This window comes from Brachybacterium netajii (SeqCode) (genome assembly GCF_054114245.1).
Genome location: NZ_JBSYXB010000001.1, coordinates 226,644 through 284,314, shown reverse-complemented (window position 1 = coordinate 284,314; position 57,671 = coordinate 226,644). Strand labels below are relative to the sequence as shown.

At 72.1% G+C, this 57,671-nt stretch carries 50 protein-coding genes (2 of these 50 cut by a window edge); 36 read left to right on the top strand and 14 right to left on the bottom strand.

The genetic code is table 11. The features are described from left to right. The 16 genes from mraY to ACXET9_RS01165 form a co-directional block, all read left to right on the top strand. Positions 1–629: the 3' portion of a phospho-N-acetylmuramoyl-pentapeptide-transferase gene (gene mraY / locus ACXET9_RS01240; protein WP_457884102.1), read on the top strand. The gene continues 469 nt to the left of window position 1, outside the view; 629 of the gene's 1,098 nt are visible here — the last part of the coding sequence; its start codon lies off the left edge, out of view; it ends in the stop codon at positions 627–629. Beyond that, on the top strand, positions 629–2,140 hold the full coding sequence (gene murD, locus ACXET9_RS01235) for a UDP-N-acetylmuramoyl-L-alanine--D-glutamate ligase (RefSeq protein WP_457884100.1): 1,512 nt from the start codon (positions 629–631) through the stop codon (positions 2,138–2,140). The genes mraY and murD overlap by 1 nt, the downstream gene beginning before the upstream one ends. Continuing rightward, positions 2,137–3,819 (top strand): peptidoglycan glycosyltransferase FtsW, encoded by a 1,683-nt coding sequence (locus tag ACXET9_RS01230; protein WP_457884098.1) that lies wholly within the window; start codon positions 2,137–2,139, stop codon positions 3,817–3,819. Before murD ends, ACXET9_RS01230 begins: the two co-directional genes overlap by 4 nt. Next, complete coding sequence (gene murG / locus ACXET9_RS01225) at positions 3,816–4,898, top strand: undecaprenyldiphospho-muramoylpentapeptide beta-N-acetylglucosaminyltransferase (protein ID WP_457884096.1); 1,083 nt, start codon at positions 3,816–3,818, stop codon at positions 4,896–4,898. The genes ACXET9_RS01230 and murG overlap by 4 nt, the downstream gene beginning before the upstream one ends. A gap of 35 nt (positions 4,899–4,933) precedes the next feature. Next, positions 4,934–6,505 (top strand): UDP-N-acetylmuramate--L-alanine ligase, encoded by a 1,572-nt coding sequence (locus ACXET9_RS01220; protein WP_457884094.1) that lies wholly within the window; start codon positions 4,934–4,936, stop codon positions 6,503–6,505. Positions 6,506–7,047: 542 nt separating this feature from the next. Then, complete coding sequence (locus tag ACXET9_RS01215) at positions 7,048–7,767, top strand: cell division protein FtsQ/DivIB (protein ID WP_457884092.1); 720 nt, start codon at positions 7,048–7,050, stop codon at positions 7,765–7,767. Between the two features lie 271 nt (positions 7,768–8,038). Beyond that, entirely contained in the window at positions 8,039–9,334 is a 1,296-nt protein-coding gene (gene ftsZ, locus ACXET9_RS01210; RefSeq protein ID WP_457884090.1) for a cell division protein FtsZ, read from the top strand. Beyond that, on the top strand, positions 9,331–10,065 hold the full coding sequence (gene pgeF / locus ACXET9_RS01205; protein ID WP_457884088.1) for a peptidoglycan editing factor PgeF: 735 nt from the start codon (positions 9,331–9,333) through the stop codon (positions 10,063–10,065). Before ftsZ ends, pgeF begins: the two co-directional genes overlap by 4 nt. A 266-nt stretch (positions 10,066–10,331) precedes the next feature. Continuing rightward, the gene (locus tag ACXET9_RS01200; protein ID WP_457884086.1) at positions 10,332–10,820 is read left to right on the top strand and encodes a cell division protein SepF; all 489 of its coding nucleotides are present in this window, start codon (positions 10,332–10,334) and stop codon (positions 10,818–10,820) included. A 7-nt stretch (positions 10,821–10,827) separates the two neighbouring features. Further along, on the top strand, positions 10,828–11,118 hold the full coding sequence (locus tag ACXET9_RS01195; RefSeq protein ID WP_457884084.1) for a YggT family protein: 291 nt from the start codon (positions 10,828–10,830) through the stop codon (positions 11,116–11,118). Between the two features lie 107 nt (positions 11,119–11,225). Then, a complete protein-coding gene (locus ACXET9_RS01190) occupies positions 11,226–11,900 on the top strand; it encodes a DivIVA domain-containing protein (RefSeq protein WP_457884082.1) in 675 nt (224 codons plus the stop codon). Beyond that, positions 11,897–12,511: a signal peptidase II gene (lspA, locus tag ACXET9_RS01185; RefSeq protein ID WP_457884080.1), complete on the top strand. Its 615-nt coding sequence runs from the start codon at positions 11,897–11,899 to the stop codon at positions 12,509–12,511. The genes ACXET9_RS01190 and lspA overlap by 4 nt, the downstream gene beginning before the upstream one ends. After that, a complete protein-coding gene (locus ACXET9_RS01180) occupies positions 12,508–13,437 on the top strand; it encodes an RluA family pseudouridine synthase (protein ID WP_457884078.1) in 930 nt (309 codons plus the stop codon). Before lspA ends, ACXET9_RS01180 begins: the two co-directional genes overlap by 4 nt. Positions 13,438–13,463: 26 nt before the next feature. Then, positions 13,464–14,216 (top strand): hypothetical protein, encoded by a 753-nt coding sequence (locus ACXET9_RS01175; RefSeq protein WP_457884076.1) that lies wholly within the window; start codon positions 13,464–13,466, stop codon positions 14,214–14,216. A gap of 58 nt (positions 14,217–14,274) precedes the next feature. Further along, the gene (gene dnaE / locus ACXET9_RS01170; protein WP_457884074.1) at positions 14,275–17,838 is read left to right on the top strand and encodes a DNA polymerase III subunit alpha; all 3,564 of its coding nucleotides are present in this window, start codon (positions 14,275–14,277) and stop codon (positions 17,836–17,838) included. Positions 17,839–17,876: 38 nt separating this feature from the next. Further along, on the top strand, positions 17,877–19,112 hold the full coding sequence (locus tag ACXET9_RS01165; RefSeq protein WP_457884073.1) for an acyl-CoA dehydrogenase family protein: 1,236 nt from the start codon (positions 17,877–17,879) through the stop codon (positions 19,110–19,112). A gap of 68 nt (positions 19,113–19,180) precedes the next feature. Here ACXET9_RS01165 and ACXET9_RS01160 read toward each other — a convergent pair whose 3' ends face one another. From ACXET9_RS01160 to pgi, 4 genes are all read right to left on the bottom strand, one after another. After that, on the bottom strand, positions 19,181–20,218 hold the full coding sequence (locus tag ACXET9_RS01160) for an ATP-dependent 6-phosphofructokinase (RefSeq protein ID WP_457884071.1): 1,038 nt from the start codon (positions 20,216–20,218) through the stop codon (positions 19,181–19,183). Between the two features lie 359 nt (positions 20,219–20,577). Beyond that, the gene (locus tag ACXET9_RS01155; protein WP_457884069.1) at positions 20,578–22,164 is read right to left on the bottom strand and encodes a flotillin family protein; all 1,587 of its coding nucleotides are present in this window, start codon (positions 22,162–22,164) and stop codon (positions 20,578–20,580) included. Between the two features lie 168 nt (positions 22,165–22,332). Continuing rightward, complete coding sequence (locus ACXET9_RS01150) at positions 22,333–23,676, bottom strand: nucleobase:cation symporter-2 family protein (protein ID WP_457884067.1); 1,344 nt, start codon at positions 23,674–23,676, stop codon at positions 22,333–22,335. Between the two features lie 221 nt (positions 23,677–23,897). After that, positions 23,898–25,601, bottom strand: a complete 1,704-nt coding sequence (pgi, locus tag ACXET9_RS01145; protein WP_457884065.1) for a glucose-6-phosphate isomerase — start codon at positions 25,599–25,601, stop codon at positions 23,898–23,900. 175 nt (positions 25,602–25,776) lie between these two features. On the opposite strand from pgi, the gene ACXET9_RS01140 reads away from it, so the two are divergent. From ACXET9_RS01140 to ACXET9_RS01110, 7 genes are all read left to right on the top strand, one after another. Further along, positions 25,777–27,399: a peptide ABC transporter substrate-binding protein gene (locus ACXET9_RS01140; protein ID WP_457884063.1), complete on the top strand. Its 1,623-nt coding sequence runs from the start codon at positions 25,777–25,779 to the stop codon at positions 27,397–27,399. 82 nt (positions 27,400–27,481) lie between these two features. Further along, entirely contained in the window at positions 27,482–28,411 is a 930-nt protein-coding gene (locus ACXET9_RS01135) for an ABC transporter permease (protein WP_457884965.1), read from the top strand. After that, complete coding sequence (locus tag ACXET9_RS01130; RefSeq protein WP_457884061.1) at positions 28,401–29,363, top strand: ABC transporter permease; 963 nt, start codon at positions 28,401–28,403, stop codon at positions 29,361–29,363. The genes ACXET9_RS01135 and ACXET9_RS01130 overlap by 11 nt, the downstream gene beginning before the upstream one ends. Next, a complete protein-coding gene (locus ACXET9_RS01125) occupies positions 29,360–31,222 on the top strand; it encodes an ABC transporter ATP-binding protein (RefSeq protein ID WP_457884059.1) in 1,863 nt (620 codons plus the stop codon). The genes ACXET9_RS01130 and ACXET9_RS01125 overlap by 4 nt, the downstream gene beginning before the upstream one ends. A 144-nt stretch (positions 31,223–31,366) precedes the next feature. After that, complete coding sequence (typA, locus tag ACXET9_RS01120) at positions 31,367–33,286, top strand: translational GTPase TypA (RefSeq protein WP_457884057.1); 1,920 nt, start codon at positions 31,367–31,369, stop codon at positions 33,284–33,286. Positions 33,287–33,546: 260 nt separating this feature from the next. Continuing rightward, the gene (locus tag ACXET9_RS01115; RefSeq protein WP_457884055.1) at positions 33,547–34,020 is read left to right on the top strand and encodes a hypothetical protein; all 474 of its coding nucleotides are present in this window, start codon (positions 33,547–33,549) and stop codon (positions 34,018–34,020) included. 16 nt (positions 34,021–34,036) lie between these two features. After that, positions 34,037–34,690: a CDP-alcohol phosphatidyltransferase family protein gene (locus ACXET9_RS01110; protein WP_457884054.1), complete on the top strand. Its 654-nt coding sequence runs from the start codon at positions 34,037–34,039 to the stop codon at positions 34,688–34,690. On the opposite strand, the gene ACXET9_RS01105 is transcribed toward ACXET9_RS01110, so the two are convergent. Beyond that, the gene (locus tag ACXET9_RS01105) at positions 34,602–34,910 is read right to left on the bottom strand and encodes a putative acetyltransferase (RefSeq protein ID WP_457884052.1); all 309 of its coding nucleotides are present in this window, start codon (positions 34,908–34,910) and stop codon (positions 34,602–34,604) included. The two genes, ACXET9_RS01110 and ACXET9_RS01105, sit on opposite strands and share 89 nt — an antisense overlap. Positions 34,911–35,060: 150 nt before the next feature. On the opposite strand from ACXET9_RS01105, the gene fdxA reads away from it, so the two are divergent. The 6 genes from fdxA (at position 35,061) to pflA (ending at position 41,692) form a co-directional block, all read left to right on the top strand. Then, a complete protein-coding gene (fdxA, locus tag ACXET9_RS01100; protein WP_457884050.1) occupies positions 35,061–35,381 on the top strand; it encodes a ferredoxin in 321 nt (106 codons plus the stop codon). Positions 35,382–35,386: 5 nt separating this feature from the next. Next, positions 35,387–36,538 carry a succinyldiaminopimelate transaminase gene (gene dapC, locus ACXET9_RS01095; RefSeq protein ID WP_457884048.1) on the top strand — a complete coding sequence of 384 codons (1,152 nt, stop codon included), beginning with the start codon at positions 35,387–35,389 and terminating at the stop codon, positions 36,536–36,538. Positions 36,539–36,566: 28 nt separating this feature from the next. Beyond that, entirely contained in the window at positions 36,567–37,964 is a 1,398-nt protein-coding gene (locus tag ACXET9_RS01090; RefSeq protein WP_457884046.1) for a citrate synthase, read from the top strand. Between the two features lie 219 nt (positions 37,965–38,183). Continuing rightward, positions 38,184–40,421: a pyruvate formate lyase family protein gene (locus ACXET9_RS01085; RefSeq protein ID WP_457884044.1), complete on the top strand. Its 2,238-nt coding sequence runs from the start codon at positions 38,184–38,186 to the stop codon at positions 40,419–40,421. A gap of 115 nt (positions 40,422–40,536) precedes the next feature. Further along, positions 40,537–40,788, top strand: coding sequence for an autonomous glycyl radical cofactor GrcA2 (gene grcA2 / locus ACXET9_RS01080; RefSeq protein ID WP_457884042.1), 252 nt, complete (start codon positions 40,537–40,539; stop codon positions 40,786–40,788). Between the two features lie 118 nt (positions 40,789–40,906). Then, on the top strand, positions 40,907–41,692 hold the full coding sequence (pflA, locus tag ACXET9_RS01075; RefSeq protein ID WP_457884963.1) for a pyruvate formate-lyase-activating protein: 786 nt from the start codon (positions 40,907–40,909) through the stop codon (positions 41,690–41,692). 7 nt (positions 41,693–41,699) lie between these two features. Here the strand turns inward: pflA and ACXET9_RS01070 are convergent, their stop codons facing one another. The 3 genes from ACXET9_RS01070 to ACXET9_RS01060 form a co-directional block, all read right to left on the bottom strand. Then, positions 41,700–42,644, bottom strand: coding sequence for a hypothetical protein (locus ACXET9_RS01070; protein ID WP_457884040.1), 945 nt, complete (start codon positions 42,642–42,644; stop codon positions 41,700–41,702). Positions 42,645–42,778: 134 nt separating this feature from the next. Beyond that, entirely contained in the window at positions 42,779–43,744 is a 966-nt protein-coding gene (gene dapD, locus ACXET9_RS01065; RefSeq protein WP_457884039.1) for a 2,3,4,5-tetrahydropyridine-2,6-dicarboxylate N-succinyltransferase, read from the bottom strand. Between the two features lie 101 nt (positions 43,745–43,845). Beyond that, positions 43,846–44,868, bottom strand: a complete 1,023-nt coding sequence (locus ACXET9_RS01060; protein WP_457884038.1) for a hypothetical protein — start codon at positions 44,866–44,868, stop codon at positions 43,846–43,848. A gap of 49 nt (positions 44,869–44,917) precedes the next feature. Between ACXET9_RS01060 and ACXET9_RS01055 the strand changes: the two genes are divergently transcribed. From ACXET9_RS01055 to ACXET9_RS01040, 4 genes are all read left to right on the top strand, one after another. Further along, positions 44,918–46,723: an FAD/NAD(P)-binding protein gene (locus ACXET9_RS01055; RefSeq protein ID WP_457884037.1), complete on the top strand. Its 1,806-nt coding sequence runs from the start codon at positions 44,918–44,920 to the stop codon at positions 46,721–46,723. Beyond that, positions 46,711–47,856 carry a succinyl-diaminopimelate desuccinylase gene (gene dapE, locus ACXET9_RS01050; RefSeq protein ID WP_457884035.1) on the top strand — a complete coding sequence of 382 codons (1,146 nt, stop codon included), beginning with the start codon at positions 46,711–46,713 and terminating at the stop codon, positions 47,854–47,856. Before ACXET9_RS01055 ends, dapE begins: the two co-directional genes overlap by 13 nt. Beyond that, a complete protein-coding gene (locus tag ACXET9_RS01045; protein WP_457884033.1) occupies positions 47,853–48,590 on the top strand; it encodes an LOG family protein in 738 nt (245 codons plus the stop codon). Before dapE ends, ACXET9_RS01045 begins: the two co-directional genes overlap by 4 nt. Positions 48,591–48,823: 233 nt before the next feature. After that, a complete protein-coding gene (locus ACXET9_RS01040; protein WP_457884032.1) occupies positions 48,824–48,994 on the top strand; it encodes a DUF3117 domain-containing protein in 171 nt (56 codons plus the stop codon). Between the two features lie 147 nt (positions 48,995–49,141). On the opposite strand, the gene ACXET9_RS01035 is transcribed toward ACXET9_RS01040, so the two are convergent. Further along, complete coding sequence (locus ACXET9_RS01035; protein WP_457884030.1) at positions 49,142–49,795, bottom strand: O-methyltransferase; 654 nt, start codon at positions 49,793–49,795, stop codon at positions 49,142–49,144. A 170-nt stretch (positions 49,796–49,965) separates the two neighbouring features. On the opposite strand from ACXET9_RS01035, the gene ACXET9_RS01030 reads away from it, so the two are divergent. Further along, the gene (locus tag ACXET9_RS01030; protein ID WP_457884028.1) at positions 49,966–50,391 is read left to right on the top strand and encodes a translocase; all 426 of its coding nucleotides are present in this window, start codon (positions 49,966–49,968) and stop codon (positions 50,389–50,391) included. A gap of 194 nt (positions 50,392–50,585) precedes the next feature. Here the strand turns inward: ACXET9_RS01030 and ACXET9_RS01025 are convergent, their stop codons facing one another. The 4 genes from ACXET9_RS01025 to ACXET9_RS01010 all read right to left on the bottom strand — a co-directional run bounded on the left by ACXET9_RS01025 (position 50,586) and on the right by ACXET9_RS01010 (position 55,358). After that, positions 50,586–51,665, bottom strand: a complete 1,080-nt coding sequence (locus ACXET9_RS01025) for an Mrp/NBP35 family ATP-binding protein (protein WP_457884961.1) — start codon at positions 51,663–51,665, stop codon at positions 50,586–50,588. A 65-nt stretch (positions 51,666–51,730) separates the two neighbouring features. After that, on the bottom strand, positions 51,731–52,399 hold the full coding sequence (locus tag ACXET9_RS01020) for a DUF1003 domain-containing protein (RefSeq protein WP_457884026.1): 669 nt from the start codon (positions 52,397–52,399) through the stop codon (positions 51,731–51,733). Between the two features lie 2 nt (positions 52,400–52,401). Continuing rightward, positions 52,402–53,730, bottom strand: coding sequence for a magnesium transporter MgtE N-terminal domain-containing protein (locus ACXET9_RS01015; RefSeq protein WP_457884024.1), 1,329 nt, complete (start codon positions 53,728–53,730; stop codon positions 52,402–52,404). Continuing rightward, a complete protein-coding gene (locus tag ACXET9_RS01010; protein WP_457884022.1) occupies positions 53,727–55,358 on the bottom strand; it encodes an aminopeptidase P family protein in 1,632 nt (543 codons plus the stop codon). The genes ACXET9_RS01015 and ACXET9_RS01010 overlap by 4 nt, the downstream gene beginning before the upstream one ends. A 37-nt stretch (positions 55,359–55,395) precedes the next feature. Between ACXET9_RS01010 and ACXET9_RS01005 the strand changes: the two genes are divergently transcribed. Both ACXET9_RS01005 and ACXET9_RS01000 read left to right on the top strand, forming a co-directional pair. Continuing rightward, positions 55,396–56,256, top strand: a complete 861-nt coding sequence (locus tag ACXET9_RS01005; RefSeq protein ID WP_457884021.1) for a PHP domain-containing protein — start codon at positions 55,396–55,398, stop codon at positions 56,254–56,256. Next, on the top strand, positions 56,253–56,879 hold the full coding sequence (locus tag ACXET9_RS01000) for a MarC family protein (protein ID WP_457884019.1): 627 nt from the start codon (positions 56,253–56,255) through the stop codon (positions 56,877–56,879). The genes ACXET9_RS01005 and ACXET9_RS01000 overlap by 4 nt, the downstream gene beginning before the upstream one ends. 327 nt (positions 56,880–57,206) lie before the next feature. On the opposite strand, the gene ACXET9_RS00995 is transcribed toward ACXET9_RS01000, so the two are convergent. Next, positions 57,207–57,671, bottom strand: partial view of a DEAD/DEAH box helicase gene (locus ACXET9_RS00995; protein ID WP_457884017.1) — the final stretch only. Its footprint extends 1,470 nt past the window's final position; only the last 465 of its 1,935 coding nucleotides appear in the window; the start codon falls outside the window, past its right edge; the stop codon is at positions 57,207–57,209.

Below are 57,671 nucleotides of genomic sequence, written 5' to 3'. Positions count from 1 at the left end.
TCGCCTTCGCAGGCACGGTCGTCGGCTTCATCCTCTTCGCGATCTGGGCGAACTTCCTGGTCGCGGCCTGGTCCAACGGCGTGAACCTGACCGACGGCCTCGACGGCCTCGCGAGCGGCGCGACGATCCTGTTCACCGGCGCCTACCTGCTCATCAGCTTCTGGCAGTGGCGCCAGGTGTGCAACGTCGACCTCGAGTCCGGCGGCCTCGTGCACTGCTACAGCGCTCGCGATCCGTTGGACACGGCGGTGCTCTGCGCGGCGATCATCGGCGCCTGCGTCGGGTTCCTGTGGTGGAACACCTCCCCGGCGAAGATCTTCATGGGCGACACCGGCTCGCTCGCCCTCGGCGGCGCCATCGCCGGTCTGACCATCGTCACCCGCACGGAGATCCTCGGCGCGATCATCGGCGGCCTGTTCGTGACGATCGCGCTGTCGGTCATCATCCAGGTCACGAGCTTCAAGACCACCGGCAAGCGCGTCTTCCGGATGGCTCCGCTCCAGCACCACTTCGAGCTGAAGGGCTGGAACGAGGTCACCATCGTGGTCCGGTTCTGGATCGTCGCGGGCCTGCTCGCCGGCGTCGGCCTCGGCATCTTCTACCTCGACGCGCTGCCGGGGATCTCCTGATGAGCGCCGACGAGATGGCGGCGCCCGGCGCCGAGGAGCGTCCCTGGCCCGGCCTGGACGTCGACGGGCTGCGGATCCTCGTCGCCGGCTTCGGCGTCTCCGGCTACGCGGTCGCCGATCAGACGATGCAGCGCGGCGCCCGCGTGCTCGTCGTCGACGGCAAGGACGCCCCCGAGCTGCGTGAGCGCGCGCAGATCCTCGAGGTGCTCGGCGTCGAGGTCCGTCTGGGTGCCGAGCACGTCGGCGCGCTGCCCGCTGATCGGGAGCTCGACCTGGTCGTGACCTCGCCCGGCTGGCGGCCGGATCAGCCCCTGCTCGCGGCCGCCGCCGCCGCGGGGATCCCCGTGTGGAGCGAGATCGAGCTCGCGCGGCGCATGCAGCCGGCCGACGGCCCGGCCTGGCTCGCGATCACCGGGACCAACGGCAAGACCACGACGGTCACGATGCTCGAGGCGATCCTGCAGGCCGCCGGCCTGCGGGCGGTCGCCTGCGGCAACGTCGGCCTGCCGGTCATCGAGGCCGCGCTCGACCCCGAGGGCTTCGACGTCCTCGCGCTCGAGCTCTCCAGCTTCCAGCTGCACTGGACCGAGCATCTGGACTGCGAGTCCGCCGCGGTGCTGAACATCAGCGACGACCACCTCGACTGGCACGGCGGGCCCGCGGAGTACGCGGCCGCCAAGGGCCGCATCTTCGAGGGCGTCGAGCGCGCCTGCGTCTACACGGTGGCCGACGAGGCCACCCGGCATCTCGTCGAGGAGGCCGACGTCCGCGAGGGCGCGCGCGCCATCGGCATCACCCTCGGCGCCCCCGGTCCGTCCGAGCTCGGCGTCGTCGACGGCCTGCTGGTGGACCGCGCCTTCCTCGCCGAGCGCCGCACCCATGCCGCCGAGCTCGCCTCCCTCGAGGACCTCGCGCACCTCGGCGCCCGGGGAGCGCCCCCGCACATCGTCGCCGACGCGCTCGCGGCCGCGGCGCTCGCCCGCGCCCACGGCGTCGACCCCGTCGCCGTGCGCGACGGACTGCGGGCCTACCGCCTCGGCGGGCACCGGGCGGAGCTGATCGCCCGCATCGACGACGTCGCCTATGTCGACGACACCAAGGCGACCAACCCGGCGGCCGCCCGCGCCTCCCTCGCCGCCGCCGAGAGCGTCGTCTGGATCGCCGGCGGGGACGTGAAGGGCGCCGACGTCGACGCGCTCGTCGCCGCGACCGCCGCTCGCCTGCGCGGCGCCGTGCTGCTGGGGGAGGACGCCGCCCCCTTCCTCGACGCGCTCGCGCGACACGCTCCCGAGGTCCCCGTCGTACGCATCGATCCGGGCGACACTGACGACGTCGCCGGTCGCACCCGGCTGATGGAGGACGCGGTCGCGCATGCGCACCGCCTGGCCTCCCCGGGCGATGTGGTGCTGCTGGCGCCCGCTGCGGCGTCCATCGACCAGTTCCGCGACTACGCGGAGCGGGGTGACCTGTTCGCGGCGGCCGTGTCCCGCCTGCCAGGGGAGCGTCCATGACGTCGAAGGACTCCCGCCGCCGCACCGGCGACGGGTCCTCGCGCCCTGCGAAGAGCGCCGGGAGCGCGAAGAGGTCTGCGAGCGAGAAGAGCGCCACGAGCTCCACCGGCAGCACCGCGCGCAGCGGCACCACCACCCGCACCCCCTCGTCGGCGCGAGCGGAGAAGCCGCTCGGCAACATCGGATCGCGCGTGCGATCCGGCGTCGGCAGCTGGCTGCAGTCCCCGGCGCTCGACTTCTACGGACTGATCGTGGTCGGCGCGCTCCTCATCGGCGTCGGACTCGTGATGGTGCTGTCCGCGACCTCCGTCAAGAACATCTCCCAGGGCGGCTCGGGCTTCGACGGCCTGGCGCGCCAGGGCACCTTCGCCGCCATCGGCCTGGGCCTGCTCCTGGTCGCCGCGCTCCTGCCGCCCGGCTTCTACCGGCGCGCGGCCTGGCCGCTGCTCTTCCTGGGTCTGGCGCTCGCGAGCCTCGTGCACACCCCGCTCGGCTACGAGACCGACGGCAACCGCAACTGGATCCGCATCGGCGAGCAGACCTTCCAGCCCTCGGAGTTCCTCAAGCTCGCCCTCGCGGTCTGGCTCGGCGCCGTGCTCGCCGTGAAGCGGCCGCTCCTGCACCGCCCCTTCCATCTGATCGTGCCGATCGTGCCCGGCGTGATCGCAGCGATCGGGCTCGTGGCCGTCGGCCACGATCTCGGCACCGCCTTGGTCATGTGCATGCTCGTCGCCGGTGCGCTGTGGGTGGGCGGCGTCCCGCGGCGCTGGTTCATGGCGGCCGGGGGAGTCGGCGTCGTGGCCGTGACGGTGATGACCGTGACCAGCTCCAACCGCATGGCCCGCATCGACAACTGGATCCACGGGACCTGCGCGGGCGACAGCTGCTACCAGTCGAACCAGGGGCTCATGGGGCTCGCCGAGGGCGGCTGGTGGGGCATCGGGCTGGGGGAGTCCCGGCAGAAGTGGGGACGCCTGCCCGCCGCCGAGGACGACTACATCTTCGCGATCATCGGCGAGGAGCTCGGCCTCTTCGGCACCCTCGGCGTGCTCCTGCTGTTCACGGCGCTCGCGCTGATCATGTTCCGGATGATCGCCCGGATCGACGACGGCTTCATGCAGATCGCCACGGCGGGGATCAGCTGCTGGCTGCTCGGCCAGGCGTTCATGAACATGATGGTCGTGACCGGCCTGATGCCCGTGATCGGTCTCCCGCTGCCGTTCATCTCCTCGGGCGGGTCCGCGCTGCTCGCGTCGATGACTGCGCTCGGCGTGCTGCTGTCCTTCGCCCGCCGCGAGCCCGGTGCTCCCGAGGCGATCTCCGCCGGCATGCGCTCGGTCCGCCGCTCGATCAGCGTGCTCCCGGCCCCGAAGGAGCGGGCCCCGCGCCCGGCCGCGGAGTCCGGGCGCCGCACCGCCTCGGGGAAGAGCACGCGGAAGACGTCGGGCCGGTCCGCGAGCACGACGGCGACCGCCGCCGTCTCGCGCGCCGCAGGGGCGCCCGCTCGCAGCGCCGGCTCGAGGTCCCGCTCCTCCTCCGGATCCCGCTCCTCGTCCGGGTCCCGGTCCTCCACCGGCACCCGCTCCACCGGCAGCACCCGCTCGACGTCGGCGTCCTCGCGAGGACGCGGCACCTCCTCGTCCACCACCCGTCGCACCTCCGGAAAGAAGCGTCGATGAGCTCTCCTCGCGTCCTCCTGGCAGGAGGTGGCAGCGCGGGGCACGTCTCGCCCCTGCTCGCCACCGCCGCCCGCATCACCGCCCAGACCCCCGAGGCGGAGGTGCTCGTCCTCGGCACCGCCGACGGTCTCGAGGCGGACCTCGTCCCCGCCGCGGGCTATGAGCTGATCACGATCGAGAAGGTGCCCTTCCCGCGGCGCCCGAACGGCGCGGCCGTGCGCTTCCCGGCACGGTTCACCGGGAGCCTCCGCGAGGTCCGCGGGATCCTCCGCGAGCGCCGCATCGACGTCGTCGCGGGCTTCGGCGGCTACGTCTGCCCTCCCGCGTACCTGATGGCCGCGCGCGAGGGGATCCCGCTCGTCGTGCACGAGGCCAACCGTCGGCCCGGCCTCGCCAACCGCCTGGGCGCCCGCCGCGCCGCGGCGGTCCTGACCGCCTTCGACGGCTCGAGCCTCCCGGGCGCCCGCCGCATCGGCATGCCCATGCGCGAGGGCATCGCGCAGCTGGACCGCGGGGCGCGGTGCGCGAAGGCGAGGGAGGCCCTCGGCCTGGCCCCCGACCTTCCGACGCTCCTGGTCACCGGCGGGTCGCTGGGGGCGCAGCGCCTGAACGAGGCCCTCGCCGCGGCCGCGGACGAGATCATCGCCGCGGGAGCGCAGATCCTCCACGTCACCGGGCGGGGCAAGGCCGAGGGCCTGGTCGACCGGCCCGGATACCGCGTCGTCGAGTACGTCCGCGCGATGGAGGACGCGTACGCGGCCGCGGATCTCGCGGTGACGCGGTCCGGCGCCGGGACCGTCTGCGAGCTCACGGCGGTGGGCCTGCCCGCCGTGCTCGTCCCGCTGCCGATCGGGAACGGCGAGCAGGCGCTGAACGGCCAGGACGTCGTCGCCGCGGGCGGCGCGCTCATGATCGAGGACGCCGCGCTCGACGCCGCGCAGCTCACCGGCACTGTGCTCCCGCTGCTGCTGGACGCCGAGCGCCTGCAGGCCATGTCCGCGGCCGCCACGGCCTTCGGCATCACCGATGCCGCCGAGGTCCTCGCCGGGATCGTGACGGGCGCCGCACGCCGCGCCTGAGGGGCGTCGGGGGTGCGGGCGGCTACCGTGGGGCCATGAGCTCCACGGTCTCCCCGCGCCCCCGGCACCGCACGATCCTCGCCCCCGGGCCCGTGGTGACCAGGGCGGACTGGCCGACGGACCGCGAGGTCCGCTCCGTGCACGTGATCCGCATCGGCGGCGCCGGCATGTCCGCCGTCGGTCGGCTCGCCCTCGAGGCGGGGCTCGCCGTGAGCGGCTCCGACTCGCAGGACGGCCAGTTCATCGCCCCGCTGCGGGAGGCGGGCGCCCGCATCGGCATCGGCTTCTCCGCCGACCTGATCGCCGCCGACTGCGACCTCGTGATCGTCTCGACGGCCGTGCGCGCCGACAACCCCGAGGTCATCGCCGCCCACGAGCGCGGCATCCCGGTCATCCACCGGGCGGCGGGCCTCGCGGGGCTCCTGGGGGACAGGCCCCTGCTGGCGGTCGCCGGCACGCACGGGAAGACCTCCACCACCGGCATGGCGGTCATGACGCTGCGCGGCGCAGGCGAGGACCCGGCCTGGGCGCTGGGCGCGGCCGTCCCCGACCTCGGGCGGAACGCCGGCTTCGGGGCGCTGGCCCCTGTCCATGAGCCGGCCGACGGAGACGCTGCGGGTCCGGCCGTCGGCACGTCGGCCGAGGGCCGCGCGACCGGTGTCGCGGTCGTCGAGGCCGATGAGTCCGACGGGTCCTTCCTCGCCTTCCGTCCGACGGCGCTCGTGGTCACCAACCTCGAGGCCGACCACCTGGACTTCCACGGCGACGCGGAGACGCTCACCGCGGCCTTCGACGCCGCCGCGGGGCGCATCGTCCCCGGCGGCGCGCTCGTGGTCTGCGCCGACGATGCGGGCGCCCGCGCCCTGGGCCGCCGCGTGGCCGCCTCCGGCACCGCCGTGGTCTCCTACGGCACGGCCGACGACGCCGACTGGCGCGTGCTCGAGGAGATCGCGGGTCCGGCCTCGACGGCGGTGCGCGTCGCCGCGCCCGACGGGGAGATCGCGCTGTCGCTGTCCGTCGCTGGCCATCACAACGTCCTCAACGCCGTCGGCGCCCTCGCCGCGGCGAGCATCCTCGTCCCCGACGCCGATCGCACGCGGCTGGCTGCGGGCCTCGGCCGCTTCACCGGGGCATCGCGCCGCTTCGAGGTGGCCGGAGAGGTGCGCGGCGTGACCGTCGTCGACGACTACGCCCACCATCCGCGCGAGGTCGAGGCCACGCTGGCCGCGGCGCGCGGCATCGTCGACGGCCGGGGGAGCGGGCGCGTGCTCGCGGTCTTCCAGCCCCATCTCTTCTCCCGCACCCGCACGTTCGCCGCCGAGTTCGCGCGCGCCCTCTCCGCGGCCGACCGCGCCTGGGTGCTGCCCGTCTACGCGGCCCGTGAGGATCCGGACCCGCAGGTCGACGCCACGACGATCGCCGACCACGATCGTGCCGGGACTCTCGTGCCGCTCGTCGCCGCCCAGGGCGGGGCCGGGGAGCTCGCGAGGATCCTCGCCGCCGAGGCCGCCGAGGGCGACCTCGTGCTGATGCTCGGCGCCGGGGACATCGTCGAGATGACGCCCGCCGTGCTGGACGCGCTCGGAGCGGAGCCCGAGGACGCCTGATGGCCCGACGCCCCGTCGCTCCGCGCAGCACCCCTCCCCGCCGGCCGGCTGCCCCGGCGCGCCCCGCCGCGCCCGCTGCCTCGGACGGCCCGGCCGCGTCGGCCCGATCTGCTGCGTCGGACGGAACCGGCGCGTCGGCCGGAACCGGCGCGTCGGCCGGGTCTCCCGCGTCGGCGCGATCTGCCGCGCCGGCCCGGCCCAGGGCGTCGACCCGGTCGGCAGGGTCGGCAGGGTCGGCTCCGTCGGCACGGTCCGCGCCGTCCGCGCCCTCCGCCCGCTCGGCGGCTTCTCCCTCCGCCCGCTCGGCTCCCTCCGCCCGCTCGGCGCCTTCCGCTCGCTCGGCCGCGTCGCCGACGTCTGCCACTCCGGCGCCGACCTCGGCCGCTCCGGCGCCGGTGCGGCGCGGGACCGCTGCGGTGCGTCCGGCCGCCGCGCCGTCGGCGGCGACCCCGGGCCGACGCTCGGTCGGCGCTCCGGCGCGGGGTGCGACGCACCGCGGGGCAGGGACGTCCTCCGCGAGCGCGGCGGAGCCGCGGCTGGGAGTGGTCCGGTCGATCTCCGCCAAGCGGCCCTGGCGGCGTCGGCGCCGGACGATCATCGCCTCGATCCTCGTCTCGGTGCTGGTGCTCGCGGGGGCTGCGAGCACCCTGCTGTGGCTGCCCGCCCTCAAGGTCCACGACGTGAGCGTCGCCGGGACCGGGTACGTGGACGCCGCGAGCGTCTCCGCCGCGGCGGATCCGGCGCTCGGGACGAGCCTCGCCCTCGTCGACACCGGGAGCATCGTCGCCGCCGTCGAGGAGATCCCCGGGGTGGAGTCCGCGGTCGTCGAGCGGAGCTGGCCGGACGGCCTGGCGATCACGGTCACCGAGCGCACGGCCCGGGCCGTGATCACCCGCCAGGACGGCAGCACCGCCGTCGTCGACGGCACGGGCACGGAGCTCCCGTCCGCGGCGGCGGACGGGCAGACCCTCGTGCCCCTCGCCGTCGGGGCCGACTCGCAGGATCCCGACGGCGCCTCCGCGGCGATGATCGCGGTCGTCGACGGGATGCCGGAGTCCCTGCGCGGGGGGATCACCGCGATGACGGCGTCGAGCCGGAGCGACGTCTCCTTCACCCTCGCCCTCGAGGGGGAGGAGCAGAAGACGGTCGTCTGGGGCGACGCCGAGGACGCGGAGCTCAAGGCGAAGGTCGTCCAGGCGCTCCTGGACCAGCCGGGCACCGTCATCGACGTCTCCTCGCCGGTCGCCCCCGTCACGCGCTGAGGTCGCGTCCGCGTCCGAGGACGAGGATGAGCTCGAGGTCTGCGGCAGCGCGTCCGGAGGTTCCCGGGGACCGCGGCAGTGCGTTCGGCGGCATCGGGGCACGACACGCGGGGCAGGTGTTTGCACGTCGTTGCGCTGGTCCCTAGCGTCAAGGGGGAGGAGAGGCGCCCCGGAATCACACCCTCGAGCTGAGGTTGAGACATCCGGAGTCCCGCCGCACGCGGCGGTCCGGCCCCTCTCGGCAGGCGAACGACAAGAGCAAGGACCTAACGTGGCCGGAACCCAGATCTCCCTCGCAGTCATCAAGGTCGTCGGTGTCGGCGGAGGCGGTGTCAACGCCGTCAACCGCATGATCGAGTCCGGCCTCAAGGGGGTCGAGTTCATCGCGGTGAACACCGATGCGCAGGCCCTGCTCATGTCCGATGCGGATGTCAAGCTCGACGTGGGCAAGGAGATCACCCGTGGCCTCGGCGCCGGCGCCGATCCCGAGGTCGGCAAGAAGGCCGCCGAGGACCACGCCGAGGAGATCGAGGAGGTCCTGCGCGGGGCCGACATGGTCTTCGTGACGGCGGGCGAGGGCGGCGGCACCGGCACCGGCGGCGCCCCCGTGGTCGCCAAGATCGCCCGGAGCCTCGGCGCGCTGACGATCGGCGTGGTGACGCGCCCCTTCACCTTCGAGGGCCGTCGCCGCTCGACCCAGGCCGAGTCGGGCATCGCCGCCCTGCAGGCCGAGGTCGACACCCTGATCGTGATCCCCAACGACCGTCTGCTCTCCATCGCGGACAAGCAGGTCTCGATGCTCGACGCCTTCAAGAGCGCGGACCAGGTCCTGCTCTCCGGCGTCCAGGGCATCACCGACCTCATCACCACCCCGGGCCTCATCAACCTGGACTTCGCCGACGTCAAGTCCGTCATGCAGGGCGCGGGCAGCGCGCTCATGGGCATCGGCTCCGCGCGCGGCGACGACCGTGCGCTCCAGGCCGCCGAGCTCGCCGTCTCCAGTCCTCTGCTCGAGGCCTCGATCGACGGCGCCTACGGCGTGCTGCTCTCCATCCAGGGCGGCAGCGACCTGGGCCTGTACGAGGTCTCCGAGGCGGCCCGCCTGGTGCAGGAGGCCGCGCATCCCGACGCGAACATCATCTTCGGCTCCGTCATCGACGACGCCCTGGGCGACGAGGTCCGCGTGACCGTCATCGCCGCGGGCTTCGAGGCCGGCGGCCCGACGCCGCGCCCGGACATCGCCCAGGCGCCGCTGCGCCAGTCTCCCCGTCAGGACTCGGCCCCCGCGCCGCGCCCGGCGGTCACGGACTCCCGTCCGACGGCCGGCGCGTTCCCCTCGCACGGCGCCGCGGCGACCCCGGGGACGTGGGGCGCCCCGCAGCAGACCTTCGCCCCGTCCCGCGCCTCGGCCGAGCCCGTCGTCGAGCCGGAGCCCGTCGACCCGGCCGAGTCCGAGGACGCGGTGCAGGTCTCGCCGGCCCCCGCCCCGGAGCCCGTGCGCCCGCCCCGCATCGAGGAGCCCCCGACGGACGATGACGACCTCGACCTCCCCTCGTTCCTGAAGTGACGCTCGGGCTCGCCGCCGCGCGATCCGACCTCCCGGGGGCGGTCGCGCTCTTCACCGGTCGCTCCGGAGGCGAGGGGCGGGGTGAGTTCGGCGCGCTGAACCTCGCCCGCCATGTCGGTGACGACGAGGCCGCCGTCGAGGCCAATCGGTCCCTGCTCGCCGAGGAGCTCGGCCGCCCGCTCGTCTTCGTCGACCAGGTCCACTCGGCCGAGGTCCATGTGCTTCCCGAGGACGGGCCGATCCCCGTGGCGACCGCCGATGCGATGGTCACCCGCCGCCGCGATGTCGCGCTGGCGATCATGGTCGCCGACTGCCTCCCCGTCCTCCTGGTCGATCCCGTCGCCGGGGTGATCGGCGCCGCCCACGCGGGTCGGCGAGGGCTGCTGGACGGGATCCTCGGGGCGACGGTCGACGCGATGGTCGGCCTCGGCGCGGAGCGCGCTCGGATCGCCGCCGCCGTCGGACCGGCGATCTGCGCGGCCTGCTACGAGGTGCCCGCGGAGATGCGCGCCGAGGCGGAGCGCCGGCTCGCCGCGACCGCGGGCGTCTCCCGCGACGGGACCCCGGCCATCGATCTGCGCGCCGGTGCGGTCGAGGCGCTGTGCGCGGCGGGGATCCCTGCCGCGGCGATCGACGCCGATCATGCGTGCACGCGCGAGGACGAGCGCTTCTACTCCTACCGTCGGCAGGCCGTGACCGGTCGCTTCGCCGGAATCGTCGCCCTGGCATGAGGGCGTCGGCATCCCCGCGGCCCCGGAGGGGGCCCTCCTGCGCCCCTCGGGGCGCGCCCCTCCGCCGACGATCGCGGTGCGCAGTGGCGCGACTCACGCGCGGCGCTTCTGGATTTTGGCGTCCTATGACGGTAGGACACGCCGAGATTGCTCCCGTTCGCGCTCGGATATGTGCTGTACGTTCTGGGTCAGGGCCTTCGCGCACTCCCCGTGCCTTCCCCAGGGCCCTGCATGTGTGACAGAAGCGACAGACTGGGAGATCTGCGATGGGAACCTGGCGAAACGCCATGGTGGCGCTCGGCCTCGCCAATGAGGTCGACGACGAGTACTACGAGGACGAACGGGAGCTCCGCGAGGAGCCGCCGCTCGCTGCTCGGCGCACCGAGCGGGTCCCGGAGCCCGCTCCTGAACGGGAGGCCCAGGTGACCCCGATCCGACAGCGATCCCAGGTCATGTCCGTCGCCCCGGCTGTGGAGGAGTCGATGCACCGCATCACGACGATCCACCCGAGGTCCTACAACGATGCGAAGGCCATCGGCGAGTCGTTCCGCGACGGGATCCCCGTCATCGTGAACCTCTCCGACATGCAGGACGGCGACGCCAAGCGCATGGTCGACTTCTCCGCAGGCCTGGTGTTCGGCCTGCGCGGCACCATCGAGCGCGTCACCTCCAAGGTCTTCCTGCTCTCTCCGGAGTTCGTCCAGGTGGACGGCGACAACTCTCCGGAAGAGGACAGCTTCTACAACCAGAGCTGAGTGCTGGATGCAGATCATCGCCGGAGTGCTCTATCTCGCGCTCCTGCTGTACATCATCGTGCTGATCGCGCGCCTGGTGCTGGAGTGGATCCGCTCCTATGCGCGCGAATTCCGTCCGACGGGGCTCGTCCTCGTCCTCTTCGAAGTCGTGTACTCCCTGACCGATCCTCCCGTGAAGGGGCTGCGCCGGGTCATCCCGCCGGTGCGCCTCGGCGCGGTCTCCCTCGACCTGAGCCTGATGATCCTGCTGGTCATCGGCTGGATCCTGCTCGGCATCCTCGGTGGGCTCGCGGTCTGACCGGAGAACCCGGCCGCCCGACCGCCTGGTCGTGCAACAATTCAGATACCCTGTGCGACAGCGCTCCGCCGGCGCTGCTCGACTCCAGACTGACGAGAAGGTGACCCATGGCTCTGATGCCCGATGATCTGCTGAACAAGCGGTTCACCCCGGTGCGGTTCTCCGAGGGCTACGACATGGACGAGGTGGACAACTACCTCGACAACGACATTCTGCCGCGCCTGCAGGAGCTCATCGACGAGAACAATCGTCTGACCGATGAGCTCGAGCGGTCCCAGAACCGTGTCGCCCAGCTCGAGCGCGAGGCCGAGGAGGCCCGCAACGCCGAGCCCCCGGCCGCTGCGGCCGCCGAGCCGGTCGTCGAGGAGGCGCCTCCTGTCGAGGAGCCCGTCGTCGAGGCCGCTCCGGAGCCGGAGCCGGCCCCCGAGCCCGTCGCCGCGCCCGCTGCCGCCGCTCCTGCGGACGACCAGTCCGCCGCGGGCATCATCGCCCTGGCCAACCGCCTGCACGACGAGTACGTCAAGGCCGGCGAGGACGAGCGCGACCGCCTCATCACCGAGGCCAATGACGAGCACCAGCGCATCGTCGGCGAGGCCGAGGAGAAGTCCCGCTCGACCCTCGAGGCCCTCGAGGAGTCGAAGGCGGCCCTCGAGAAGTCGATCGACAAGCTGCGCACCTTCGAGCGCGATTACCGCAGCCGTCTGCGCAACTACCTCGAGAACCAGCTCCGCGACCTCGACACCACCGAGACGCAGGACAAGCAGGCGAACTTCGGTCTGTGAGCGAGTCCGTCAGCACGCCGGCGAGCGCCGGGCCCGAGGGGTCCGGCGCTCGCCGGCGTCTCAGCCTGGGCGCGGTGATCGCGATGCTCGCGATCATCGCCGCCCTCATCCTGGTCCTCGACCAGGTCACCAAGAACTGGGCCGAGGCGAACCTCGAGGAGCTGGTGCCGCAGCCGCTGCTCGGGGACGTCCTCAGCCTCACCCTGCTGTACAACTCGGGCGCGGCCTGGGGGATGGGCTCCGGGGCGACGCCGATCGTGACCGTGCTGCAGATGCTCATCGCCGTGGGCGCCGTCGTCTTCACCGTCAAGGCCGTCCGCTCTCCCGGATACGCCGTCGCGCTCGCCCTGATCCTCGGCGGGGCGCTCGGCAACATCCATGACCGCCTGCTCCGCCCGCCGGGTCCGTTCCATGGGGCCGTCGTCGACTTCCTCGAGCTGCCGAACTGGCCCGTCTTCAACGTCGCCGACATGGCGGTGGTGGGCGGGGCGATCCTCGTGGTGCTGCTGGGCATCCTCGGGCGCCCCTACGACCCGGCCGCGGTGCAGGAGGAGCGCCCGGCACGCTCCGCCGGGCCGGCGACCCCCGGGTCCGCGGAGGACCCGTCGTGAGCGGCATGCGCACGCTGATGGTCCCCGACGGCCTCGCGGGGGAGCGCGTCGACAGCGGCCTCTCGCGGATGCTCGGGCTCTCGCGCACCCGCGCCGCCGACCTCGTGGACCGCGGGCTGGTGGAGATCGACGGCTCCGTCGTCGGCTCCCGCTCGACCCGGCTCGAGCCCGGGGCGATGCTCGTCGTCGAGCTGCCCGACGAGAAGCCCGCCGTGGAGGTCCGCCCGATGATCGCCGAGGGGATGAGCCTCGTCCACCAGGACGATCACATCGTCGTGGTGGACAAGCCGGTGGGCGTGGCCGCGCATCCGAGCGCCGGCTGGTCGGGTCCCACGGTCCTCGGGCATCTGGCCGCCGCCGGGATCTCGATCCGCACCACCGGCGATCCCGAGCGGCAGGGGATCGTGAGCCGCCTGGACGTGGGCACCTCGGGGCTGATGGTCGTCGCCCGCGACGAGCTCGCCTACACGACCCTCAAGGACGCCTTCCGCGCCCGGACGGTCCACAAGATCTACCACGCCGTCTGCCAGGGCGCCCCGGACCAGCCGACCGGGACGATCGAGGCGCCGATCGGCCGCTCGCCGAACCACGACTACAAGTTCGCGGTGCGCCAGGACGGCAAGCACTCGGTGACGCACTACGAGACCCTCGAGGAGCTGCACGGGGCGACCCTGCTGCGCGTGCGCCTCGAGACGGGCCGCACCCACCAGATCCGCGTGCACATGGCCGCCCTGCACCATCCGCTCGTCGGCGACCCGCTGTACGGGGCGGATCCGACGGTCGCCCAGCGCGTGGGCCTGGGCCGGCAGTGGCTGCACGCGATGGAGCTGTCCTTCGTGCACCCCGCCACCCGCGAGGAGGTCACCTACACCTCCCGCTACCCGGAGGACCTGGCGTCGGCCCTCGAGGCGCTGCGCCGGTCCTGACCCGGAGGCGCGATAGCGTGGCTCCCATGACTGACGCGCATGACCCCGGCACCTCCGTGCGGCTGAGCGGGCCGCGGGCCCGCGCCCTGGACCGGCCCGACCTGCCGGTGGCGCGCATCGCCCGTCGGCTGGGACTGGACCCGGAGTCGGCGCGGGAGATCCTCGCCGACGGCGAGCGGATGCGCGAGGCGATCGCGCTGCAGATCGCGGACTTCCTGCGCGCCGACGACGAGCGCCGCGCGGGCAGGGTCCCCTCCGGGCCCCTGGCCCTGGATCCCGACTTCCCGACCGGCGTGGGCATGGCGCTCGTCGGCGCGGCCGTGCTGTGGGAGGCCCGGGACCTCGTCCCGCAGGTCGCGCTGCGGGTCGCCAAGGACTCCTACGAGGACGGCGAGGACGAGCTCGCCGCGAGCTACTGCGCGCTCGTCCAGGAGTCCGTCGACCCGGGGGAGGACGACGCCTCGGCCTGGGCCGCGCAGTCGCTGCTGGTCGCGGTGCTCCAGCGCTCCGGCGATCCTGCGCAGGCCGACGAGATCGCCCGCGACCTCGCCCGCCACGCGATCCCGCTGACGCTCTGGCAGGACGCCGACCCCTCGCTCCCGGACGACTCCATGGCCTGGCACGGCGGCGCCTTCGTCGGCGGCATCCCGCCGCGCCGCGACGAGCGCAGCCTGAGCTACGAGGACGTCCACGACTACCTCGACGACCTGCTCGCGCAGACCCGTCGGGAGCATGCCGCGGAATCCGATGCGGCGGGGGTCGACGACCCGCCGAGGTGACCTCCGCGACCCCTCCGAAGCGGCCCGTCGAAGGCTCGGGGTGACTACGCTGGACGGCATGTCCGACGACTTCGTGCACCTCCACGTCCACACCGACTACTCCCTGCTGGACGGGGCCGCGAAGATCGACAAGCTGGTCGCGGAGGCCGTGCAGCAAGGGCAATCGGCGGTCGCGATCACGGACCACGGCTATCTCTTCGGCGCGTACGAGTTCTACGCCGCCGCCACCAAGGCGGGGATCAAGCCGATCATCGGCGTCGAGGCCTACGTGACGCCGGGGACCAGCCGTCACGACCGCACCCGCACCCAGTGGGGCACCCGCGAGCAGCAGCTGGCGGGCGACGACGTCTCCGCGCGCGGCGCGTACACGCACCTGACGCTGCTCTCCCGCACGACGCCCGGCATGCACAACCTGTTCCGCCTCGCCTCGTCGGCCTCGCTCGACGGCCAGATGGGCAAGTGGCCCCGCATGGACCGCGAGATCCTCTCGCAGTACTCCGACGGCCTCATCGCCACCTCCGGCTGCCCCTCGGGCGAGGTGCAGACGCGCCTGCGCCTGGGCCAGTGGGACGAGGCCGTCAAGGCCGCCGGCGAGTACCAGGACATGTTCGGCAAGGACCACTACTTCATCGAGCTCATGGACCACGGGCTCTCCATCGAGACCCGGGTGACCAAGCAGCTGCTGGAGCTGTCCAAGACCATCGGCGCACCGCTGGTGGCGACCAACGACCTCCACTACGTGACCGAGGCCGACGCGCAGATCCAGGACGTCCTGCTGTGCATCAACTCGGGCTCGCGCCTGAACGATCCGGACCGCTTCAAGTTCGACGGCTCCGGCTACTTCCTGAAGTCGGCCGCGCAGATGCGCCAGCTCTTCCGCGAGCTCCCCGAGGCCTGTGACAACACCCTGACGATCGCCGAGATGTGCGAGGTCGAGTTCCGCACGACCAACGAGGGCGCGAACTACATGCCGCGCTTCCCCGTCCCCTCCGGCGAGGACGAGAACTCCTGGTTCATCAAGGAGGTCGAGCGGGGCCTCGAGTACCGCTACCCGGCGGGCATCCCGGACCCCGTGCGCAAGCGCGCCGACTACGAGGTCGGGATCATCCTGCAGATGGGCTTCCCGGGATACTTCCTGGTCGTCTCCGACTACATCAAGTGGGCGAAGGAGCAGGGGATCCGCGTGGGACCGGGCCGTGGCTCCGGCGCCGGCTCGATGGTCGCGTACGCCATGCGCATCACCGACCTCGACCCGATCGAGCACGGCCTGCTGTTCGAGCGGTTCCTCAACCCCGATCGCGTGTCCATGCCCGACTTCGACGTCGACTTCGATGATCGCCGTCGCGGCGAGGTCATCGACTACGTCGAGCGCAAGTACGGCGACGACCGCGTCGCGCAGGTCGTCACCTACGGCGTCATGAAGACGAAGAACTCCATCAAGGACGCCGCCCGCGTCCTGGACTACCCCTTCGCCGTCGGCGACCGCATCACCAAGGCGCTGCCGCCGGCCGTGATGGGCAAGGACATCCCCCTCAAGGGGATCTTCGACCCCGAGCACAAGCGCTACGCGGAGGCCAACGAGTTCCGTCGGCTCCACGACGAGGACCCCGACGTCAAGAAGGTCGTCGAGATCGCCACCGGCGTCGAGGGCCTCACCCGCGGCTGGGGCGTGCACGCCTGCGCGGTCATCATGTCCAGCCACCCGCTGACCGACATCATCCCGATGATGCGCCGGCCCTCCGACGGCCAGATCATCACGCAGTTCGAGTACCCGACCTGCGAGACCCTCGGCCTGCTGAAGATGGACTTCCTGGGCCTGCGCAACCTCACGGTCCTCTCCGATGCGGTGGCGAACATCGAGTCCAACGGCAAGGAGCCCGTCGACCTCGAGGCCCTGCCCTTCGACGATCCGAAGACCTACGAGCTGCTCCAGCGCGGCGACACCCTCGGCGTGTTCCAGCTGGACGGCTCCGGCATGCGCACCCTGCTGCGGCAGATGAAGCCCGACCAGTTCGGCGACATCACCGCCGTCTCGGCGCTGTACCGCCCGGGCCCGATGGGCATGGGCTCCCACACGAACTATGCGCTGCGCAAGAACGGCCTGCAGCCGATCGAGCCGATCCACCCCGAGCTCGAGGAGCCGCTCGCGGAGATCCTCGGCGAGACCTACGGCGTGCTCGTGTATCAGGAGCAGGTCATGCAGACCGCGCAGAAGGTCGCGGGCTACAGCCTCGGCGAGGCCGACATCCTCCGCCGCGCCATGGGCAAGAAGAAGAAGGCCGAGCTGGACAAGCAGTACGAGTCCTTCGAGGCCGGCATGAAGTCCAACGGCTTCTCCGACGACGCGGTGCAGGCGCTGTGGACGACCCTGCTGCCCTTCGCCGACTACGCCTTCAACAAGTCACACTCCGCCGCCTACGGCGTGGTGTCCTACTGGACCGGCTACCTCAAGGCCAACTACCCGACCGAGTACATGGCCGCCCTGCTGACCTCCACGCAGGAGAACCGCGACCGCCTCGGCCTCTACCTCGGCGACTGCCGCCACCGCGGCATCACCGTGCTGCCCCCGGACGTCAACGAGTCCGGCCTGTACTTCTCCGCCGTCGGCGACGACATCCGCTTCGGCCTCTCCGCGATCCGCAACGTCGGCGCGAACGTCGTCGAGGAGATCCTGAGGGCCCGCGAGGAGAAGGGCGCCTTCACCTCCTTCACCGACTTCCTCGACAAGGTCCCGCTGTCGGTGTGCAACAAGCGCACCATCGAGTCGCTCATCAAGGGCGGCGCCTTCGACTCCCTCGGCCACAACCGCCGCTCCCTCGTGCTCATCCACGAGGACGCCGTCGACTCCGTCGTCGACGTCAAGCGGAAGGAGGCGCAGGGCCAGTACGACCTCTTCGCCGACATGTTCGCCGCCGCGCCCGCCGACGGCGACGACGCGATGGCCACGGGATCCGCCGCGACCATCACGATCCCCGACCTGCCCGAGTGGGACCGCAAGGAGAAGCTCGCCTTCGAGCGGAACATGCTGGGCCTGTACGTCTCCGACCACCCGCTCTACGGGCTCGAGCACGTCATCGCCCAGAACTCCTCGACGACGATCTCCGCGCTCGCCGACGAGGGAGCCGTCGAGGACGGGCAGATGATCACGATCGCCGGCCTGATCACCGCGCTCCAGCGGAAGACCACCAAGAAGGGCGACATGTGGGCGATCGCCACCGTCGAGGACCTCGAGGGCTCGATCGACTGCCTGATGTTCCCCTCGACCTACCAGACGGTCTCGAGCGAGCTCGCCGAGGACCTCGTGGTCTCGATGAAGGGCCGCATCGACGTCTCCAAGGGAATGCCCGAGCTGCGCGTCATGGAGATGTCGATCCCCGAGGTCGGCTCCGGTCCCGACGGGCCCGTCGTCATCGCGCTGCCGGCGCTGCGCGCGAGCACGAAGGTGGCCGAGCAGATCCGCGGGGTCCTCGAGGACAACCCGGGCTCGAGCGAGGTGCGCCTGCGCCTGCAGGAGCCCGGCCGCACGACCCTCATGCAGCTCGACAAGCGGCTCTCGGTGACCCCGTCGGCCGCCCTGTACGCCTCGCTGAAGGCCCTGCTGGGGCCGGGGTGCCTCCAGTGAGCGCCGCGGGGCGGAGGCCCGAGACGCTGCGGCCCGACGTGCTGCTGCCCGATTCCCTGCTGGAGACGTTCCGGGAGCGCGCGGCGGTCCACGACCGCGAGAACACCTTCCCCGAGCAGGACCTCGCGGACCTCCGGGCGGCGGGATACCTGCGCCTGCTGGTGCCGCAGGAGCTCGGGGGCGCGGGCGCGAGCCTGCTCGAGGCCGCCCGCGTCCAGCGCCGCCTGGCCGGGGCGGCACCGGCGACCGCGCTCGCCCTGAACATGCATCTCGTGGTCACCGGCGCCGCCCTGCACGCCCATCGGGTCGGCGCGGACTCCGGCCGCGCGATCCTCGAGGACGCCGCCGCGGACCGGGTCCTCGCCTTCGGCATCTCCGAGGCCGGCAACGACGCGATGCTCTTCGACTCCGCGACCGTCGCGGACCCGGAGCCCGGTGGCGGATTCCGCCTCACGGGCACGAAGATCTTCACCTCCGCGGCACCGGTGTGGGACCGGCTGGTCGTCCACGGCCGCGTCGCCGATGCCACCGAGGCGGATCCGCGGCTCGTCTTCGGTCTGATCGAGCGCGATGGGGCCGTCGAGGTCCTCGACGACTGGGACACCCACGGCATGCGGGCCACGCAGTCGCGCACCACACGGCTGCACGGTGCGCGCATCGTCCCGGAGCGCGTGCTCACCACGATGCCCGTCGGCCCGAACCCCGATCCGTTCGTGATGGGCGTGTTCGGGGCCTTCGAGCTGCTGATCGCCTCGGTGTACACGGGCATCGCCGAGCGGGCCGTCGCCCTCGGCGCCGAGATCGCCCGCGTCCGCCGCAATGCGACCCGCGGCATCGTGCACGCCGACGACCCCGACATCCGCTGGCGCCTCGCCGATGCGGCGATCGCGGTCGACGGCGCGATCCTGCAGACCGAGAAGGTCCTCGCGGACTTCGACGCCCTCGGTGCGCGGGCCGGTTCCGGCGAGCGAACCGGCGACGGCCAGGGCACCGCGGCCGTTGCCGACGCCGCCGCCGGGATCGTCGATCACGGGCCCCGCTGGTTCCTGCAGTTCTCGGGCGTGAAGTCGCGGTCGACGGAGGCGGCGATCGCCGCGGTCGACCAGGTGCTGCGCGCGAGCGGGGGAGCGCACTTCTTCCGACGCAGCGAGCTCGAGCGGCTCTCGCGCGACGTCCGCGCCGGCCTCTACCACCCGTCCGACGAGGAGTCCGTGCACGCCTCCTACGCGCGAGCCCTCCTCGGGGAGATCGGCGACAGTCGCGAGTCGCTGTAACGGCGACTGCGCAGGCCAGCGGCTGTCGACTGTCACCGCTGGCCGGCGCCGACCGCCGCTGACCGGCGTCAGCCGAAGAGGAAGGTCATCTCGTCCCAGCGGGCCTGGGGAACGCGCTTGACGCTGTCGATCGCATCGGTGAGCGGCACGTCGATGATCTCGGTGCCCCGCAGCGCGACCATGCGGCCGAAGCCGCCCTCGTGGACGAGGTCGACGGCCTTGGTGCCCAGCCGGGTCGCGAGCACGCGGTCGTAGCCCGTGGGCTCGCCGCCGCGCTGGATGTGGCCGAGGACGGTCGCCCGGGACTCGATGCCGAGCCGCTTCTCGATCAGCGGGGCCAGCACCTCGGCGATCCCGCCGAAGCGCGGACGGCCGAACTCGTCGAGGTCATAGTTCATGAATCCCTCGGGGGCGTCCTTGGGGACGAAGCCCTCGGCGACGACGACCAGCGGCGCCCGTCCGCGGTCAAAGGCGGACTGCACGTGCTCGCAGATCTCGTCGATGGTCAGCGGGAACTCCGGCAGGCAGATCACGTGGGCGCCGGCGGCCATGCCCGAGTGCAGCGCGATCCAGCCGACGGAGCGGCCCATGACCTCGGCGACCATGCAGCGGTGGTGGGAGTCGCCGGTGACGCGCAGACGGTCCAGGGCCTCGGTGGCGATCTCCACGGCGGTGTTGAAGCCGAAGGTGTAATCGGTGGCGTCGAGGTCGTTGTCGACCGTCTTGGGGACGCCGACGACGGGGATCCCCGCCTGGAAGAGGCGGTTGGCGGTGAACAGGGTGCCGTCGCCGCCGATGGCGATGATGCCGTCGACCTCGTTCTCCTCCATGTGCCGGCGGACGATCTCCGCGCCGTCCTCGCCGTCCTCGCTGCTCGCGAAGGGGTTCGATCGGGAGGTGCCGAGGATGGTGCCGCCGACGCGGCCGATGCCGCGGACCCGGCGCCGGGGGAGGGTCATGAAGTCGTTGTCGATCACGCCGCGCCAGCCATCGCGGTAGCCGATGAACTCGTCCTCGAAGTACTTGTCCCCCTTGAGGACGGCGCCGCGGATGACCGCGTTCAGGCCCGGGCAGTCCCCGCCGGAGGTCAGGATCCCGATCTTCATATCAGCTCTCTTCCATCGCTGGTCACTGGTGCCGGGAATCACTCTACGGGGCTCCGACGGCAGGGCGCACCGCAGGACGTCCCGATGAGAATCCCGAGGTCAGCAAGGAGGTCGCCGTGGAGGGACGCCGTCATCCGCAGGACGTGCAGCGGTCGCCCCGCGTCCGTCGGACGGACACCCGCGGACCCGCCCGGTGGGCACCCGTGGGGCCTCCCGACGGCCATCCGCGGGCCCGCCTGGTGGGCATCCGCGGGGTCGCCCGACGGTCGCCGGAGCGGTGTCTCCCGGACCGCGGACGCCCCGGCCCTCCGTGCGGAGGACCGGGGCGTCGGGAAGCGGCGCGTCGCGCCGGTGCGGTATCAGCTCGCGGAGGACTCGTCGGCGTCCTGCGCGGCCGCCGGCTCCGATCGCGTCGCGGCGGTCGCCGGGGCCGACGAGGCGGCGGGAGCCTCCTCGGCCTCGGCCTCGGCGCGGATCTCGCGGCCGCCGTTCGCGGCGCGCGCCAGGGTCTCCTGGAAGTCCACGCCGGTGGTGGAGCGGACCATGTCGAGGACCTGCGCGAGGCCGACCGAGATGGACTGGCCGATCTTCGCCTCGCCGTCGGTGGAGAACACCGACAGGTTCTCGATGTTCGAGTACGGCGAGGCCAGCTCGCCGGCGACCTGCGGCAGCACCTCGAGCACTTGGTTCAGGACCGCGGCGTCGTTGAACTGCTTGTACGCCTCGGCGCGGGCGCGGATGGTCTCGGCCTCCGCATCGCCCTTCGCGAGGATCGACGCGGCCTCGGCCTCGCCCTTGGCGCGCAGGGAGTCGGCCTCGGCCTGACCCTCGAGGCGCACGGCCTCGGCGTCCTTCGAACGGCGCTGGAGGTCGACCTCGGCCTCGGCGCGACCGCGGGCCTCGATCGCATGGGCCTCGGCGTCGGCCGTGACCTTGCGGGACTCGGCGCGGTTGCGCTCGTCGGCCAGGGCGGCCTCGGACTCCGCGATGCGCGCGTACTTCTTGGAGTCGGCGTCCTGCTGCTCGGCGTAGCGCTTGGCCTCCGCCGGCTTGTGGACCTCCGCGATGAGCTGCTTCTCGCGCAGGTCGTTGTTGCGGACCGCGATGAGCTCCTCCTGCTCGATGATCCGCTGCTGCTGCGAGGCGCGGGCGAGCGGACCGGCGGCGTCGGCGACGGCCTGGCGGGCGTCCGTCTCCTCCTTGATCTCGGCGTTGCGGAGATCGAAGGCCTGCTTCGACTCGGCCTCCTGCTGGAGGTTGACGTTCTTGGCCTGGGTGGCCTCGCGGTTCGCGTCCGACTCGGCGATCGCGGCGCGCTTGGCGACCAGTGCGGCCTCGGGGCGGCCCCAGTCGCGCAGGTAGGAGCCGTCGTCCTCGACCGCGGAGATCTGGAAGGTGTCGATGACCAGGCCCTGGTTGTTCATCGAATGCTCGGCCTCGGCCTGCACCTGGCTGGCGAAGGAGGCGCGGTCGCGGATGATCTGCTCGACCGTCAGCGTGCCGACGACGGCGCGCAGGGTGCCCGAGAGGATCTCCTGCGTGTAGTGGTCGATCTGCTGCTGCTGGTCGAGGAAGCGCTGGGAGGCCTTGCGGACGTCGTCCACGTTGCCGCCGACCTTCACCTGTGCGACGCCGCGCAGGCGCAGGAAGATGCCGTTCATCGAGTAGCCCTCGACCTCGACGGGGATCTGGCGCGAGCTCAGGCTCAGCACGAAGGCCCGGTCGACGATCGGGCGGACGATCGCCCGGCCGCCGATGACCACGCGCGCGCTGCCGGACTCGAGGTCGATGTCGCCGTTGGCGTTCGTGCGGGCGTTGCGGCCCGTGATGATGAGCGCCTCGTTCGGTGCGGCGATGCGATAGCTGCGCAGCACGATGAACAGCACGATCAGGACGACGACCAGCAGCACCGCTGCGCCGATCACGATGGATATCAATGCTTCCATGGGTTCCCCTCAGTTCGAATGGAGCATGCTGTCAGGCATTCTCCCAGATCGCGGGCGACGAGGGGGAATCGGGCCGGGGCGCTGTGGACGGCCTTCGGCCGGCGGCGGGCGAGGTGCGTGCGGCGGGCGATGCGCGTGCGAGGAGACGGGCCGCGCGCCGCGCCGGGCTCAGAGGATGTCGCGGGCGAGGGGCTGCATGCCCCGGCGGCCCTTCAGGAGCAGGTTCAGCAGCACGGCGCTGAAGGCGGCGGCGCTGACCCCGGAGCTGAGGACCATCGAGACCAGCGAGGGCAGCGAGGCGTAGAGGGCGGGGACGGCGAGCGGCATGACCGCGAGCGCGAGCGACACCGCGACGATCAGGGTGTCGTGGCCGGCGTCGCGGTCGTCGGCCCGGGCGCCCTCGGAGATGGTCCGCACGCCCGCCGCGGCGACCGAGCCGAACAGGACGATGCCGGCGCCGCCGAGCACGGGGGAGGGGACCGCGGCGACCACGCGTCCGAGCACCGGGACCAGGCCCAGGAGCACGAGGATCGCGCCGCCCGCGGCGACCGTGTACCGCGAGCGGACGCGGCTGACGGAGATCAGGCCGATGTTCTGGCTGAAGGCGGTGGCGGGGAACGAGTTCAGGACGGGGGCGACGGCCGAGGCGATCATGTCGGCGCGCAGGCCGTCGGAGAGGCGGCGCGGCGGGAGGTCGGTGCCGACGACCTTCGTGACGGCGAAGAGGTTCGCGGTGGTCTCCATGAGCGTCACGATCATGACGACGATCATCGGGATGATCGCGGCGAGCTGGAAGGTCGGCAGGCCGAAGGCGAAGGGGCGCGGGAGGGCGACGACGGCCCCGTCCAGCACCCCGGAGAAGTCGGCGGCGCCGAGGAGGGCCGCGACGATCGTGCCCAGCACGATGCCGAGCATGATCGCGACGCCCGAGAGCCGACGGATGCGGGAGAGGACGAGCACCGCCAGCAGGGTGACGGCGGCCAGGCCCAGGTTCTGCGCCCCGCCGTAGCCCTCGGTGCCCTCCGTGCCCATGATCCAGCCGGCGGCGACCGGCAGCAGCGAGATGCCCATCGCGGCGATGACCGTCCCCGTCACGACCGGCGGGAACAGCGGCTGGAGCTTCGTGACGAGCGGGACCAGCAGCAGGCCGACGACGGAGGCGACGATGACGGCGCCGAAGACGGCCGGCATGCCGCCGCCGTCGGAGATGATCACGAGCATCGTCGAGACGGCGCCGAAGGTCGTGCCCTGCACGAGCGGCAGCTTCGCGCCGAAGCCGGGCACGCCGAGGGACTGCAGCACGGTCGCGAGCCCGGACACCAGCAGCGCCGCGGCGACCAGCACGCCGGTCTCGGTGCTCGAGAGCCCGGCGGCGGTGCCGATGATCAGGGGGATCGCGACGACGCCCCCGTACATCGACAGCACGTGCTGGGCGCCGAAGAGCAGCGCGCGCGGCAGCGGGAGGCGCTCGTCCTCGGGACGGGTCGACGGGGCGACGGCGGTCGTGCTCACAGGGATCCTCTGCGGTGCGGGGGTCGGGTGCGCATCGATCCTAGGGGCGGGCCCCGCCCGCTCCGTCCCGTCCGCCCCGGCCGCAGGCCCACGGGGAGGACGGATGACGGGCCCGCGGAGGCTCCGCAGAGGTCCCTCCCCAGCTCGCAGGGAGGCCGGGCCCCTGGGCAGGGACCCGGCCTCCGTGACGCATCAGTCAGCGACCGCTGCGCTCAGCGCGCTCAGCGCACGCGGTTCTCGCGGTAGTAGCGGATCAGCGCCGAGGTGGAGGAGTCCTCCGCGGCGATGGCGTCCTCGTCGCCCGCGACGGCGCCGGCGAGGTCCTTGGCCAGCTGCTTGCCGAGCTCCACGCCCCACTGGTCGAAGGAGTTGATGCCCCACACGGTGCCCTGCACGAAGGTGATGTGCTCGTACAGCGCGATCAGCTGGCCGAGCACCGACGGGGTCAGACGGGGCGCCATGATCGACGTGGTCGGGCGATCGCCGGAGAACTCGCGGGCCGCGACGAGGGCGCCCTCGGTGCCCTCCGCGCGGACCTCCTCGGCAGTCTTGCCGAAGGCCAGCGCCTTCGTCTGCGCGAAGAAGTTCGCGAGGAACAGCTCATGCACGTCCTGCTCGCCGTCGACCAGCGGGCGCTCGGGGGTCGCGAAGGCGATGAAGTCCGCCGGGACGATCCGGGTGCCCTGGTGGATCAGCTGGTAGAAGGCGTGCTGGCCGTTGGTGCCGGGCTCGCCCCAGAAGACCTCGCCGGTCTCGGTGACGACGGTCGAGCCGTCCCAGCGCACCGACTTGCCGTTGGACTCCATGGTCAGCTGCTGGAGGTAGGCGGGGAAGCGGTGCAGGTACTGCGAGTAGGGGAGGACCGCGTGGGTCTCCGCCTCGAGGAAGTTCACGTTCCACACGTTCAGCAGACCCATGAGCAGGGGCACGTTCTGCTCGGCGGGCGCGGTGCGGAAGTGCTCGTCCATCGCGTGGAAGCCGGCGAGGATCTCCGCGAGGACCTCCGGGCCGAGCACCGTCGACAGGACGGTGCCGATCGCCGAGTCGACGGAGTAGCGACCGCCCACCCAGCTCCAGAACCCGAAGGCGTTGGCCGGGTCGATCCCGAAGGCGGCGACCTTGTCGAGCGCGGTGGAGACGGCGACGAAGTGCTTCGCGACGGCATCCTTCTCCTGCTCGGCGGTGAGGCCGGCTGCGCGCAGGCCGTTCAGCAGCCACTCGCGCACGAGACGGGCGTTGGTGATGGTCTCGAGCGTGGTGAAGGTCTTCGAGGCGACGATGACCAGGGTGGTCTCGGGGTCGAGGTCCTTGGTGGTCTCGTAGGCGTCGGTCGGGTCGATGTTCGAGATGAAGCGCGCCTCGAGGCCCTCCTGGGCCAGCGGCTTGAGCGCCTCGTAGACCATGACGGGGCCGAGGTCCGAGCCGCCGATGCCGATGTTCACGACGGTCTCGATGCGCTTGCCGGTGACGCCGGTCCACTCGCCGGAGCGGACCGAGGTCGCGAAGGCGGTGATGCGGTCGAGGACCTCGTGGACGTCATGGTCGACGTCCTGGCCGTCGACGACGAGGGCGGGGGAGGCCCCGGCGGGGCGACGGAGGGCCGTGTGCAGCACGGCGCGGTCCTCGGTGGTGTTGATATGGGCGCCCGCGAACATGGCGTCGCGGCGCTCCTCGACGCCGACCTCGCGGGACAGCTGCAGCAGGAGCTCGACGGTCCGGCCGGTCACCAGGTTCTTGGAGAGGTCGACGTACAGGTCGGCGGCCTGGAAGGAGAGGCTCTCGGCGCGCTGCGGGTCGGCGGCGAACCATTCGCGGAGGGAGCCGGTCAGCTCGTCGTCGTGGGCCTCGAGCGCCTGCCAGGCCTCGGTCGTCGTCGGATCGACGGGAGCGGCGGAGTGTGTCACATCATGCAGTGAGGAGGTCATACGGCCATTCAACACCCGCCGTCGGGGGACTGCATCCGCCGTCGACCTGTTGCCAGCACCCGGACGGTGGTTGACAGAGTAATCTTTGCTGGGCTTCCCGTACGCCTCATCCAAGTACGGCGCTCGACGCAGAGCCGAACACAGGAGATCCCTCATGGCTATTTCTCGACGATCCATGCTTCTCGGCACCGCCGCCACCGGCGCAGCCGCGACCCTCGCCGCCTGCAGCGGCGGCGACGGAGACTCCGGGAGCGGGAGCGGGGCGAGCGGCGGCGCCGCGGTCTTCGCCAACAGCACCGAGCCCCAGAACCCGCTGATCCCCACCAACACCAACGAGGTCGGCGGCGGTCGCGTCATCGACCTGCTGTTCTCGGGCCTGGTGCGCTACACCACCACCGGCGAGGTCGAGATGGAGATGGCCGAGTCCATCGAGTCCGACGACAACCAGACCTGGACGATCACCATCAAGGCTGATCAGAAGTACTCCGACGGCACCGTCGTGACCGCCCAGGACTTCGTGGACGCGTGGAACTACGGCGCCAACACCGCCAACGCGCAGCTCGCGCAGTCCTTCTTCGACGTCATCCAGGGCTTCGACGTGGTCTCCGCCGAGGGCGCCACCGCCGACGACACGCTGTCGGGCCTCGCCGTCGAGAGCGACACCGTCTTCACCGTGACGCTGACCTCCGCGCAGGTCGACTTCCCGAACCGTCTGGGCTACTCGGCGTACAAGCCGCTGCCGCAGACCGCCTACGACGACATGGCCGCCTTCGGCGAGGCCCCGGTCGGCAACGGCCCCTACGCGCTCGACAGCTGGACGCACGATTCCGAGATCGTGCTCGTGCCGAACACCGAGTACTCGGGCCCCCGCGCCGCCGCCAACGACGGCATCACCTTCATCATGTACGCCAAGGACGAGACCCTCTACAACGATCTGATCTCGGACAACGTCGACGTCGCCGACCAGATCGCGACCTCGGCCCTGTCGACCTTCCAGGACGAGCTGGGCGACCGCGCGGTGAACCAGCCGGGCGCCGTGTTCCAGTCCTTCACCATCGCGCAGAACGACCCGAACTTCTCGGGCGAGGCCGGCAAGCTCCGCCGCGCAGCGATCTCGCGGGCGATCGACCGCGAGTCGATCTGCTCCTCGCTGTTCTTCGACACGCGCACCCCGGCCACCGACTTCGTCGCGCCGACGATCGTCGGCGGCGGCGCCACCGACATCCCCGGCGCCGAGGTGCTCCAGTTCGACGAGGCCGAGGCGAAGAGCCTGTGGGAGCAGGCCGAGGCGATCCAGGCCTTCGACGGCGAGTTCACGCTCTCCTACAACGCCGACGGCCCGCACCAGGACTGGGTCGAGGCCGTGTGCAACTCGATCAAGAACACGCTCGGCATCACGGCGACCCCGCAGGCCTTCCCGGCCTTCGCCGACTTCCGCGAGCAGATCACCAACCGCGAGCTCACGGGCGCCTTCCGCTCGGGCTGGCAGGCGGACTACCCGTCGATGTACAACTTCCTGGCGCCGCTGTACTCCTCCGCCGCGGCGGACGGCAACGGCTCCAACGACGGCGACTACAAGAACGAGGAGTTCGACGCGCTGATCGCCGAGGGCCTCGCCGCCGCCGACGAGGACGCCTCGATCGAGAAGTACAAGGCCGCCCAGGCGATCCTCATGGAGGACCTCCCGGCGATCCCGCTCTGGTACCAGAACGGCTTCGGCGGCTACTCGACGCTCGTCGGCGACGTCGAGTTCGGCTGGGACTCGGTCCCGCTGTACTTCGAGATCACCAAGGCCTGATCCGGCCTCCGGCGGGAGGCGGCGTCCTGCGCCGTCTCCCGCCTCTTCCTGTCCTCATCCACCAACACCTAAGGTGACCGACGTGATCTGGTACATCGGGCGGCGCGTGCTGCAGATGATCCCCGTCTTCCTCGGCGCGACCCTGATCGTGTATCTGATGGCCTTCGCCACCTCCGGCGACCCCATCGCGACGATCGCGGGCGAGAAGCCGCTCTCCCCGGCCGTGGAGCAGGCGCTCCGCGAGCAGTACAACCTCGACAAGCCCGTCCTCGTGCAGTGGCTCATCTACCTGGGCAACCTGTTCCAGGGCGATTTCGGCATCGGCTTCAACGGCCGCCCGATCATCGACGAGATCACCGCGGCCTTCCCGGTGACCCTGCGCCTGGCGATCATCGCCGTGGTCATCGAGACGATCTTCGGCGTCATCGCCGGCGTGGTCTCGGGGCTGCGCAAGGGAACGATCATCGACACCAGCCTGCTGCTGGTCTCGCTGATCGTGATCGCCGTGCCGACCTTCGTCATCGGCTTCCTCGCGCAGTTCGTGCTCGGCGTGAAGCTCGGGGTGATGCCGGTGAACGTCGGCCGCGACCCGTCCTGGGAGAACCTGCTGGTCCCCGGCTTCGTGCTGGGCGCGGTCTCCTTCGCATACGTGCTGCGCCTGACCCGCACCTCGATCGCCGAGACCGTGACCGCCGACCACGTGCGCACTGCGACCGCCAAGGGCCTCTCGCGCGGCGGAGTCGTCACCAAGCACATCCTGCGCAACTCGCTGATCCCGGTGGTCACCTTCATCGGCGCCGACCTCGGCGCGCTCATGGGCGGCGCGATCGTCACCGAGCAGATCTTCAACATCAACGGGATCGGCTCGCTGCTGTTCGGCGCCATCAACGACCGCGAGGCGCCGCTGATCGTCTCCGTGGTGACCCTGCTCGTGATCATCTTCCTGATCACGAACCTGGTCGTCGACCTCCTCTACGCCGTGCTCGACCCGAGGATCCGCTATGCGAAGTGAACCCCGCGCCACCCCGACCGCGCGCCCGCGCGACGAGCACTTCGTCGCCCCGCTCGACGAGACGCCCCTGCAGGAGGTCGACGCCCTCGACACCACGCAGGCCCCGCGCTCGATGTACGCCGAGGCCGCCCGCTCGCTGATCCGCAACCCCGTCTTCATCTTCTCGGGCCTGCTGATCCTCGCCGTCCTCGTCGTCGCCGCCTTCCCGGGCCTGTTCACCGACCAGGACCCGACCTACGGCACCCTCGGCCAGGCGAACCAGCCGCCGAGCGCGGAGCATCCCTTCGGCACCACCCGCCAGGGCTACGACGTGCTCGCCCGCACCCTCTACGGGACCCGCACCTCGGTGACCGTCGGCTTCTTCACGATGATCCTCGCGACGCTCATCGGCGGCGTCGTCGGAGCGATCGCCGGCTACGTCGGCGGCGTCTTCGACGCGATCCTCTCGCGCGTCACCGACATCTTCTTCGCGATCCCGCTGATCCTCGGCGCCATCGTCATCGGCAACCGCTTCGACGGCATGAACGTCTGGGTGCTCGTGCTGGTGCTGGCCGTCTTCGGCTGGACGAACATCGCCCGCATCATGCGCGGCGCGGTGATGTCCGTGAAGAACCAGGACTTCGTCACCGCCTCGACCGCGCTCGGCGCCGGCGGCGTCACGAACCTCGTCAAGCACGTGGTGCCCAACGCGATCGCCCCGGTGATCGTCACCGCCACCGTGAACCTCGGCGTCTACATCGTCGCGGAGGCGACGCTGACGTTCCTCGGCGTCGGCCTCCCGGCGTCGACCGTCTCCTGGGGCGGCGACATCTCCAGCGCGCAGAGCGCGCTGCGCACGCAGCCCATGATGCTGTTCTACCCCTCGATGGCGCTCGCGATCACCGTGCTGAGCTTCATCATGCTCGGCGACGCCGTGCGCGACGCGCTCGACCCGAAGGCGAGGAAGCGATGACCACCACCGCGAGCAGCGAGCCGCTGCTGGAGATCTCCGACCTGGAGATCACCTTCTCCACGAGCTCCGGCCCCGTCCGCGCGGTGCGCGGCGCGAACCTGACCGTCTACCCCGGCGAGACCGTCGCCATCGTGGGGGAGTCCGGCTCGGGCAAGTCCACGACCGCCATGAGCATCGCCCGCCTCCTCCCCAAGAACGGGAAGGTCACGGGCGGCAGCATCCGCTTCGGCGGACGCGACATCACCGACGTCCCCGAGCGCGAGATCCGCGCGCTGCGGGGCAGCGAGGTGGGCCTGGTCCCGCAGGACCCGATGAGCAACCTCAACCCCATGTGGCGCGTCGGCTCCCAGATCAAGGAGGCGCTCGCCGCCAACGGCATCGCCCGGAACTCCGCCGCCTCCGCGCGCACCGTCGAGCTCCTCGAGGAGGCGGGCCTGCCGGACGCCGAGAAGCGCGCCGAGCAGTTCCCGCACGAGTACTCCGGCGGCATGAAGCAGCGCGCCCTGATCGCCATGGGCCTCGCCGCGCGCCCGCGGCTGCTGATCGCCGACGAGCCCACCAGCGCGCTCGACGTCACCGTCCAGCAGCAGATCCTCGACCATCTGGACACCCTCACCACCGAGCTCGGCACCGCGGTGCTGCTGATCACCCACGACCTGGGCCTCGCCGCCGAGCGCGCCCAGCACCTCGTGGTGATGTACAAGGGGCAGGTCGTCGAGTCCGGGCCCGCGCTCGAGCTGCTGCAGAAGCCCCAGCACCCGTACACCAAGCGGCTCATCGCCGCGGCGCCCTCGCTGGCCTCCCGCCGCCTGGTCTCCGTCGCCGAGCGCGAGCAGGTGCCCGAGCAGGCGCAGGAGATCGCCGAGGAGCAGGCCGAGGCCGCCGTCGGGACCGCCGTCGGAGCCGATGCGGCGTTCGGCGCGACGACCGATCCCGGCCAGCCGATCATCCGGGTCCGGAACCTGACCAAGGACTTCCCGATCCGCGGATCCGTCCCGTGGCGCAGCACGCCCTTCCGCGCCGTCGACGACGTCTCCTTCGACCTCGCGCGCGGCACCACCACCGCGATCGTCGGGGAGTCCGGATCGGGCAAGTCGACCGTCGCGCAGATGGTCCTCAAGCTGCTGACTCCGACCTCGGGCTCGGTCGAGTTCGAGGGCCGCGACATCACCGGCTTCGGCGGCGCCGAGCTGAAGGCCCTGCGCCGACGCGTGCAGCCGATCTTCCAGAACCCCTACGGGACCCTGGACCCGATGTACTCGATCTACCGCACGATCGAGGAGCCGCTGCGCCTGCACGGCATCGGGGATGCGGCCAGCCGCGAGGCGAAGGTCCGCGACCTCCTCGACAAGGTGTCGCTGCCCGCGGCGATGATGCGCCGCTATCCCAACGAGCTCTCCGGCGGACAGCGCCAGCGCATCGCCATCGCGCGCGCCCTGGCGCTGGACCCCGAGGTCGTCATCTGCGACGAGGCGGTCTCCGCGCTCGACGTGCTGGTGCAGGCGCAGGTCCTCGAGCTGCTCAACGACCTGCAGGCGGAGCTCGGGCTCTCGTACCTGTTCATCACGCACGACCTCGCCGTCGTGCGCCAGATCGCGGACCGCACCCTGGTGATGGAGAAGGGCCGCGTCGTCGAGCAGGGCACGACCGACGAGGTCTTCCACGCGCCTCGCGAGGAGTACACCAAGCGTCTGCTGGCCGCGATCCCCGGCGGCTCGATCCCGCTCGCGGGCTCCGAGACCATCGACGTGGAGGTCCCGGACCCTGCGCAGGGCACGGCCGATGACGAGCCCGTTGAGCCTCGCCCCGCGGCCGAGGACGGGCCCATCGACCCGTTCAGCGAGGCAGGTCACGTGTGATCCGCCCGTCGCCCTCGTCACCCCTTCTGGGGATGGCGGGGGCGTCCGGTTAGAATCGCTCCGGCCCTGGACGGGGTCGTGCCCCGGCACGGCCCGAGGCGCAGGACCGCACCCCTTCCTGCGACCTGAGAAGAGCTCCCGCGTATGACCCTCCGCCACCGCAACGACCTGCGAAACGTCGCCATCGTCGCCCACGTCGACCATGGCAAGACCACGCTGGTGGACGCCCTCCTCACCCAGGGCGGCGCCTTCGGGGACCACGAGAAGCACGACGAGCGGTCGATGGACTCGGGCGAGCTCGAGCGCGAGAAGGGCATCACGATCCTCGCGAAGAACACGGCGATCCGCTACACCGGCCCCTCGGCCGCGGCGATCGGCGAGCCCGAGGGCATCACCATCAACGTCATCGACACCCCCGGCCACGCCGACTTCGGCGGCGAGGTCGAGCGCGGCCTCTCCATGGTCGACGGCGTCGTGCTGCTCGTGGACTCCTCCGAGGGCCCGCTCCCGCAGACCCGCTTCGTGCTGCGCAAGGCGCTCGCCGCGAAGCTCCCCGTGATCCTCGTGGTCAACAAGGTGGACCGCCCCGATGCGCGCATCGACGCCGTCGTCGGCGAGGCCACCGACCTGCTCCTGGGCCTCGCCTCGGATCTCGCCGACGAGGTCCCCGACCTCGACCTCGACGCGGTCCTTGACGTGCCCGTCGTCTACGCCTCCGGCAAGGCCGGTCGCGCCTCCCTGAACAAGCCGGCCGACGGCGAGCTGCCCGACTCCGAGACCGTGGAGCCGCTTTTCCGCACGATCCTCGAGTCGATCCCGGCGCCCGCGTACGACGACGAGGTGCCGCTGCAGGCGCACGTCACCAACCTCGACGCCTCGCCGTTCCTCGGCCGCCTCGCGCTGCTGCGCATCAAGAACGGCGAGCTCACCAAGGGCCAGCAGGTCGCGTGGTGCACCCAGGACGGCACCACCAAGACGGTGAAGATCACCGAGCTGCTGGAGACCAAGGGCCTCGCCCGCGAGCCGATGACCCGGCCCGCGCGCCCCGGCGACATCGTCGCCGTCGCCGGCATCGCCGACATCATGATCGGCGAGACCCTCGCCGACGTGAACGACCCGCGTCCGCTGCCGCTGATCGCCATCGACGATCCCGCGATCTCGATGACCATCGGCATCAACACCTCCCCGCTCGCGGGCAAGAACGGCAAGGGCCACAAGCTCACCGCCCGTCAGGTGAAGGACCGCCTGGACTCGGAGCTCGTCGGCAACGTGTCGCTCAAGGTGCTGCCCACCGAGCGTCCCGACGCCTGGGAGGTGCAGGGCCGCGGCGAGCTCGCCCTGTCGATCCTGGTCGAGCAGATGCGCCGCGAGGGCTTCGAGCTGACCGTCGGCAAGCCCCAGGTGCTCACCCGCGAGATCGACGGGAAGACCTGCGAGCCCGTCGAGCGCATGACGATCGACGCGCCGGAGGAGTTCCTCGGCACGATCACGCAGCTGATGGCCTCCCGCAAGGGCCGCATGGAGACCATGAGCAACCACGGCTCCGGCTGGGTCCGCATGGACTTCACGGTCCCCTCGCGCGGCCTCATCGGCTTCCGCACCCGCTTCATGACGGAGACCCGCGGCAACGGCATCGCCTCCTCGTACGCCGACGGCTACGAGCCGTGGATGGGCTCGATCGAGTTCCGCTCGACCGGTTCCCTGGTCGCCGACCGCGCGGGCGTGGTCACCCCCTACGCGATGATCAACCTGCAGGAGCGCGGCTCCTTCTTCGTGGAGCCCACGAGCGAGGTCTACGAGGGCCAGGTCGTCGGCGAGAACTCCCGCAACGAGGAGATGGACGTCAACATCACGAAGGAGAAGAAGCTGACGAACATGCGCGCCGCGTCGGCCGACTCCTTCGAGAACCTGATCCCGCCGCGGAAGCTCACCCTCGAGGAGTCCCTCGAGTTCGCCGCCGAGGACGAGTGCGTCGAGGTCACCCCCGAGATCGTGCGCATCCGCAAGGTCGTCCTCGACCAGAACGAGCGCGGCAAGCTGCGCTCGCGCAACCGCGCGAAGTGATCTGCGCGGCGTGAGCTGACCGGCGTGATCCGCTCAGCGCGATCCGCTGAGCGCGATCCGCGCGGGCGCGAGTCCGACGACGCGGAAGCAGGGGCGTCCCGCCGGTGCGAGAGCACCGCGGGGCGCCCCTGCCGCATGCGGCGAAGACGCCCCGAGCGCGCCGGAGGCCTCGGGCGGGCCGGACGGACCGGGCGGCGGCCCGTGAAGGCACCCGGGCAGGAGCCGGATCCCGGGGACGGGGCATGGGGGACAATGGTCCGGTGACCTCGAGCCAGATGACGCCCCGCAGCCCGCAGCGCAGCCCGCAGACCGCCGTCGCGGCGCTCCCGCCCTCGACGCTCGGGGCGCGCCTCGGGCAGGCGGCGATGGCCGTGGTCCCCGCGGCGCTGTCGGTGGTCATCATGATCTCGATCCATCGCCTGCACGTGGACCCGCTCGGCGTCCGCATCCCGCTGGGACTTCTCCTCGGAGCCTTCTACCAGAGCACGACGTGCGCCTTCCTCTACGGCGTCACCGGCTCGCGGCTCCCGCTGGTCGTGCTGGGCTCGCTGTGGGGGATGTTCGCCGTGCCCTTCCTCGGCAGCGGAGCCGGCGGCGGCGTGCTCATGCCCGGCGCCATCGGCGATCAGGTCCAGCTCGCCGGATGGATCGTGCAGCTGCTGGGCGTCGGCATCCCCTTCGTCGCGGCGCTCGTCATCACGGTGCTGCGCCGCCTGCGGAGCGCGAAGGGATGACCCGCGAGGGCCGCCGATGAGGCGCGACGGCACGGGAGCCCCGGAGGCGGAGGGCCCGGGCGCGGAGACGCGCACCGGGAGGCCGGACTGGGCCACCGTGCCCAACGCCGTCACCCTCCTGCGGTTCCTGCTGCTACTCCCGGTCTGCCTGCTGCTCGTCCGGGGGCCCGACGCTCTCGCCGTGGTGCTGCTGCTGGTCTGGGCCTCGACGGACTGGGTCGACGGCCTCCTCGCCCGCGGCCTGGGCCAGACCAGCCGCACCGGAGAGATCATCGACCCGATCGCCGATCGGATCGGGCTCGCCGGGATCGTCCTGTCCCTCGCGCTCGCCGGGCTGCTGCCGTGGAGCGCGCTCGCGATCATCGTCGGCCTGGACCTGGCGACGGCCGTGCTCGCGACGACGGCCGCGCTGGGCGGGCGCCTCGGCGTCTCCTGGCTCGGCAAGATCCGCACCGCGGTGCTCATGACCTCGGTGTTCCTGCTCGCGGCCGCGGCGGCCTGGTTCCCGGACCTCCTCGGCGCGGTGCGCGCCGCGCTCTGGGCGGGGGTCGCCCTGCACGTCGTCGCGTCGGCCGACTACATCATCCGGGCGCGTCGGAGCGGCGGTCCGCGAAGGGATCGCGCAGGGGCGGGCGCCGCGGCGGGGGAGGGACCTCCTTCGCGGCGGTGACGAGCCCCCGCACGACGCGGGCCTCGCCGCGGCGGGTCATCACCGTGACCGTGTCCTCGTCGACCGCCCGGACGGTGCCGAGCGCGTCGGTCATCGACTCCCCGTGCGGCGAGGCCTCGGGGTCGATGCGGTAGCGCAGCACCACGCGGCGGCCCGGTTCGATGAAGGGCGCCCAGCCGGGACGCGGGAGCGGGCGGGGGGAGTCCGGGGCGGTGGTCACGTGCCGGAGGCTATCGCAGAGCAGTCCGTCGCAGCCTCGGACGGTGTTCGTCGCATCACGTCCGTGGCCCCCGATGAACGCCCGGGGGCGCTCGAGCGGCGGCGGGTGCGAGAATCGAGCCGTCCCCATCTCCGGAAGGAATCTGCCACCATGACCTACGTCATCGCCCTGCCCTGCGTGGACGTCAAGGATCGCGCGTGCGTGGACGAGTGCCCCGTGGACTGCATCTACGAGGGCAACCGTTCGCTCTACATCCAGCCCGACGAGTGCGTCGACTGCGGTGCCTGCGAGCCGGTCTGCCCCACCGAGGCGATCTTCTACGAGGACGACCTGCCGGACGAGTGGGCGGACTACTACAAGGCGAACGTCGAGTTCTTCGACGAGCTGGGCGCTCCCGGCGGTGCCGCCAAGATGGGCGTCATCGCCAAGGACCACCCGCTGATCGAGGCCCTTCCCCCGCAGGGGGAGTGATCTCCATGGCACGCACCGAGCGCCGGTCGCTGGCGGCCCGCCTGCCCGCCTTCCCCTGGGATGCGATCGCGGGCGCCAAGCAGCGCGCCGCCGCCCATGAGGACGGGATCGTCGACCTCTCCGTCGGCACGCCCGTCGACCCGACGCCGGCCTCGGTGCAGCGCGCCCTCGCCGGCGCCGCCGACTCCCACGGCTACCCGACGACGGTCGGCACGGCCGCGCTCCGCGAGGCCCTCGTCGGCTTCGTGCGCCGGCATCGCGCCGCCCCCGCCGCGACCGACGTCGACGCCGTGCTGCCGACGGTCGGCTCCAAGGAGCTCGTCGCCCACCTGCCCTTCCAGCTGGGGATCGGCTCCGAGGACGCCGTCGCGTTCCCCGACGTCGCCTACCCGACGTACGACATGGGCGCCCGCTTCGTCGGCGCCCGCTCCGTCCCGCTCGACGTCGTCGCGCTCGCCGACCGCGGCGACGAGGCGGTCCCCGCGGACGTGCTCGACCGCATCCGCCTGCTCTGGCTGAACTCGCCCTCGAACCCGACGGGCGAGGTGCTCTCGGCCGAGCGGATGGCGCGGATCGTCGCCTGGGCGCGCGGGCGCGGGATCGTCGTGGCCTCCGACGAGTGCTACGCGCTGCTCCCGTGGACCGTCGAGGACGTCCCCTCGATCCTGGACCCGCGCGTCAGCGGCGGGTCCCTCGACGGCGTGCTGTGCGTGTACTCCCTGTCCAAGCAGTCCAACCTCGCGGGCTACCGGGCGGCCTTCGTCGCGGGGGATCCGGCGCTGATCGAGGAGCTCACCGCGATCCGCAAGCAGGCCGGGCTGATGCTCCCCGGGCCCGTGCAGGTCGCGATGACGACCGCCCTCGGGGACGACGACGCGGTCGCCGCGCAGCGCGAGGTCTACCGCGCCCGGCGCGCGATCCTCGAGCCGGCGCTCCGCGATGCCGGCGGGGAGATCCGCGGATCGCAGGCGGGTCTGTACCTGTGGACGACCTTCGGCGAGGAGTCGATGCGCACCGTGGACCGCCTCGCGGGAGCGGGCGTGCTGGTGGCGCCCGGGATGTTCTATGGTGAGGGGGGCGGGGCCTTCGTCCGCGTCGCGATGACCGCGACCGACGAGAGGATCGCCGCCGCTGCCCGACGACTCGGGAGACTCTGACAGATCCGATCAGCACGACGGAGAGCACATGGATCACGCGACGCCGAACGCCCGCCTCACCTTCGGTGAGCACACCCTCGATCTTCCTGTCGTCCCCGCGGTCGAAGGGAATCCGGGCATCTCCATCGGCCCGTTGCGGAAGCAGACCGGCGCGGTCACCTACGACCCCGGTTTCATGAACACCGCCAACGCGAAGTCCGCCATCACCTATATCGACGGCGACGAGGGCATCCTGCGCTACCGCGGGTACCCGATCGAGCAGCTGGCGGAGAAGTCCAGCTTCCTCGAGGTCGCCTACCTCCTCATCAACGGCGAGCTGCCCACCAACGGCCAGCTCGACACCTTCGTCTCCTCGGTGGAGCGCCGCACGCTGCTCGACGAGCGCTTCAAGCGCCAGTTCGACGGCTACCCCCGCGACGCGCACCCGATGGCGGTCCTCCAGGCGGGCGTCTCCGCGCTGTCGACCTTCTACCAGGACTCCCTCGACCCGTTCGACGAGGAGCAGGTGCGCCTGTCCTCCGTGCGGCTGCTCGCGAAGGTCCCCACGATGGCCGCCTACGCGCACCGCGTCTCGCAGGGCCATGCGCTCCTGTACCCGGACAACCGCCTCTCCCTGATCGAGAACTTCCTGCGGCTGACCTTCGGGTTCCCCGTCGAGGACTACATCGCCGATCCCGTCGTCGTGCGCGCGATGGAGCAGCTGCTGATCCTCCACGCCGACCACGAGCAGAACTGCTCGACCTCCGCGGTCCGCCTCGTCGGCTCCGCGCAGGCGAACCTGTTCACCTCGATCTCCGCCGGCATCGGCGCCCTCTCCGGCCCGGCCCACGGCGGCGCCAACGCGGCCGTCATGGAGATGCTCAACACCATCCGCGACGAGCGCATCGACCCGCGCGTCTTCATGGAGAAGGTGAAGATCAAGGAGGACGGGATCCGCCTGATGGGCTTCGGCCACCGGGTGTACAAGAACTACGATCCCCGCGCCCGCTTCGTCAAGAAGATCGCCGACGACGTCCTCGAGCGCCTCGGCGTGCATGACGAGCGCCTCGAGCTCGCGATGAAGCTCGAGGAGATCGCCCTCCAGGACGACTACTTCGTCGAGCGGAAGCTGTACCCGAACGTCGATTTCTACACCGGCCTCATCTACAAGGCGATCGGCTTCCCGACGCAGATGTTCACGGTGCTCTTCGCGATCGGCCGCCTGCCCGGCTGGATCGCGCAGTGGCAGGAGATGGTCCACGACCCGGAGACCAAGATCGGGCGCCCGCGCCAGATCTACACCGGGCACGAGCGCCGCGACTACGTCGACATGGCCCAGCGCACCGGCACCACCGAGCTGCGGCTCGAGCAGCTCGCGAGCGAGCTCGAGGCGGAGCATCGCGCCCACCAGGAGCAGCTCGCGCAGGAGCGCCGCCTGGACCACTGACCGGCCCGCCGGCACGATCCCCGACGGCCCGCCCCGCTCCTGCGGGGCGGGCCGTCGGCTGTCCGCGCGACGGTCGGAATGTGACCGACGCCGCAGTTCAGCGGCTGTTTCCTCCGGGACCTTCTCCCCGGGGCCGACCCTCCGTGCGCTCCTAGGCTGGAGCCATCTTCGGAGGGCACGGACCCGACGGACCCTCCGACACCATCGAGGAGGCTCTCCATGTCGTCCGCCACGACCGATCGTCCCGCCGCCGACGCGACCCGTCCCGCGCCGGGCACTGCCACCGCACCGACGCCCGCCGCCGCTCCGGATGCCGCCACCGCCACCGCCACCGCCGCACCCGCGGCCGCCGCACCCGCGGCCTCCGAGGCCCCGTCGGCCGCTCCGGCCGATGCCTGGGCCGGCTTCGCCCCGGGCCCCTGGCAGGACGCGATCGACGTGCGGGACTTCATCCAGCGCAACTACACGCCCTACGCCGGCGACGCCTCCTTCCTCGCGGGCCCCACGGAGAAGACGCTGAAGGTCTGGGACCACCTCGAGAGGAACTACCTCTCCGAGGAGCGCCGTCGTCGCGTCTACGACGTCGACACGAAGACTCCCGCCGACATCGACGCCTTCGACGCCGGGTACATCTGCCCCGAGGACGATGTGATCGTCGGCCTGCAGACCGACGTCCCGCTCAAGCGCGCGATGATGCCCAACGGCGGCTGGCGCATGGTGGAGACCGCGATCAAGGAGGCCGGGAAGGAGCCCGACCCGGAGATCCGGAAGATCTTCACCCAGTACCGCAAGACCCACAACGATGCGGTCTTCGACATGTACACCCCGCGCATCCGCGCCGCCCGCTCGAGCCACATCATCACCGGCCTGCCCGACGCCTACGGCCGTGGCCGCATCATCGGCGACTACCGCCGTCTGGCGCTGTACGGCGCGGACTTCCTCATCGCCGACAAGCTGCGCGCGAAGGACGCCGTCGTCGCGGAGGGCTTCAGCGAGCACTGGGCGCGCTACCGCGAGGAGCACGCCGAGCAGATCAAGGCGCTGAAGAAGCTCGTCCGGCTCGGCGACATCTACGGCCTGGACCTGCGTCGCCCCGCCGCGACCGCGCAGGAGGCCGTCCAGTGGACCTACATGGCCTATCTCGCCTCCGTGAAGAGCCAGGACGGCGCCGCCATGTCCATCGGGCGCCTCTCCGGCTTCCTCGACGCCTACTTCGAGCGGGACCTCGCCGCGGGGACGCTCACGGAGGAGGGCGCGCAGGAGATCATCGATGCGCTCGTGCTGAAGCTCCGCATCGTCCGCTTCCTGCGGACCATCGACTACGACCAGATCTTCTCGGGCGACCCCTACTGGGCCACCTGGTCCGACGCCGGCTTCGGCGCCGACGGTCGACCGCTGGTCACGAAGACCTCGTTCCGTCTGCTGCAGACGCTGCGCAACCTCGGCCCGGCCCCGGAGCCGAACATCACCATCTTCTGGGACCCGGCGCTGCCCGAGGGGTACAAGGAGTTCTGCTCGGCGATCTCCATCGAGACCTCGTCGATCCAGTACGAGTCCGACGAGCAGATCCGCGGCCGCTGGGGCGATGATGCGGCGATCGCCTGCTGCGTCTCCCCGATGCGCGTCGGCAAGCAGATGCAGTTCTTCGGCGCCCGCGTCAACGCCGCGAAGTCGCTGCTGTACGCGATCAACGGCGGCCAGGACGAGGTCAGCGGCAAGCAGGTCACCGAGCCCGGCCTGTTCACCCCGATCGAGGGCGACGGCCCGCTGGACTTCGACGAGGTCTGGGAGAAGTACGAGCAGATGCTCGACTGGGTCGTCGGCACCTACGTCGAGGCGCTGAACATCATCCACTACAGCCACGACCGGTACGCCTACGAGTCCATCGAGATGGCGCTGCACGACTCCGAGATCGTGCGCACGATGGGCTGCGGCATCGCGGGCCTGTCGATCGTCGCCGACTCCCTCGCCGCGATCCGGTACGCGAAGGTCACGCCGGTGCGCGACGAGACCGGCCTCGTGGTCGACTACGTGACCGAGGGCGACTTCCCCGTGTACGGGAACGACGACGACCGGGCCGACGACATCGCTGCGACGATCGTCCACACGGTCATGCAGAAGATCAAGGAGAAGCCGATGTACCGGGACGCGATCCCGACCCAGTCGGTCCTCACGATCACCTCGAACGTCGTCTACGGCAAGGCCACCGGCTCCTTCCCCTCGGGCCACCGCGCGGGCACCCCCTTCGCCCCGGGCGCGAACCCGGAGAACGGGATGGACTCCCACGGCATGGTCGCCTCGATGCTCAGCGTCGGCAAGCTCGACTACAACGACGCCCTCGACGGGATCTCGCTGACCAACACGATCACCCCGCAGGGCCTCGGCCGCACCAAGGACGAGCAGGTCGCGAACCTCGTCGGCATCCTCGACTCCGGCTTCCTCATGGACGAGGACTGAGACTCCCCGGTTCCGCCGCGGCCCGCACGGGCCGCGGCGGAACCGACCCGCATCACCGATCCGCATCACCGCACTGCACTGATCCGTACCGCACCACCATCCCGAGGAGCACATCATGAGCGTCAAGACCTTCGACGAGCGCCTGGCCGCCATGCGCGCCGGACGCGCCGAGAACAACATGGAGGCGGGCCTCTTCCACGCCAACATCAACGTCCTGAACAAGGACACGCTGCTGGACGCGATGGAGAACCCGGAGGAGTACCCGAACCTGACGGTCCGCGTCTCCGGCTACGCCGTCAACTTCGTCAAGCTGACCCGCGAGCAGCAGCTCGACGTCCTCGACCGCACCTTCCACCAGGGAGCGTGACCCCGCCATGACCGCGACCGCGGTAACCTCCTCCGCCTCGACGACGCCGACGACCGGGCCCCTCGGGGCCTTCCCGTCGGAGCCGGCCGCCCGCCGCCTCGGCGCCGGGATCGAGGGCATGGCCGCGAGCGAGCTCGAGCGCGCCGACCGCCTCCGCGCGGTCCGCGCGGGCGAGGTCGCCTCGGTGCACTCGTGGGAGCTGGTCACCGCGGTCGACGGTCCCGGCACCCGGCTGACGGTGTTCCTCGCCGGCTGCCCGCTGCGCTGCGTCTACTGCCACAACCCCGACACCATGGAGATGCGCCGCGGGGAGGACGTCCCCCTCGAGGAGATCGTCGGCCGCATCCGCCGCTACCGCCGCGTCTTCCGCGCGTCGGGCGGCGGCATCACCCTCTCCGGCGGCGAGGTGCTCATGCAGCCCGCCTTCGCCGCGAACGTGCTGCGCGCGGCGAAGGAGATGGGCGTGCACACGGCGATCGACACCTCCGGGTTCCTCGGCGCCGCCGCCTCCGACGCCATGCTCGACGACATCGACCTGGTGCTGCTGGACGTGAAGTCCGGCGACGAGGACACCTATCGGCGCCTGACCGGGCGCGCCCTGCAGCCGACGATCGACTTCGGCGACCGGCTCGCGCGCCGGGGGACCGCCCGGGTCTGGATCCGCTTCGTCGTGGTCCCCGGCTGGACCGACGACGTCCGCAACGTCGAGCGCGTCGCCGACATCGTCGAGCGCTGGAAGGGCGTCGTCGACCGCGTCGAGGTGCTGCCCTTCCACAACATGGGCCAGGACAAGTGGGACAGCCTCGGCATGGCCTATCAGCTGCGCGACGCCGAGCCGCCGTCCCACGAGACCGTCGACCGGGTGCGCGAGCAGTTCCGCGCCCGCGGTCTCACGGTGTTCTGAGGGGCGCTCAGCCGCCGCTGACGAGCACGACCACGCGGTCGGCGTCGCCGCCCTCGGCGCTCGTCCAGGCCTCCGCCGCGTCTCCGCGCGCGGAGCGGTCCCACACCCGGCCCTGATAGCTGACCTGCACGACCCCGGCGTCGGCGGCCTGGGCGACGGCCCAGTTGGCGATCGTCCACCCGAGCTGCTGATCGCCGGAGGCGTCGATCACGAGGGCCGTCGGACCCGCGGTGCTCGGCACCGCGGGAGCGGCCTCGGCGGCGCCGACGAGAGAGGTCGTCAGCGTTCCTGCTTCCGTCAGCCGCGGGAACTGCCGCTCGAGCTCCGAGCGGACCGCCTCGGGGGAGGCGGCGGTGCCGGTCGCCTCGAGCGTGCACAGGAGGTTCGCCCCGGACTGCCCCGTCAGCGCGGAGGCGTAGATCCGGCCCTCCGTCTCGTGGTCGCGGTACGCCTCGGGATAGCCCGAGCGCTGCACCTGCTGGGCGACGTCGTTGATGTCGCCGCTCTCGTAGCCGTCGATCGCGACGAGCGCATCGTAGAAGGCGTTCGCGGAGTAGACCGGATCGAGGATCTCCTCCTCGCTGCCCCAGCCCTGCGAGGGCCGCTGCTGGAACAGGCCCAGGGAGTCGCGGTCGCCGTAGTCGATGTTGATCAGCTGCGACTCCTGGTACGCCGTCGTCAGCGCGATCGACGCGGCCCGCGGGGGGAGCCCCCGGTCCACGGCGACCGCGCTGATGAGCGCGGCGTTGGCGACCCGCTCGGTCGTGTACCGATGAGTCGTCCCGAGCCCCGACGCCACGCAGGTGCCCGCGTGGGCGGGGGAGCCGTAGCGCTGCAGCGCCAGGTACGAGCCGCCGGCGATGCCCCCGAGGATGAGCACCATCGTCAGCGGGATGAGCGCGCGACGCAGGGCGCCGCCGCCGCGGCGCCGCCGGGAGCGGGGCGCGCTCATCGGCGGGACGCCGTGGAGGCCGTGGACGCCGTGGAGGACGTCGGGAGCATCATCGGGAGCGCCATCGGGGGCGTCATCGTGGACATCACGCGGATCCGGGGGTGCGGCGGCGGGGACCAGGGCGGGCTCGGGGTTCAGTTCGCGTGCAGCGCGGCGTTGAGCTCGACGGTCTGGCCGGCGCGGGCGACGGCCTCGACGGCGCCGGTCAGCGAGTTGCGGCGGAACAGCAGGTTCGGGACGCCCGAGAGCTCGCGCGCCTTGACCACGTGCTGCTCGTCGGAGCCCGCCGCCTTCTCGCCGACGACGATGACCTTGGTGCCGGCGGTGATGTAGAGGCCGGCCTCGACCACGCAGTCGTCGCCCAGCGCGATCCCGACCCCGGCCTCGGCGCCCAGCAGCGACCGCCTGCCGATGCGCACGCGCTCGGTGCCGCCGCCGGACAGGGTGCCCATGGTGGAGGCGCCGCCGCCGACGTCGGATCCGTCCTCGACCACGACGCCCTGGGAGATGCGGCCCTCGACCATGGAGGTGCCGAGCGTCCCGGCGTTGAAGTTCACGAAGCCCTCGTGCATGACCGTCGTGCCCTCGGCCAGGTGCGCACCCAGGCGCACGCGGTCGGCATCGCCGATGCGGACCCCGGAGGGCAGGACGTAGTCGACCATGCGCGGGAACTTGTCGACGCTCAGGACCGCGGGCGTGCGGCCCGCGAGGACGAGGCGCAGGCGGGTCTCCTCGAAGCCGGGCACGGCGCAGGGGCCCTCCGACGTCCACACGACGTTGGTGAGCTGGCCGAACAGCCCCTCGAGGCTCTGCTCGTTGGGCTGGACCAGACGGTGCGAGAGCAGGTGCAGGCGCAGGTAGGCGTCGGAGGCGTCGGCCGGTGCGGCGGCCAGCTCGATCGCGCGGACGACGACCTCCTGGCGGGTCCCGCGGGCCTCGTCGGAGCGGGCGGCGGCGGCGAGCTGCGCGTGCAGCTCCTCAGCGGTCGGATCGGCCGGGGCCTCGCCCAGCTGCGGGGAGGGGTACCAGGTGTCGAGGGTCGAGCCGTCGGCCGCGATGGTCGCGAGGCCGATGCCCCAGGCATGAGTCGTCGTGGTCATGGGGAGAGTTTACGGAGCGACCGCGCCGGAGGGAGTGGAGGTTCCGTGTGCGGAAGCCCTCGCGCACCGGCGAGCACGGGTCCGCCGACGGCCGTGCCGCCTCAGCCCTCCGGATGCTTGGACCCGTAGCGTCCCAGCCACTCCGAGGCCATCGAGCGGCGCACCATCTGCTCGAGGCGGCGCATCCGCAGGTTCGACAGCACCGCCGCGAGCAGCAGCGCCGCCGCCGACGAGCCCAGCAGGACCCATCCCGCGGTCATGAACGACGGCTCGTCGCGGCTGATCAGCAGGATCAGGAGGATCGCGGCGCCGGTGAACAGCCCGATGATCGCGAAGGCCGTCAGGATCACCGGCCCCGCCACCATCACGAGCGCCACGCCGATCGACGTCGTCTGCAGAGCCCTCCGCATCGGGATGCCGCGGCCCAGCTGCCCCGGTCGGGAGACGGCCCAGTCCAGCATCGCCCGGTCCCGCCGACGCGTGGCGATCGCTCCGACGACGGCCGCGGCGATCAGCGCGACGAGTCCGACCGCGAGGGACGTCGTCCCGGTCAGCAGCGCATCGTCGCGGGCCTGCTCGAGCACATGGCCGAGACCGCCCTCCGTCCCGAGCGCCCGCAGGTCCTCGAGAGCGTTGTCCGACCGGGCGAACACGACCAGGGCGGCGACGACGACCAGCAGGAGCAGGATCTCGAGGGTCCGCAGCACCGTCGGCCGCGCCGCCCGCTCCGCCGCCGCGGCCGCATCGAGCTCGTCCGCGACGGTGTCCGTGCCCTCCTCGAGCATGACCCGCCGCTCATCGGCGAGGCGCACCACGAACTCGTCGAGGTCGTCGCCCGCGCGCAGCAGCGGCGCGTAGCGGGCCCGCTGCGCCGTCGTCAGCCAGGCGGCCATGACCGTCGCGTCCGCGGTCGCGCGCTCGTGCGGGAGACCGGCGGAGGCCGCGATCGCCCGCAGCCGCGCAGCTCGCCGCCCGCCCAGGAGCTGGGAGGGCGACTGCTGCAGATGCCGCGCCGGCGCCGGGCGGGAGCCGTCCGGTCCGGTCGCGCCCGGACCGGTCGCGCCCGGGTCGGAGGCGGGGTCATGCGGCACACCCGTCGGAGGGAAGGGACGCTCGTTCTCCATGGACCCATGCTCGCACGCGGACGCCCGCGGATCGCGGGATACTGGGCGGATGACCGAGACCGCCGCTCCCGCCTCCGACGCCGCCCGGACCCCTGCCTCCCTCGGGACCCTCGCGGTCGTCGGCGCCGGGCCGCGCGGCACGGCGATCATCGAGCGGCTCGTCGCGGCGTCGACGCTGCCGGACTGGCAGGGCCGCCTGACCGTGCACCTCATCGACCCCGCCGTCGGCCGCGGCGGCGCCGTCTGGCGCGAGGACCAGAGCGAGGTGCTGCTGATGAACACCACCACCTGCCAGACCACGCTCTACCCCGACGAGAGCTGCCATCCGACTCTGCCGGTGCCCCGCACCGCGACCCTCGCCGACCACCTCGCCGCCGAGGGCTACGCGCCCGCCGACTTCGCCTCCCGCGCCGCGCACGGCCGCTATCTCGCGCACGTCCTCGCCACCGCGGAGGCCGACGCCGATCCGTCCCGCCTCCGCATCGTCCGCCACCGCGCGGAGGCGGTCGACGTGACCGGCCCCGCCGACGGCCCCCAGCGGGTCCGCCTCGACGACGGCCGTGTGCTCACCGCCGACGCCGTCGCCCTGGCCCTCGGCCACCTGCCCACCGCCCCCGGACCGCGCTCGCAGCAGCTCGCCGACGCCGCCGACCGCCACGACCTCGTGCACATCGGACCCGCCAATCCGCTGGACGTCGACTACGCCTCGCTGCTGGGTCGCGAGGCCGTCGCGGTGCAGGGCATGGGCCTGAACTTCTACGACGCGATCGGGATGATCGCCGCCGCCGCGGGCGGTCGCTTCGTGCCGGCCGACGGCCCCATCGGCCTGCGCTACCTCCCCGGGGGAGGGGAGCCGCGGCTCGTCGTCGGATCGCGCTCGGGGATGATCTACCGGCCCAAGCCCGACCTCGGCGACGTCCTGCCTGCCCCCTACGCCCTGCAGGTGCTCACGCCCGAAAGGGTCCTCGAGCTGGCCGTGCGCCCGGCCGGCGTCGACCACGAGCGCGACGTCATGCCGCTCATGCTCGCCGAGATGCGCCGCGGCCTGCGCGGCATCGGCGCCGACGAGCTCGCGAGCGACGAGGCGCTGATCCAGCTGCTGTTCCCCTTCGGACGCCGCGGCGGACCGATCGCCGACGCCCATCGCCGCACCCTCGACGCGCTCCGTGAGTCCCTGCGCTGCGCCACCGCCCCCGACGACGCCTGGGTGCTCCTCTACCGGGCCCTGAACGCGCTGCGCACCCAGGTCAACCGCCTCATCGACCTCGGCGCGTACACCACCGACAGCGTCCGCCAGGACATCGACGGCCATCTGCGCAACGCCTTCGCCTCCTGGGCCTCGGGCCCGCCGGTGCTGCGCGTGCGCCAGCTGCTCGCGCTCGAGGAGGCCGGGCTCGTCGAGTTCACGGGACCCGGCATGCACCTCGACATCGACGAGGAGGCCGGCCGCTACGCCGTCCGGGCGGGGGAGGGACCGACGATCCTCTGCGACGGCGTCCTCGAGGCGCATCTGCCGCCGGTGGACCTCCCCGCCTATCGCAGCGCGCTGATCGGCGCCTGGCGGGAGCGCGGCGAGGTCCAGAAGGACTCCTGGGCCTCCCGCGGCAGCCGCCGTCGGATGCTCACGGGGTCGATCGCCGTCGACGGGCTGTACGCGCCGATCGCCCTCGACGGCACGGTCCACGAGCGGCGTCTCCTGGTGGGGGTGCCCGTGACCACCGCCCAGCCCGGGTCGGCGATCACCGCCGAGCCCGGCACCGGACCCCAGCTGCTGCGCCATGCCGAAGCGGTGGCCCTGCGTCTCGCGCGCGCCGGCGGAGCGCTGCCGCCGCAGGTGGCACGATGGGGCGCATGAGCACCCCCGCCGCTGATCCTGCCGTCGTCCCGGTCCTCGACCCGCGCGCCGACATCGTCGACCTCACGGCCGCGATCGTCGACATCGAATCCGTCTCCGGGAACGAGAGGGCTCTCGCCGACGCCGTCGAGACGACGCTGCGCGCGCACGCCCCGCACCTGGACGTGCTGCGGGACGGGGACACCGTCATCGCGCGCACCCTGCGGGGGCTCGACCGCCGCGTGCTACTCGCCGGGCATCTGGACACCGTCCCGCTCGCCGACAACCTCCCCTCGCAGCGGCGCATCGTCGACGGCGAGGAGATGCTGTGGGGCCGCGGCACCGTCGACATGAAGGGCGGCACCGCGATCCTCCTGAAGCTCGCGGTCGAGGCCGACGCCGCCCCCGTCGACCTCACCTGGATCTTCTACGACCACGAGGAGGTCGCCGCGGCCGACAACGCGCTCACCCGCATCGCCGCCGAGCGGCCCGGCCTGCTCGAGGCGGACTTCGCGATCCTCGGCGAGCCCACCTCGGCCGGCGTCGAGGGCGGATGCAAGGGCACCATGAAGCTCGAGGTCACCGCCCGCGGCATCGCCGCGCACTCGGCCCGCGACTGGGTGGGCGACAACGCGATCCACCATCTCGCCCCCGTCCTCGAACGCCTCGCCGGCTACGAGGCCCGGCGCGCCGTGATCGACGGGCTGGAGTACCGCGAGTGCCTCAACGCCGTCGCGATCTCCGGCGGCATCGCGGGCAACGTCATCCCCGACCGCGCGAGCGCGACCCTCAACTACCGCTTCGCCCCCGACACCAGCCCCGAGCAGGCGGAGGCGCACGTGCGCGAGCTCCTGACCGGGCTCGAGGTCGACATCCGCGTCACCGACAGCGCCCCCGGCGCCCTGCCCGGCCTGGACTCGGAGGCCGCCCGCGACTTCCTCGCCGCACTCGGCGAGGACGTGCCGGTCGCGGCCAAGCAGGGCTGGACCGACGTCGCCCGCTTCTCGGCCCTCGGCACGCCCGCGGTGAACTTCGGCCCCGGCGACCCGCTGCTCGCGCACACCGACGACGAGCACGTCCCCCTCGAGGAGCTGCGCACCGCCCTGGAGGGCCTGCGCCGCTTCCTCGCCCCCGCGACTACCCTCGTCCCATGACTCCCGAGGAACGCGAACGTCACCGTCGAGGCCCCGTCACGCTGGGCGGCGAGCAGCGGCCCGCGCGCACGACCGATCAGAGCCTGCTCGAGCCGGACCCGGAGGGGGACTGGCAGCACCGGGATCCGTGGCGCGTGCTGCGGATCCAGAGCGAGTTCGTCGAGGGCTTCGGCGCGCTCGCCGATCTCGGCCCGGCGATCTCGATCTTCGGATCCGCCCGGATCTCCTCCGACCACCGCGACTACCGCTGCGCGATGGAGATCGCCCGCGGGGTCGTCGACATGGGGTATGCGGTCATCACCGGCGGCGGCCCCGGGATCATGGAGGCCGGCAACCGCGGTGCGAAGGAGGCCGGCGGCGTCTCCGTCGGGCTCGGCATCGAGCTCCCGCACGAACAGGGCATGAACGAGTACGTCGACCTGGGCGTCGACTTCCGCTACTTCTTCGCGCGCAAGACCATGTTCGTGAAGTACTCGAGCGGCTTCGTGGTGATGCCCGGCGGGTTCGGCACCCTCGACGAGCTCTTCGAGGCCCTGTGCCTCATGCAGACCCACAAGATCAGCATGTTCCCCGTCGTGCTCGTCGGCCGCGACTACTGGCAGGGGCTCATCGACTGGGTGTCCACCGCGGTCCTCGACCATGCGCTGATCAACGCGGCCGACGTCGACCTCCTGCGCGTCGTCGACACCGCGGAGGAGGCGCTCGAGGTGCTGCGCGAGGCGGCCGCAGGATGACCGCCTACAGCCCGATGGTGCTCCTCCTGCTGCTGATCGCCCTGGTCACAGCGTTACTGATGGTCGTCGTGGCGCTCGGGAGAGCCGGTGACGGGGTGGCTCTCCCGCCCCGTCCGCGCCGTCGGCGCGCGACCAGGTCGCAAGACCTGAGATAATGGACACCGTACCCGGGCTGACCGAGGCCCCGTCCGGGGGGCCGGGCCAGGGACGCGACACCATCTAGGAGGCACGCCATGGCTGCTATGAAGCCGCGAACCGGTGACGGACCGCTCGAGGTCGTGGAAGAGGGACGCAGCATCATCATGCGGGTCCCGCTCGAGGGGGGCGGCCGTCTGGTCGTCGAGATCGCCGAGTCCGAGGCCGAGGCCCTGCGCGACGCCCTCGAGGGCGTCATCAAGGCCTGAGCAGGGCGTCACCTGACACGACGACGACCCCGCACCTCGACGGTGCGGGGTCGTCGGCGTCTTCATCGACGGACTCGGCGTCCCTGTCGGCGGACACCCCGGCGTCTCGTCGGCGAATCCTGCGGAGTGCGCTCGGGGCCGGGCGGCTCAGCCCCGCAGGACGGCGGCGAGCACGCCGTCGCCGCTGCCGACGAGCGCCGTCACCAGGTCCTCGGCCTCCGCGACGGTGCGCAGCAGATCGCGCACCGACTGCGTGACGACATCGCGGGAGGCCGGATCGGCGACGCGATCATGGTGCAGGGCGTGGGAGATGACGAGCACGCCGCCGGGGCGCAGCAGCCGCCGCGCATGGGCGAGCAGGTCCAGCGCATGCGGCGCATGCGCCGGGAAGGTGACCAGGTCGTAGGCGTGGTCGGTGAGGCGGCCGACGACGTCCCGCGGGGCACCGGCGATGGTGCGGACCCGATTCGAGCGGAGCCCGGCCTCCGCGAGGGCCTCGCGGGCGGCATGCTGGTTCAGGACCTCGGGATCGATCGTGGTCAGCACGCCCTCGGCGGGCATGCCGGAGAGCAGGTAGAGGGAGCCGACGCCGCTGCCGGTGCCGATCTCCACGGCCGAGCGGGCCTGCACGGACGCCGCCAGCAGGCGCAGCAGCGCCCCGGCGCCCGGGAGCACGGGATCGGTCCCGAGCTCGTTGCCGCGGTCGCGCGCGCGGGCGAGGACCCCGGCGTCGGGGAACAGCGTCGTCTCGTCGACGAACTCCTCGCCATGCGCCCAGCTGGCGACCTTTCCCGACGACATCGGACCACCCTCCTGCAAGCACTTCGGACGCTTAAGACTACGTCAGCCGAGGCCTTCTCCCGCCTCGCGATTCCTGTGACGCGGCTCAGCTCTCCTCTGCCATAATGAGTCGGCAGATCGCGCGTCGACCCGACGCGCGCGGACGAGGCCAGACGAGGTCAGGTGGACTAGTGAGCTTCTTGGGACTCAGCGGCTGGGAGCCCATCGTCCTGCTCGTCCTCTTCCTCGTGATCATCGGCCCGCAGCGCCTGCCCGAGTACACGCGCAACATCGTGCGCTGGGTGCGCCAGGCCCGACGCTGGGTCGAGGACTCGCGCTCGACGGTCGAGGACGAGATGGGCATCGCGATCGATGACCTGCGCAAGTACGATCCGCGCCAGTACGATCCGCGCCGTATCATCCGTGAGGCCTGGGGCGATACGAGCGTCGAGGACCTGCTGCCGTCCGAGGAGGCGCTGACCGTCGCGGCCGGCGGCAAGGCCAAGTCCGGTGCGAAGCCCGGATCCGCGAAGTCCTCCGCCGCGAAGGCGGGCGGGAAGAAGGCGAAGAAGGACGAGGGCCCCCAGCGGGCGCCCTTCGACCCCGAAGCCACCTGAGCCTCGACCCCCGAACGCACCGCGGCCCCGTGAGGATCTCCTCCTCACGGGGCCGCGTCGTCGGGCATGGGCTCGCGTCATCGGGCACGGGGCCGCGTCGTCGGGCATGGGCTCGCGTCATCGGGCGCAGGGCCGCGTCGTCGTGCGGGTCCATGGCCCGCGCAGCGTCCTGTCCGACGCCCGGGGCCGACGGCTCAGCCGCGGGAGACGGACAGCGGCAGCTTCATCCCGCCGAGCCCGCGCGGGCGGTGCGTGAGAGCGCGCGCGATCTCCCGCAGCGCGGTCGCGGCAGGGGAGTCGGGATGGGAGACGACCAGGGGGACGCCCGTGTCGGCGCCCTCGCGCAGCTCCGGCTCGAGCGGGATCCGGCCGAGGACGGGGACGTCGTGCTCGACGGCCGCCGTCAGCGTCGCCGCGACCCGGTCGCCGCCCCCGGTGCCGAAGACGTCCATCACCGAGCCGTCGGGGAGCCGCAGCCCGGCCATGTTCTCGATGACGCCCGCGATGTCCTGCTCGGTCGACGTGGCCAGCGAGCCGACGCGCTCGGCGACCGAGGCGGCGGAGACCTGCGGCGTCGTCACCACCACCATCTTCGCCTGCGGCAGCAGCTGCGCCACCGAGATCGCGACGTCGCCGGTGCCCGGCGGGAGGTCGAGCAGCAGCACGTCCAGGTCGCCCCAGTACACGTCCGAGGCGAACTGCTCGATCGCCCGATGCATCTTCGGGCCGCGCCAGACCACGGCCTGTCCCTCGGGCACGAACATGCCGATGCTCATGACGGCGACGCCGTGCGCCTCCGGGGGCATCAGCAGATCGGAGACCTTGGTGGGCTGATCGGAGACGCCGAACATGCCCGGCATCGAGAAGCCGTGGATGTCCGCGTCGATGACGCCGACGCTGAGCCCGTCGGCGGCCATCGCGGCGGCGAGGTTCGCCGTCACCGTGGACTTGCCGACGCCGCCCTTGCCGGAGGAGATCGCGAGGATGCGGGTGAGGGAACCGGGCTGGTTGAAGGGGATCTGACGGCGCCCCTGGCGGAGGCGCGCGGTCAGCTCGCGACGCTGCTCCTCGGTCATCGCCTCGGTGGTCACCTCGACGCGGCTGAGACCCGGGACCGTCGCCGTCGCCTCGGCGGTGTCGCGTTCGATCCGGTCGCGCATCGGACAGCCCTCGATCGTCACCAGCACCCGGACGCGCGCGGTGGCGTCCTCGTCGATCACGATCTCGTCGACCATCCCGAGCTCGGTGATGGGGCGGTGGATCTCCGGGTCCATGACCCCGTCGAGGGCGGTGCGGATCTGCTCGATGCGGGGGTCCTGCTCGTCGTGCGCGCTGGTGCTCACGTCTCCTGCGTCTCCTTCCGGTGGTGCGCCTCGCCGACGGCGAGGGCGGCGGCGATCTCCTCGCGGATGATCGCCCTGAGGGTCTCGGGGGCCAGCTGGCCGACGGAGACGGAGGCGGGGGCGGGGGCGGGAGTGCTCCCCGCTCGGTCCGCCGATCTGTCCGCCGGGCGGTCCCCGAGGACCGCGTCGTCGAGATCCTCCGCGAGGTCGCGCAGCTCGCCGCGCACGAAGTCGCGGGTCGCGACCTCGTTCAGGGCCAGGCGCAGCGAGGCGATCTCGCGGGTGATGAAGTCCGTGGTGGCATGGTTGCGCTCGTTGGACTGGCGGTCCTGCTCGGCCTGCACGCGGTCGCGGTCGTCCTGACGGTTCTGCGCGAGCAGCAGCAGCGGCGCGGCATAGGACGCCTGCAGCGAGAGGATCAGCGTCAGGAGCGTGAAGTTCGTGGCCCGCGGATCGAACTGCGCGCGCTCGGGCATCATCGTGTTCCACGTCAGCCAGATGGCGCAGAACAGGGTCATCCCGACGAGGAAGCCGGGCGTGCCCATGAGGCGCGCGAAGCCCTCGGCGCCGCGGCCGAAGGCGTCGCCGGCGAAGGGATTGGGGATCCGGCCGCGCCCGCGGCGGGGCGCCGGATCGTCGAGCCCGGGGGCGTTGCGCTCGGCCATGCCTACTCCTCCTTCCGCGTGCGGGCCTCGCGCGCGGTCGCGCGGGCGATCTCCGACAGGTCGATCTGGCCGGTGGTCGGCGCGGGCTCGTCCTGCTCGCGCCAGTCGTCGGGCAGGACATGGTCGAGCACGTCGTCGACGGTGACCGCGCCGAGGAGCCGGCCCTCCTCGTCGACCACCGGGATGGAGACCAGGTTGTAGGTCGCCATCTCGCGGGTGACCTGGGAGAGCGGAGCCGTGGGCTCCAGGGTCACGCGGTCCGCGTCGATGATCTCGCCGACGGATCGGTCGGGTCTCTCGCGCAGCAGCTGCTGGAAGTGGACGATCCCCAGCAGACGACCGGTCGGCGTCTCGAGCGGGGAGCGGCACACATGCACCGTCGAGGCGAGCGCCGCGTGCAGCTCCTCGCGGCTGATCATCGCCAGGCACAGGGCGACCGAGGTCTCCGGGGCCACGATCAGCGGCTCCGTGGTCATCAGGCCACCAGCAGTGTACTCGTCGTAGGCGAGGAGGCGTCGGACGTCCTCCGCCTCCTCGGGCTCCATCAGCTCCAGCAGCTGCACGGCGACGGGCTCGGGGAGCTCCTGGACGAGGTCCGCGGCGTCGTCGGGGTCCATCGCGTCGAGGACCTCGGCGGCCCGCTCCGAGGACAGACCGGTGACGAGCTCGACGCGGATGTCCTCGGGCAGCTCCTCGAGCACGTCGGCGAGGCGCTCGTCGTCGAGCTCGACGGCGAGCTCCACCCGGCGCTTGGGATCGAGCTCCTGGAGCATCTCGGCGAGATCCGCGGGGTTGAGATCCTGGTACGAGGCGGCGAGCAGGTGCGCGGACTGCTCCGCCTGCGTGCCGTACAGACCGGTGACCTCGGAGGGCCGCACGGTGAGGGTCTCCCCGCGGGAGACCAGGCGGGAGAAGGAGCCCGGGCGCCGACGGCGCAGGTGCAGGCGGGAGATCTCCCAGTCCCGGTGGCGGTCCTGGTCCAGGGCGATGTCCACGACGGTCGCCTCGCCGGAGCCGTCATGGAGGGTGACCGCACGGTCCAGGAGGTCGCCGATCACCAGCAGCTCGCCGCTGCGCTTCTCGAAGCGGCGCACGTTCAGCAGGCCCGAGGAGATGACCTGGCCTGGGGAGATCGCCGTGACCCGCGTGATGGGCAGGAACACCCGCCGCTTCCCGGGGACCTCCACCACGAAGCCGACCGCGCGGGCGCTCCCGCGCGGCTGCGGCATCACGACGACGTCGCGCAGCTTCGCCACCGCATCGCCCAGAGGGTCGAAGACGGAGGTTCCGGCGAGGCGGGCGGCGTAGAAGCGCGGGGCGGAGGTGCTCACCCCCTCAGACTAGCGATCCAGGCCTCGACGTCGACGGCCCGCCGAGGGGCGGCCTGCGAGAGGTTCTCCACGCCGTCGGCGGTCACGAGCACGTCGTCCTCGATGCGGACGCCGATCCCGCGCAGCTCCTCGGGGGCGAGCAGGTCGTTCTGCTTGAAGTACAGGCCCGGCTCGATCGTGAAGACCATGCCGGGGACGAGCTCGGCGTCGAGGTACATCTCGCGCCGCGCCTGCGCGCAGTCATGCACGTCCAGGCCCAGATGATGGCTGGTGCCATGGACCATCCAGCGCCGATGCCATTGGTTGTCCGGGTGGAGGGACTCCTCGGCAGTCCCCGGCAGCAGACCCCAGTCGGCCAGATGACGGGCGACCACATCCATCGCCGTCGCATGCAGGTCGCGGAACCGGATCCCCGGACGTGCGATGGCGAAGACCGCGTCGGAGGCCTCCAGGACGGCGTCGTAGACCTTCCGCTGGGCGGGGGAGAAGGTGCCCGAGACGGGGATCGTGCGGGTGATGTCCGCGGTGTAGAGCGAGTCGATCTCGACGCCCGCGTCGACCAGCACCAGCTCGCCCTCGCTCACAGCGCCGTCGTTGCGGATCCAGTGGAGGGTGCAGGCGTGGTCGCCGGCGGCGGCGATCGTGTCGTAGCCGACGCCGTTGCCGTCGGCGCGGGCGGTGCGCGCGAACGCGCCCTCGATGATGCGCTCGCCGCGCTCATGGCCGACGGCCTCCGGCAGGGCGCGCACGACCTCGGCGAAGCCGCGCAGGGTCGCTGCGACGGCCTCGCGCATCTGCTCGACCTCGAACTCGTCCTTGACCAGGCGCTGCTCGCTCGCGGCCTCCTTGAAGCGCGCGGACTCCTCCGCGGTCTCCGGGGCATCGGCGCCGGGCAGGCCGTTCTGCGCGCGGATCTCGCCGACCATCGCCTCGACCGCCGCGTCCACGCCGGGCATGATCGTGAGCGACAGCTGCGCGCCGACGTCCTTGGCGAGATGGTCGCGCAGCTCGTCGATGTGGCGCACCGGGATGCCGAGGCGCTGGCCGGCCTCGGCGAGGGTCGGGCGACGGCCCACCCACATCTCCCCGTAGCGGGAATCGGCGAAGAACTCGTCGGAGTCGAAGCCGGCGCGGGGCCGGAAGAAGTACGTCGCCTCGGACCGTGCAGGATCCTCCGCGGAGGGCTCGACGACGAGCACGCTGTCGGGCTCCTCGTCGGTGCCCAGCCCTGAGTAGTACGCGAACGCCGTGTCCGGACGGAAGGGATAGTCGGTGTCGTTCGAGCGCACCTTCAGCACGCCCGCCGGGAGCACCAGACGGGTCGCGGGGACGGCGGTGACGAGCGCGTCCCGTCGGGCGGGGGTGAAGCGGGTCGCCGGCAGCGGATCGGCGTCGGGGACGGTCTCGTCCCAGCCCGAGGCGATGAACTCGCGGAAGGCGGCGCTCGTCGGACGCTGCGAACGGGTGTCGCCGCGAGAGGCGAGCTCCTCGGCGGTGCTGCGGGTGCTCGCGCCGTCCGGGGCGGAGGCGGTGCCCGCGGCGGGGGCGGTGTCCGCGGCCGGGGCGCCGTCCGAGGCGGAGTCGGCGCGGGGGGTGCTGTCGGTGCTGTCGGTGCGCTCGGTGTTCACCCGTCGATCGTCCCACACCGCGGACTACCCTGGAGGCATGACCGCACGCATCGACCTGCACGCCCACACCACCTGGTCGGACGGCACCGTCGATGTGGCGGCGCTGTTCCGACGGGCCCGCACCGCCCGCCTCGACGCGCTCGCGCTGACCGACCACGACACCGTCGAGGGCTGGGCCGAGCTGCCGTCGGCCGTCCGAGCGAGCGGCGTCGCCGCCGTGCCCGGCATCGAGGTCTCCTGCGAGCACGGACGACTGAGCGTGCACGTGCTTGCGCTCCTCGTCGACCCATCGCCCGCCACCGGCCTCGCCCGCGAGCTGGAGCGTTCCCGGCGCTCCCGCGAGGAGCGCGCCCGCAGGATGGTCGAGCTCATCGCCGCCGACCACCCGCTCAGCTGGGACGCCGTGCTCGAGCAGGTCGCGGGGGAGACCACCGTCATCGGCCGGCCGCACATCGCCGACGCCCTCGTCCAGGCCGGTGTCGTCGCCGATCGCACCGAGGCGTTCGCCGGGATGCTCGCCGCCTCCGGCCCCTACTACGTGCGGCACTACGCGCCCGAGCCGGCGGCCGCCGTCCGCGCGATCCGCGAGGCCGGCGGCGTCGCGATCGTCGCGCACCCGGGGTCGGTCACCCGCGAGGGGAGCCTGCCGACGGACCTCCTGGGACGGATGATCGACGCCGGGCTCGACGGCATCGAGGTCGACCATCGCGAGCACGACCGCGGGACGCGCGAGCGGTTGCGCACCTTCGCCGAGGAGCACGATCTCCTGGTCACCGGGGGCAGCGACTACCATGGCGCCGGCAAACCCAACCGGCTCGGAGAGAACCTCACGCAGCCGGACGTCCTGGACGCGATCACCCGTCGCGCCACGAGCAGCACCGAGGTCATCACCCCGTGAACCTGGTCGACCTGAGCTTCCTCACGGGAGCGTTCGTCACCCTCTTCGTCATCATCGACCCGCCGGGCACCGTCCCCATCTTCCTGTCGCTGACGAGCACCATGACCGCGAAGCAGCGGTCCCGCGCCGCGCTCGTCGCCGTCGGCGTGGCCGTCCTGATCATCGCGGTGTTCGCGCTGTTCGGGAAGTTCATCCTCGCGTACATGAGCATCTCCCTGCCCGCGCTGCAGTTCTCCGGCGGCCTGCTCCTGCTCATCGTCGCCCTGCAGCTGCTGGCGGGCAAGGAGGGCGAGATGGCCGCGAGCAGCGGCGTGAACGTCGCCCTCGTCCCCCTCGGCACCCCGCTGCTCGGCGGACCCGGCGCGATCGTCGCGATGATGCTCTTCGTCGAGCAGACCGGGGGCCAGCCCGCGAGGATCAGCGCCCTGGTGATCGCGACCGTGCTGCTCGCCCTCAGCATGTATCTGGCCATGCGCTTCGCCGCGGTCATCGCGAAGGTCCTCGGCCAGGGCGGCGTCACCCTCGTCACCCGCATCTCCGGCGTCCTGCTCGCCGCGATCAGCACGCAGATGATCTTCGACGCGATCCACTCCTTCCTCGTGAGCTGGAATTTGGTCGGCTGATCCGGCCGGCCGGCCGGCCGGCTGGCGGGCCGGTCGGTCGGCCGACTGCCGACTGCCGCGTGCCGGCGCTCCCGCTGGCCCTCGCTGCCCTCGCCGCCGTGGCGGGTCGACAGTGTCGACTCACGTTCCATTTGGGGCCTTTTTTGGCTCGCCAGGCGACAGTGTCGACCTCCTATGTCTGGGGAGCGGCGTGTTCACCGTCTGACGGGGTCGGTCCCGGGTACGGGCCCACCGACCGGACGCACTACGGCCCCGGTCGGAGCGATGCTCCGGCCGGGGCCGTCGTGGATGCTGCGAGGGACGCTGTGGCCAGTCCCCTTGCGAGGGTCAGTCTTCCTGCGGGGCCGATCCGCCGTTCGTGCTGGCGCCGCGTCCGCGGCCGCCGCGCGAGCGGGAGCGCCGAGGGCGATCGCCCTCGGTGGACGAGGACGCGGCGGACGAGGACTCAGCGGACGCGGTCGAGGACGTGGCGGCGGGCGCGGATCCCCGGCTGCCGTCTGCCGACGAGGCGCTCCGGGACGAGGCATCCCCCGCAGGCCGAGCCGACGAGCGCTCCTCGGTGGACTCGCCCTGGACGCGCCGCGTGCGCGTACGCGTGCGCGAGCGCTGGCGACGGGGCCGGTCCGAGGATCCGGACGTGCTGGAGGAGCCCGGACGATCGCCATCCTGCGACGATGCAGAGGTCCCGGCCGACGAAGCGGTCCCGGCCGAGCCGGCGGATCCCGCCTGGTCCCCCGAACGCGCGCCGCGGGTCGAGCGCTCGCCGCCGCGACCGCCGGTATCGCCACGGCT

Bases quoted from the DNA above. Each gene is read 5' to 3' on its own strand.
- ACXET9_RS01175 (WP_457884076.1), top strand. From the start codon at position 13,464: ATGACTGACGCGCATGACCCCGGCACCTCCGTGCGGCTGAGCGGGCCG.
- ACXET9_RS01020 (WP_457884026.1), bottom strand. From the start codon at position 52,399: ATGGCCGAGCGCAACGCCCCCGGGCTCGACGATCCGGCGCCCCGCCGC.
- murG (WP_457884096.1), top strand. From the start codon at position 3,816: ATGAGCTCTCCTCGCGTCCTCCTGGCAGGAGGTGGCAGCGCGGGGCAC.
- ACXET9_RS01040 (WP_457884032.1), top strand. From the start codon at position 48,824: ATGGCTGCTATGAAGCCGCGAACCGGTGACGGACCGCTCGAGGTCGTG.
- ACXET9_RS01035 (WP_457884030.1), bottom strand. From the start codon at position 49,795: ATGTCGTCGGGAAAGGTCGCCAGCTGGGCGCATGGCGAGGAGTTCGTC.
- ACXET9_RS01220 (WP_457884094.1), top strand. From the start codon at position 4,934: ATGAGCTCCACGGTCTCCCCGCGCCCCCGGCACCGCACGATCCTCGCC.
- pgi (WP_457884065.1), bottom strand. From the start codon at position 25,601: ATGACCTCCTCACTGCATGATGTGACACACTCCGCCGCTCCCGTCGAT.
- ACXET9_RS01140 (WP_457884063.1), top strand. From the start codon at position 25,777: ATGCTTCTCGGCACCGCCGCCACCGGCGCAGCCGCGACCCTCGCCGCC.
- ACXET9_RS01085 (WP_457884044.1), top strand. From the start codon at position 38,184: ATGTCGTCCGCCACGACCGATCGTCCCGCCGCCGACGCGACCCGTCCC.
- ACXET9_RS01200 (WP_457884086.1), top strand. From the start codon at position 10,332: ATGGGAACCTGGCGAAACGCCATGGTGGCGCTCGGCCTCGCCAATGAG.
- ACXET9_RS01055 (WP_457884037.1), top strand. From the start codon at position 44,918: ATGACCGAGACCGCCGCTCCCGCCTCCGACGCCGCCCGGACCCCTGCC.
- ACXET9_RS01005 (WP_457884021.1), top strand. From the start codon at position 55,396: ATGACCGCACGCATCGACCTGCACGCCCACACCACCTGGTCGGACGGC.
- ACXET9_RS01190 (WP_457884082.1), top strand. From the start codon at position 11,226: ATGGCTCTGATGCCCGATGATCTGCTGAACAAGCGGTTCACCCCGGTG.
- ACXET9_RS01230 (WP_457884098.1), top strand. From the start codon at position 2,137: ATGACGTCGAAGGACTCCCGCCGCCGCACCGGCGACGGGTCCTCGCGC.
- dapE (WP_457884035.1), top strand. From the start codon at position 46,711: ATGGGGCGCATGAGCACCCCCGCCGCTGATCCTGCCGTCGTCCCGGTC.
- ACXET9_RS01025 (WP_457884961.1), bottom strand. From the start codon at position 51,665: ATGGACCCGGAGATCCACCGCCCCATCACCGAGCTCGGGATGGTCGAC.
- ACXET9_RS01130 (WP_457884061.1), top strand. From the start codon at position 28,401: ATGCGAAGTGAACCCCGCGCCACCCCGACCGCGCGCCCGCGCGACGAG.
- dnaE (WP_457884074.1), top strand. From the start codon at position 14,275: ATGTCCGACGACTTCGTGCACCTCCACGTCCACACCGACTACTCCCTG.
- ACXET9_RS01195 (WP_457884084.1), top strand. From the start codon at position 10,828: ATGCAGATCATCGCCGGAGTGCTCTATCTCGCGCTCCTGCTGTACATC.
- ACXET9_RS01110 (WP_457884054.1), top strand. From the start codon at position 34,037: ATGAGGCGCGACGGCACGGGAGCCCCGGAGGCGGAGGGCCCGGGCGCG.
- dapD (WP_457884039.1), bottom strand. From the start codon at position 43,744: ATGACCACGACGACTCATGCCTGGGGCATCGGCCTCGCGACCATCGCG.
- typA (WP_457884057.1), top strand. From the start codon at position 31,367: ATGACCCTCCGCCACCGCAACGACCTGCGAAACGTCGCCATCGTCGCC.
- ACXET9_RS01125 (WP_457884059.1), top strand. From the start codon at position 29,360: ATGACCACCACCGCGAGCAGCGAGCCGCTGCTGGAGATCTCCGACCTG.
- ACXET9_RS01070 (WP_457884040.1), bottom strand. From the start codon at position 42,644: ATGAGCGCGCCCCGCTCCCGGCGGCGCCGCGGCGGCGGCGCCCTGCGT.
- fdxA (WP_457884050.1), top strand. From the start codon at position 35,061: ATGACCTACGTCATCGCCCTGCCCTGCGTGGACGTCAAGGATCGCGCG.
- ACXET9_RS01160 (WP_457884071.1), bottom strand. From the start codon at position 20,218: ATGAAGATCGGGATCCTGACCTCCGGCGGGGACTGCCCGGGCCTGAAC.
- pflA (WP_457884963.1), top strand. From the start codon at position 40,907: ATGGCCGCGAGCGAGCTCGAGCGCGCCGACCGCCTCCGCGCGGTCCGC.
- murD (WP_457884100.1), top strand. From the start codon at position 629: ATGAGCGCCGACGAGATGGCGGCGCCCGGCGCCGAGGAGCGTCCCTGG.
- ACXET9_RS01090 (WP_457884046.1), top strand. From the start codon at position 36,567: ATGGATCACGCGACGCCGAACGCCCGCCTCACCTTCGGTGAGCACACC.
- ACXET9_RS01060 (WP_457884038.1), bottom strand. From the start codon at position 44,868: ATGGAGAACGAGCGTCCCTTCCCTCCGACGGGTGTGCCGCATGACCCC.
- dapC (WP_457884048.1), top strand. From the start codon at position 35,387: ATGGCACGCACCGAGCGCCGGTCGCTGGCGGCCCGCCTGCCCGCCTTC.
- ACXET9_RS01045 (WP_457884033.1), top strand. From the start codon at position 47,853: ATGACTCCCGAGGAACGCGAACGTCACCGTCGAGGCCCCGTCACGCTG.
- ACXET9_RS01155 (WP_457884069.1), bottom strand. From the start codon at position 22,164: ATGGAAGCATTGATATCCATCGTGATCGGCGCAGCGGTGCTGCTGGTC.
- grcA2 (WP_457884042.1), top strand. From the start codon at position 40,537: ATGAGCGTCAAGACCTTCGACGAGCGCCTGGCCGCCATGCGCGCCGGA.